Genomic DNA, 57,671 nt, shown 5'->3' with positions numbered 1-57,671 from the left:
CTAATTGACCTAAACGTAGAAGTATTTGCCGCAGATGACCTTGCTTTAATAAGGTTTGTCCATGATCACTAAGATGTTGTATGGAGCAACCTCCACATTCCTTAGCGATTTTGCATGGGGGCGGTCTGCGACTTGCAACTGTCTCAATTGTTTGAACCTTGCGGGCCAAAAACTGGTTTCGATGGCGCCTTACAAACTCTATTTGTGCACTTTCACCAGGCAGAAGGTCATTGACTATCACAACCCAATTGTTCCATCGAGCCAGACCATTACCATGACGATCTAAATCTAAGCATGTGATCTCAACCTTATCCCCTGGGGAAGGTATTAATGTCAAATTTGAGTCTGTAGAGCTAGTCATAGCAAGTCTTCCTATTTATTAGGCATAACAATAAAGTAAATGCTGTCTATAAATAAATCATAAGTATCCAAATATGTGGTGCTGGGTTTGTTAAATATAATCCTAGACAGATCCAGGAGCCTTTCAAGTGCTCGGATGTAAATTCATTATAGATTGCTTAGAGTGAGCTCCATGATTATGAGTCTGAACACCAATCAATAAATTCAACCGAAACGAAGGTGGAATATTCAGGAGAAGACCCTCAAGTCTTATTTTTGATAATCAATTGCAAAAAACTGACACTTCACAACGAAGAGTTTTGTTTAGCCAGGACTACGGCATTGAAATAATGGATTTCACAAGCATTGTTCACGATTTCAGTTGAGATTTTGCTTTTTGAGCATATCGCTACTTGCTGGATAATTGGGGCAAAACATTGTGGATCGGGCCTGGCATCCCACTCAATAGGGCAAGCAAGCCTGATGACGCGCTGCATCGATCTGACAATTTACACTACGAACATGGACTCTAAAGTCTTAGATAAGACTCGCTTATAGTCTTACAATAAGTCCACAAAACGAAAGATGATCCATTCGCAGTGTCTTAGGTGTATATTCTGCGACTCTTTCTTAGTCTCATTATAAGCCCAATGTGAACAGAAAGAGGCGTAGTGTCGTACCCCCCCCCCCCCCCCCGCGCGCTATTGCGCGACCGTTGAATGGTTAGCCTCCTTCCCCACTCCGCCCCACTACACATACCCCAATGGGCAGGAGTGCAATACAGGAAAGCCTGCGTACCTGTGTAAAATGCAGTTACGCAGGCTTACAAAGTCTTTGATAGCAAGCTTTTCTGAAGAGTAGTACTGTCCTTGGACGCTGCGTGGACCGATGAACAAGGTCACCTTGAGCACAAGTAAACCGGGTTTTTCCAATAAACTCGTCGCACCCTTCGAGTTATTAGCGAATATTGAATCTGAGAATATTATTTTTTTTCACTGATAACAACAGCAATAACCCATCCCTTCTCTACTTTATCTTGTATGAGTCTTATTAGTAGTCTCGCCGTAAGTCTTTAAATAAACATATGAGAGTTGCTTGCTTATGGCTTTACCGCAGCTCATTGGCAGATGGAACTTTTCCCTATAGAGATTGTTCAGCCCAATTTTTGTTTTCGTTGTTTGATGTTGGCTTAACCACAAAAGATTCTCCACGTCTATCTACTATATATATACATAGTCTCGCTATTAGACTAATACTGAGTCATAGAGCAGACTTTTGAGACTAATTGGGTTTCTCACGGTAGAGCTCTTTAAGCAATTGATATGCTTCATTTAGCCTTCTCATTGCCTCTGTTGAACCTCCAGCGTCCGGATGGATGGTTATCGCCTGAAATTTGTAGGCCTCTCGAATGGTAGAAAGTGTCATTGGTGCACCAGCATGCGATGGCAGCTTGAGTAGTTTGAGTGCTCCATGAAGTGTCATTGTTGATTCAAGTGTTTGGAACGAGGTGACCTGACGACTTCGTTTAAAGCGATTGACAAATCTGCGGATTAGTGTGGGCATTCTCTCTGAAAGGCTTTTGCAGGCAAACGGATCCTCCAAAATCCCAGCAACCACCATCACAAGCTCAAAGGTCGCCGGTTTAACCTGCCAACTTGAACAGAGTTCTGTCATCAGACGATTTGCTGCACTCCATGTGAACGGCCTTCCATCAGTGCCATCGACATGAAGCCATATGTCCCTTGCTAACCAGATCATTGCAGCTTCAACAACTGTCTCCCCTGGGGGATTTCCATAAAGTGATATCCAGTGTCGATTTGCGGCATTAAGACTTTCAATCACATCAGTATCAGCAACTGTTGTAACTAAGGGCAAGTCCCTCGAATTCTCACCTGATTTGTTTTTGCCAAGACTTTCTCTAAGATTATCCGTTTGTTTACGCACAAAGCCTGGTAAATCAATCCCAACTGGATGTGTTGTCTTAACTTCATAACTACTTTCTACTTTGTTTCCCTCTGGCTTAACGCCAGGTCTACCTCTATCATTCGCCCCCCGCCCTATTAAAACCAGTGCTTTTGTCTCATCGTATTCGCTAGGTAAAGATCTAGACAATGACCCATTATCATCATTTTCGAGTGGAGCTTGCTCATTTATTTGATATAGTTCTCCAAACTTTTGATCATCTTGATCATTCTCTTGAGGGGTAAAAAGTTCTTCAAGTAAACGTACTAATAGATCCCCTCTAGCTCTTAACCCCCATTCCCTTTTAAGTTCATCAAGTCTTGCGATTAGATGATTTGGTAGTTCAACGGTAATCCGTCGCCTCGAATTGTCTTCGGACGCTTTCACTTGAACCCGATCAGCTGTTGGTAGCCTATTAGTTTTGCAGTTGATGCAACCATTGCTGTTGTGCCTTTATGGCTTCGTTGTAGTGTTTTCTAAGGCTCGAATTGACTCTTTGCGGATTGATAATTGCTGATGGCATAGTATTATTTGTACTAGGATTGGAAATGAGTATTGGTGGCATGTTGACCGGAGAATTGTGACCAATGGATTCATTCGTTAATAGTTGCTTTTTGTTTGTGCTCAATTTGTAATTGTCTTGATGTCTTTGTTTCATCGAATTCCTGTTCATCTCAACAACCTTTGTTTTCGCTATACGCTTTGGAGCTAATGGTTGGGCATTATAATTATTACTTGCTGTCACAGGCAGCTTTACTTTCTTTGCCTTTCCTTCTTTCTGCATAGCCTGAGTATACTGTTCAACTGGAACAACACTTAGCAGATGCCCCGGTGTATTGTCTGCAGGATAGACTAAACTAATAGTAACAGGATTATCCTTTTTTTCTGTCAACTCTAGGTCAGATATAGGAAGACTTTGTCCTGAGCGTAGTCCTACATGAACTTCTTTGTATTTATTCTCAGTCTTGATTCCGATTGAACCACGAAATGCCGTGAATGGTTTCTTTTTTTCTGTTGCTGCAGGGTGGCTTAGAACTAATTGATGAGTGCCTGAGCCTTTTAGATTAAGGGTGATATCAAAACGTACCCCGTAAGTCCCTACATTATTGACGGCAGAATCAATCATGCGAGTTTCCAGTCGGTTGACCTGGATCTCTCTTGTGCCAAAATGATGTTTACGAGTACTGGTAAGAGGTACATGAAGAGCACCATGTTTAAGGTCATGATTTAGTTTAGCGGTATAGTGATCACCAATTGCTACTCCTGCTACACGCGAAAAAACCTTGCCCGTTTCAATTTCACCGATTCTACTGAGATAAGTACGTCCAGGCGCCAATCGCCTTGAATTAAGAATAGCGATCAGATTCTTTTCTGATGTGGCCCCTTCTGCTGCAACCACAGCTAATTGAAAAGGTCCGTTGCTAGTTCCACTAAGCAGTCCGTTGGCAATCCCTCTTGCAGGTATTTGTGTTGTGAATACAATTTTTTTAGTATGAGGTGGAATGACAATATTATCTGCTAACTTTCTGTCCAATTTACCTCGCAGCATCTGTACAGCTGTTGCATCCCCCGGACCTGTATTCCAGGGACGAGGTCCCAGGGGCTTCACACCCATAAGTTTATTCGAATGATAAGGAGCCTCAAAACTATTTTTAACTGAACCTCGATCAAATTTAAGTTCAATTGATGAATCTGTTGGATTGTTTGCTATTGCTGCAACAGTAAGCAATCCACGTTTTCGGCTGTTGCCAAGTTTACGTCTGTCGCGAGGATAATACTTATGATGAATGTGAATCCCGAACTTGCCGTCAAAGGTAAATTCTGCATTTCTTAATTGTTGCCCTGTACGGACGACTACTGCTGAGCCCGGAGCTGTATTAACAAGTATTCCTGAACCAACAACTGTCTCCGGCTGGTTGGAGTGGAGAACGGGAACTTTATTAAAGCTTCCATTGAGTGGACGTGCTGACTGTCCAGCCATTAAGGGCACGTATGACCATGATGGTTTTGCGAAACCACTCTCACAGGCAAGAGTCGAGAGACTTAATGAGACTAGTAATGAGATCTTCTGTGACACCTTTAAGCCGGATGGATTTGTTACGTTGAGCGGCGAGAGCCTAGAGCAACTCGTCAATTCAAACCTAGTCACACCAGCCAACACCGCAAAGAAAGAAATTTCGCACTCTTAGCAGAATTTCGCGAAGATTCACCCAACTGTAGGAACGGCATGTTCTCTCCCTTTTGCCTCAGCTCAAATGTTGACTCGGCAGACCGTCGTCGTCACTATCAGAACAGGAAGCTTGAAATGCTTCTTTTCCTGCGTGATGGTCTAGAGCGTCGCCTGTCTGCAGTGAAAGCAGCTATAGAGACCTTGGAGCAACAGATCCAGAGGGATCAACATCCTGCTTCCTGAGAGGGGAATCAGCGTCAGGAGACAACTCAGAGCAATCAACAGCCAGTCGCCGAAGCGCTCGCTTCACACGTCTTTGTACGGTCATGCAGCTGATCCCCAGGTAACTGGCTGTACTGCGAAGGCTTTCTCCTCTTAGTACTACGTGATCAACCACCGCAGACTCTTGGCAATCGAGCTTCTCTAGAGCATTCATAAGCATTCGTTTACGTTCCCTGTTGACCAGTTCACTCCACTGATCTTTATCAGCTGTTAGGAATTGATGATCGAGAGGGTACCAGCGTCCTTTCTGCTTGTAGCTCTCTATGAGTGTTCTATCGACTGCACTGAGCTTTTCAAAAAAACTGGCTCTGTCGATCAAGGTTGAATCTCTGAGAAGTGCCTGAGCTCGCTCCTCAACTCGTCTAGGTAATTTAACTGGTCCTACACTATCCCTGAGGTAGTGAAGGATGGCACCACGTATATGCGGTTTTGCAAAGGCGGAAAATGGTACTGATTTACTGGTTTGAAAGAATGTGCTGCTCGGATAAGGCCTAGCATTCCGACCTGAGTGAGGTCCTCTTTGTCCTGTCCAGTACGAAAAGCGTAGTGGAGTGCTATTGGCCTAACGAGTTGCAGATGTTCTTCGATCTGCTTATTTCGACGTTTGAGTTTGGCATTCATCATTTGAACCGGAAGTGAAAAGCGGTCTCTTAGCGATCGCCTGTCCCTCTAGAGATCCATGTAATTGCCCTGCAGCACAACCGTAAAATCACTGAATCGTCTTGACCACGCCTTCTAGCAAGGCCTCAGGCCCATGATGATTAAGCCAGTCCAGATCAGATGTTTCTGTGGCTAGAAGGTAACCGGCAAATCCAAGTGCATTAATGCTGAAGCCTGCAATTCCCTCTCGGCTTCGAAGTATCAGTGCCATCCATTCCTTCGTGAGCAGCAAATTGTATGGTTGTCTTGGATGTTGATTCTCTGCCGGATTACCAAGTCCAATCTTTTCGCAAAGGGTTAGATAAGCTTGATAATGAATTTGAGCATCATGATTCTGTGCTCTAGCTGTTGCAGCACAGCATTGAGTAAGTTGACAGCTTTCCCTGGGTGAGGAGTTTACCAATGATTGAAACCATTCCTGTCGAGGACAACTGCGATCGTCGTCGCATCGTCTTAGCAATTGCAAGTGTCTGTGAGGTTGACTAGCTCCAGCCGTTGGAGAACTATTAAAAAACCAAAGCCCCTTGGTGTCCTGATCAACACTTAGCAGTGCCTCCCAGTCATCATAACTAAGCCAACCATGCTGAGGGGCCCATTCACGTGTGATCAACAACATGTGTCCCTTTTGAACCGGATATTTGTTGAGAATTAGCACATGTCTCATGCCAATTTCACTAACCTCCAAGCTTGGATCCCAAGGTAAAAACGGGTTAGGTTTTGGACCTCTGGCTAGGAGATGAGATGGCGGGTGGCCTTTTAGCTTGCGCAGTTCAAAGGGTTCTCCTTGTCGTGCTCGAATTCTTGTGAGCTCGGTGCTGAGAGGTACCAGTGCACCATTGAGTTGTGCTGCAGTGCTGCGTTCAAGCGCCTGATCCCAGTAATGCTCAATTGCCACGGCTTTGTAGTTTGGCTAGGGAAGCACCTGTGTAATACCTAGCAAGAATTTCATTGAACTTCAAACCACTCCGTGCCAATTTCTGGGCCCCATGCTGGCTCATGCTCGCTCCTAGGTGGCCATGAGCTTGCAAACTGATGTCTGCCGTTGACGCATAAAGGCTTTCAACAATTCCTCCCTTGTAGCGAAGAACAATTCCCTTGGTGGCTTGAGTTGCTTGCGTAGAGCGTGATGTTTGGCTTGCTATCCCTCGGTATGCCTGCCAACGGGTGGTGTCACCGAGATGGAAATCCTTGTTCACAGGTCTTGCGATATGGGCAAGCGCATAAGAACGTGCAGCAACCGCCTGAGCTTTAAGAGCCTCCATATTCCAAAGACTGGGCATTTCAGCACCAACAACAGAAGCGACATAATCCTCAAGCGAGAGTTGGTTAACCGCAATCCAGCCATTGCTCCGGTTAACTAAATAAACTTTAGATCTATAAGGCTGATTGTTGACTAGGATGCCGCTACTGGTTGTGGCAAAACATTTGATATCAGCAATCTGAGTATTCTTTATCTTCAACATATTATTTAGAGTATGCTCGTTAATAAGCCTCCCAGAGGGAAGTTTACAAAACCCTAAATCCTTTATTTTTATTTGTATTGGTGGATTTTGGCTAATCAGACCAACTTTTAACTCTAAAGACAAGGAATCATCATCCTTAGAAGAGAGAAGTGCAGAATAGGTTGGTGTTTGCGAAGAAACGTTCTTCGAATTTTTTGAGAGTGATTTGTCTTCTTTTATGGCTTGCATACCCTCCAGAAATAGGTTCATAAGTTGATTTCTTGCTGTTCTTTGATGGAAACTATGAATTGAGATTAGAAGGATATTAATGACAGCCACGATGAGACCACAAGATAGTATTACTTTTGAAAAATTGAGAAGATTATGACCTTGATTTTTCACGGAAAATTTATAATCCTAGAATTTGCCCTGATTGGTAAATTAAAAATAAATTAATAAGATTACTTTTGCAGTTGAATGCGCAACTGTCAATCCTTTTAACAGTTTGATTCCATGATTTGCAGATCAAGCATTGAACACAGCCTAAAGATTGTATTAAAAAATCCATAAAAACTTAGAATTGGAGAAATCTGCCAATATTGTAATGATATTACAGATTAACTGCAAATCAATTCTTTGCCTATGCGAATGATAGCAGAATCTGGCTATTTTAGAGATCATTTTATGTTAAGATCAGAATCTATTATTCGAAAAAGCATCTGACTATACGAATGCTTTGTTGGATCCACTTAATAATTACAATAGACCGGATGTTTGAAATCTTTCACGAGCATCTAGTCTGGTATTCCTTAAAGCCAAATAAACTATAGCCGTAATACAACCTCTTTTGATTAGTGACCATTACATATATCTATAATTTATCAATAAAGATAATTTTTTGTATCTAACATGATGATAAGCCTATGCCTGGTGGATATCGGTTAATGTTTAGAGTAATTCACAAGCTGCGCTATTGTTAGTGCCTTTATTAATTATCTCTACAAAGAAAAACTATGCTTATGCAGTGCTTGCCTAGTAAATCTTTTTATTTCTGAAAGCCTTTAGAAAGGTTTAGTACAGCACTTAAATTGATCGAAAGGCAATGCTGCATCCAAAAGCCAGATCGAAATTGATTATTTACAGATATTTTTCCGGTTAGTGAGACGTGCTTAAACCAATCATTCAGCAAATGGTCAGAACCATGGTGATCAACGATGAGGCCAATGGTCATCGATGCGCCGCCAACGCCTTCACAAGCGTGTCAGTAGGCATCTATGGGGAATTTGCCGCAACCGCCCTTGAATAGCCTCCCTAGAGGCTCCCAGGGCCAATCTTGCTTAATGGCTATGAGGTGTTGCAGGGAGGTCGCAAGCGCAGCTAATGCAACAAATTCCAATAATGCGTCTTGATCCGATGTGACCAAGCTTCACCAAAGATTCCTTGGCAAACAGTGTCAGAAAGATCGCATTGCCTTGCAGATCAATTGCTATCACTGACTTTATTGAGCTACAGCTCCTCTTTTTGAGCATAGGAGTCTGCCGAAGTAGTGGCACATTTTTCTTCGAGATGGTTGACGGATGACGGGGGGCAGGCGTTAAAGGTCAATCAGATATGCCTCCTCAATGGATTGGGAGTTCACAGAAGACGCCGCCTTCCTTGCTCTTTGCGATGCCTTTCGCGAAAGTGGTGAATCGTCGGCTATCGAGTTCCTCGCTAATGGGGAAGGTGCTTTTCACTTCCATGAACTGACCCAAAACGCTGCAGGCGAAGGACTTGACCTCAGCGACTCAGGTTCACTAGACGATTTTCAACAGGAAGTGATCGATACAATGGAGGCGCTTTGCCAGGATTAGACCAGGCAAAAAGCTCACTTCTCATGGGATATATGATTGTCCTGAAATTGAAAAGCAGGATTCTTTTTTCAAATTGCTGAATAAAGGCTTTCAGTTTAGGCACTGAAATATCTAGCCTTGCTGTGAAGAGTAACCAGAGCCGTTGTGCTCTGCTCAGGGTGTAGCTGATCATTTGGATCCATTGTCAAACCGATTAAGTCGGCTTTTAACCAATTCAATTGTTGGCGAGAATCGCCAACGTTTGGGCAGGCAGGGTAGCCGAATGAAAAGCGACTGCCTCTGTAGCGCTGTGCAAGTACATCTTGCAAAGTTTTAGGCTCGTCTGATTTAAATCCACACTCACAACGTATTAGTGAATGCGTCCATTCGGCGAGAGCCTCAGCCAGTTGAACTGCAAGTCCATGAAAAAAGAGATAGTCAGTATATGCATCTGATTCAAATAACTTCTGCGCAAAAATACTCGCATTCTCGCCCATTGTTACAGCTTGCATAGGTAAAATATCCTTAGGCAAGCCGCCTTCAAGGTCTCTATAGAAATCAGCAATACAATATCTATTACCACCTTTTTGGCGTGGAAGATTAAACTTGCCAAGCAAACTTTGGCCTTCACTATTGAAAACTAAAAGATCATTATCTCTCCGACCACAAGGGAAATACCCATATGCGACTCCAGGATGTAAAAGTGACTCGTTACGAATTCTATGGAGCCAATGTTGCAATATTGGTTCTATTTCATCATTAATATACTGATCATATTGCTCACGAGATTGATCCTTTCTTTTGCGTATTTGCCATTGCCCTGAAAATAAAGCGTTTCGGTCTAGATATTGAATGATCTCGTCAAGAGGAATTTTGTCTAGTTTCAGATGTTTTGAACCAAGGAATGGAGGAGTGACTGCGTCTTCTTGGCTGACTTTTTCAGAACGATTAGTATTAACTGCTAAATTAATATCTTGGATGTTCTTTTGGTTTTCCTCTTGAGGATCTTCGTCATTGCTTGAGTGAGGTGAATCAGATTCAGTAGATTGCCCTCCTAGTGTCAACCCATCAGGAGTGCCGTCAAGAAACCCTCTACAATCATCCCAACGATCATTAGAAAGTGCCTTGACATAGGCGTCCATAAACCTTAGATCTGTAAATGCATCCTTGCCATAAATAAGCTTCCCTTTATAGACTTCGCTGCAATCGTGGTTTACAAATCTAGGGGTCAGAGCTGCACCACCTAATATCACTGGAACGGTAATACCAGAATCATTAAATTCCTGAAGATTGCTCTTCATGAATGCTGTTGATTTTACCAGTAGTCCACTCATGGCAATACAATCTGCCTGGTGTGTCATTTGAGCATTTATAATTGAAGCCGAGTCCTGTTTAATCCCTAAGTTAATCACCTCATAGCCATTATTTGTTAAAATAATATCAACTAGATTCTTGCCAATATCATGTACATCGCCTTTTACTGTAGCAATTAGGAATTTTGCTTTAGATGATTTATCTCCTGCTGATTTTTCCATATACGGTTCAAGGTAAGCAACGGCTGCCTTCATCGTTTGAGCTGATTGAAGAACAAAAGGGAGTTGCATTTTTCCTGAACCGAAAAGCTCTCCAACAACCTTCATTCCATCCAGAAGAAATGTATTGACAAGTTGTAGAGGCTTGTACGATTCCAAACCTTCATCGAGGGCTTCATTCAGACCAATTCTCTCTCCATCAATAATGTGCTGCTTGAGTCGATCTTCAACAGGCAAATCAGCCAATGAAGGGCCTGAAGCACGTGCTTCCTTAGCGCTAACCCCCTCAAATAGACTAGTTAGCTCTGTTAAAGGATCGTAGGTACAGATCTCATTTTCAAAGCGTCTGTGGTCATTTATTAAGTCACGACATATCTTTTGTTGTTCATCACTTACTTTATTGAGAGGCAGAATTTTTGCAGGTGAAACTATAGCTGCATCCATTCCAGCATCTGTACAGTCATGAAGAAATACCGAGTTGAGAGTAATTCTGGCAGCTGGAGATAATCCGAAGCTTACATTAGAGACACCTAGAACAACATGTACTGCCTCTAGCTCTTCACGAATAACTCGTATTGCTTCTATTGTCTCAAGGCCATTTCGCCTATCCTCTTCGATACCAGTTGAAATTGGCAGAGCAAGTGGATCATAGAATATTTCATGAGCAGGTATGCCATATTCAGTTGCATCACGATAAGCCCGTTTTGCAATCGCGACTTTCTGCATCGCTGTTCTTGCCATACCATTCTCATCGATGGTTCCAATGACTAATCCAGCACCATATTTTTTTGCTAGATCTAAAACCTTGAAGAAACGTTCCTCTCCATCCTCGTAGTTTGTGGAATTAAGTATACATTTACCACCAGCAACCTTTAGCCCTGCCTCCATTTTCTGCCATTCTGTTGAATCGAGCATCAATGGAAGATTAATGTTAGTTACGAGACGGCTAACAAGTTGATTCATATCTTTCTCACCATCACGCCCAACGTAGTCGACATTAACATCAAGAATATGTGCATTCTCTTTAAGCTGCCCTCGTGCAAGACCAACAAGACCATCCCAGTCTTCACTATTCAATAGCTCTCTAACTTTCTTCGAACCACTTGCATTTAGACGTTCACCAATGATCAAAAACGAATTGTCTTGGTGATAGGGAGTAATTCCATAAATTGAAGCAGCTGATGGTTCATACCCGAAGAGTTGGCGTTGCTGTTCGTTTTCACCTTGTCGACATGGTCTTTGAGCAGCACGCATCTCTTTTGCAAGTTCTGCTAATGCAGAAGTGTGTTCTGGAGTTGTACCGCAGCATCCCCCTATGACTTGAACACCAAGATCCTCAACAAAATGCATGAGTTGCATTTTTAGTTCCAGTGGCTTTAATCTGTAATGAGCAACCCCGCCAATATTTTCTGGTAGACCTGCATTGGGGATGCAACTAATTGTAAAAGGTGAGTGTTCTGACAGATAGCGTATATGTTCCTTCATTTGTTCAGGACCAGTAGCACAATTAAGACCAAGAATATCAATAGGGAATGGTTCTAAAATTGTCACAACAGAAGCGATATCTGACCCCAAAAGCATCGTTCCTGTGGTTTCCATTGTCACTGAAACCATGATAGGGCGACGTTCATTAGCTTTTAAGAATGCACATTCTATTCCTTGCAATGCGGCCTTGATTTGTAGGACGTCCTGGCAAGTCTCAACAATAAAAAGGTCAACATCTCCTGCTAATAGTCCCTCTGCTTGTTCTTGGAAGGAGTCACGCATCGTGTCAAATGCGATGTGACCAAGTGTTGGCAACTTTGTTGTTGGTCCGATGGATCCTGCGACAAAACGAGGTTGATCTTTTGTGCTGTATTGAACTGCCATTGATTTTGCTAACTGTGCAGCTTGTCTATTCAGTTCAAATGCCTGGTCTTCTAATCCATATTCCGCAAGAACAATGGAAGCAGCACCAAAGGAATTTGTCTCAATGACATCGCAACCTGATTCAAGGAATTGGCGATGCACCTCCTTCACTGCGTCTGGTCGAGTAACGACAAGATTCTCATTACATCCTTCTAGTAATGCACCACCAAAATCATCAGCACTGAGATTCTGTTTTTGCAGGGATGTACCCGTGGCACCATCAAATACAAGAACAGGACGTTCTGACGAGTGGAGGCGTGCCAAAAAAGCTGATTCTGGTCTGGTGATATCCAATGGTCCTGCTGTCATCCTGTCTCTCATGCTTTGATGCGATCCTAGATAGCCCCTTACTGATAGATCGGTTGCTCTTCTCAAGAATCAGTCATTAGTCATACAAATACGTGTTATCCAGTGCTCATAATCCTTATCACGTCCTTGAGTTATCTCGATTAGACGGTCTCGAAGAGCATTCATAATCGGTCGTTCTGTAGCCAATATGGTTGATTCAATCTGACGTATTGGCGTGATTTTTGCAGCTGTTCCGGTAAGGAACACCTCATCAGCAATAAATAGTTCCGTTTTGTCCACAGGGCGTTCAATCACAGATAAGCCCATCACCCGTGCCAGTTCAAGGACACTGGATCGCGTGATCCCTTCCAAAATGTCTTGATCAACACCGGGGGTAATCAACTGACCATCCCTGACCAGGAATAGGTTCATGCCACTTGCTTCACTGATCTTGCCTCTGCTATTGAGCAACAATGCTTCACCGAATCCACTTAAGACCGCTTCCGTTTTCGCGAGAGAGCTTGTGATGTAAGCACCACTGATCTTGCCTCGTAGCGGCAGTGAGCGATCCTCTTGGCGCGTAAAGCTACTGATCCGGCAGCTCACGCCTTCTGGAGATAGGTAGTCGCCAAGTTCTAGACCATAGATAAGGAAGTCAGTTTCAATATTGTGGAGTCGAGGCGCAATGCCTAGATCACTCGTGTAGACGAAAGGTCGTAGATAAATGGGAGTGGTTGGTCGATTCGCCTGCAACATTGCTTCAAGCGCTGAGAGAATTCTTGTCTCGCTGAGTTCCGTCAGCAACAATCGAGCACTTTGACTGAGTCTTTTGGCATGACGGTCTGCCCTAAAGAGCAACATGGTGTTGCTGTTTTGGGGATCAGGTATGGCACGCATGCCTCCGAAAGCGCCTGTGCCGTAGTGCAAAGCATGTGTGGCAACAGAAATCTTGGCCTCTTCGAATGGAACACAAGCTCCCTGGAACCAGGCATAAGGCAGGAACTGATGCATTACTTGGATAGGGCCCTAATGGCCAAATCTTCTCATTACCTCGTCTCATACGTGGCATTTCCCATCAAAGAATGAGCCAATGCATCGTTTAGCAAGCCTGCCAGGTGAAGGACCAGCCGAGGAGGTGCTCCTCGTTGAACAACCACAGGCACAAATCCTTCTACTGACAAGTGCGAGAACAGATATTTCTACTCTTGCCTCTGTTCTTGAATTTCCATCACAGCAGGCATGGAAGGGTCGTATTCGCGCGCTGCCTCTCGCCGCTCTTTCCCATCCAGCTCAGGTTGATCACTATCTCGCTACGACGGCATCTAAAGCCCAGCTCATCGTTGTTCGCCTTCTTGGTGGTCGGGGTCACTGGAGCTATGGGCTTGAACAACTTGGGATTTGGCAAGAACGAGCCTCGCCTCGTCAATTGCTGATTCTTTCTGGCACTACTGATTTGGATGTTGAGCTTCATTCCCTCGGAAGCCACCCCATCCCATTGGCTGATCGGCTCGCAGAGCTGATGCGTGAAGGTGGTGTGGACAACATGGTGATGTTTCTTCGAGTCATTGAGCAACTTCTCGTAGGCACTCCCATCGATCTTGATCAGATCGTGTTGAAGGCGATGGTTGACCCTTCACCTTGGGATTGGCGACATGAAGATGGGCCCAAGGTGGGAGTTGTGCTGTATCGCGCCCTTTCTCAGGCTGGAGATCTTGCCTTTCCAAAAGCCCTTAATACGCAACTTCGTGCACAAGGGTTAGTCCCGCGTGCTCTCTGGGTCAGCAGCCTTAGAGATCCTGCCGTTCAGCAAGGCGTAAAACACCTGCTTAAGCAACAGAACGTCGCTGCAGTGATGACGACCACCTCGTTTGCATCAGTGCAGTTTCAAGAAGCTGGGCTTGGTTCAGATCTATGGAAGGCCTTGGATGTACCGGTTGTGCAAGTACTCAGCAGCGGTCGCACCCGCAATGAATGGATCAACAGCAGTAGAGGGTTAGACCCTCTAGATCTTTCATTGCAAGTCGTTCTGCCAGAACTAGATGGGCGGATCACTTCTCGGCCTGGTGCTTTTCGTTCAACTGTGCAGGCGAATGCCTCACTCGCAACAGCTGTACAGGTCATGGAGCCTGATGATGACGGACTGGCATGGGCGGTCAGTCATGTAAAGGCGTGGATCAAGCTTCAACAATCTCAGCCAAACCAACGACGCATCAGCCTTGTTCTGGCCAATTACCCCGTCCGTGATGGGCGACTGGCTAATGGAGTAGGGCTGGATACTCCTGCAAGCACAGCGTCCATTTTGGGGTGGTTACAAGAGAGCGGACATGACCTCGGTTGCAATCCGATTCCTGCCGATGGCAAGGAGTTGATGAAATATCTACTCAGATCGCGTACCAATGATCCAGAAAGTCAAAACCGACAACCACTCTCATATCTCTCACTTTCACAGTATTTGAAGTGGTGGAAAACCTTACCAGTAGAAGCATGTGAGCCGATTGTTAAACGTTGGGGGTTACCTGAACAAGCTGACGATCTCGAAGCCGATGGTTTTGCTATTCATGGCATGCTTTTTGGCCAGGTCGTGGTATTGATTCAGCCGAGTCGTGGCTACGACAGCAATGAAATTGCTGACCTTCATTCACCTGATCTACCACCTCCTCATCGATATCTCGCTCAATATCTTTGGATGCGAGAGGTACATGCAACCAATCTGTTGATTCACGTTGGCAAACATGGAAGTGCCGAATGGTTGCCAGGTAAAGGTGTCGGTCTTAGTCAATCCTGCTATCCAAATCTTGCTCTTGGAGCAGTACCACATGCTTATCCTTTCATTGTTAATGACCCTGGAGAGGGATCTCAAGCTAAACGTCGTGGAGCTGCTGTGATCATTGATCACCTCACCCCACCACTTGGTCGAGCCGGGCTTCATGGAGACTTACTTAGGCTTGAGTCTTTGTTGGATGAATATGTCGAGGCTACACAGCTGGGTGCGAAACGAGTGTACAAACTAGAGGAAGAACTATTGAATCTTTTGCGCTTAAATAATTTTCCTGGGCTTCCCGAAGTCTTCGATAAATCAGAAAGTTGCCGTGATCTACTGATCACAAGTTTTGAACAAGCTGAGGCCTATCTTTGTGAACTTAAGGAGTCTCAAATTCGCACAGGGTTGCATCGCTTTGGTCAAGCACCATCTGATAAGAGTGCTATTGAACTTCTTCTAGCAATAGCACGGTCACCTTCTTCGGATCAGCCAGGATTAACACAAGCCATCGCAAGGCGCCTCGAATTGAACTGTGATCCCTGGTGTGATGAAGAAGGTGAGTTACTTTCTAACCATGACAGTAAAGTTTTAATCAGCTTTGGCCTTGATAAGGCTCGAAGAAAAGGCGATGCAGTGGCCTGGATAGAAGAACAAGCTTTGATGTTTTTAAATGTTCTTCTAGACAAAAAGCAGATTGAAAAGAGGAAGGGCAATGATGAAAACTTACTTGTAATGCCACTACGAGATTGGCTCAAGTCTGCTAAAAGTGACCCCCTAATTTCACGAATCGAACATGATCTCTGGCCTCGCCTTATCACTAGTCCGAGGAAAGAATATGAAGCACTCCTCAAAGCTGTTTCTGGACGCCGTATAGCAAGTGGCCCTTCTGGAGCACCAACTCGTGGCCGCCCTGAAGTTCTTCCTACTGGCCGAAATTTTTATTCAGTGGATCTACGTGGACTACCTACAGAAGCAGCTTGGGACCTGGGGCAGCGAAGTGCTGAACAGTTGTTGGACTTACATCTACTTGAGCATGGTGAGCCACTAACTCATCTTGCTCTTTCTGTATGGGGAACAGCAACCATGCGAAATGGCGGCGAGGACATTGCGCAACTGCTGGCATTGATCGGTGTTCGACCTGTTTGGGATGGTCCCAGTAGGCGAATGATTGATCTAGAGGTGATTCCTTTAAGCCTTCTTGGACGTCCAAGGGTTGATGTGGTCCTAAGGATCTCAGGTCTCTTTCGTGACGCTTTTCCCCAACTTGTGAGTTGGGTGCATCAGGCTCAAAAACTCATCTCAAATCTAGAAGAAGATGAAAAATTTAATCCCTTGGCAGCAACCACGCGCAAGCACGGCCCCCAAGGCAGAATCTATGGCTCTGCTCCAGGGGCATATGGCGCGGGGCTTCAAGCATTAATTGACTCTGGCTCTTGGGAGGATCGTTCCGATCTTGGTGAGGCCTATTTGAGCTGGAGCCAATGGCGATATGACGGTGCATCTAATCCAAGCCTTGATCGAGAGGGTCTTGAGCGCAGCTTGCAGGATGTGCAGGTCGTGCTTCACAACCAAGACAATCGCGAGCATGATCTCCTCGATTCAGATGATTACTACCAATTTCACGGTGGATTAGCAACTGCTGTGGAAGTGATCTCAGGTCAACGTCCTGAACTTTGGTTCGGAGATCATTCTCGACGGGAGCGTCCAAGGCTAAGTCGACTTGAACGGGAAATCGACAAAGTTGTACGTAGCCGATTGTTGAATCCACGTTGGATCGATGGTATGAAACAACATGGATACAAGGGAGCTTTTGAAATGGGCGCAAGTTTGGATTATCTTTTCGCTTATGATGCAACGACTGATCGTATTCCAGATTGGTGTTATAGCGCTCTATGTGAGCAATGGCTAGAAGAAAAAGATATTCAACGTTTCCTCCATGACAATAATCCATGGGTTCTTAGAGATATGGCCGAACGCTTATTGGAAGCCGCTAACCGTGGCATGTGGGAGTCAGCATCGCTCGACAAGATAGCAATACTCAAACAACTTGTATATACCAGTGAGGCTCAGATTGAATCAACGCCAGACGACTTTTTGCCGGCTAAATGATCCCCTGAATAATAACCATACTGATTTTTTCTCTAACCATTATATTCGATGCAAATCCCTCTCAATTAGTTACCTTAAGGGTCAACATTGATAGCAGTAAGAACAATTTATCAAGGGATAAATTGATGAGTAAATACCTTGCAGCATTATTTTTTCATCGCTAGTCGGCTCACTGCTAAGGCTGTAATCATTTCAAGCTCTGGATAAGTAATGCATCCAGTTGAAAAGGTTTCAGAAACTCATCATGTAACTAAAAGATTTATAAAGCAAGACCTGGTATCCATTGGAAAATGAAAGCCTATCTTTTGATGCCATCGACTAACTATTGAGATTTATTTTTAATAAAGGCCCTGAATTATTTTTTGATGTTGGCTGGGGTTATTAATGCCAAGCTAATGCCATCAAGTAAAACCTACTTGTTGCCTTATCTGTAATCACGTATCAGCGATTCTATTTATTACGAGTTCTTATCCTAAGCATACAAAAAGACCATTGATCGATCAATATTTCCAAGCATAATCTGAAAACTATAGTCATGTTAATGAGCTAGATGGGATTTAGCGTCCGCTGAGGTCAAATCCATGAGTATCAGTGCCACATGTACGCATTAGCCCAAGACCCTTCAACTGATCATCGATTGCTTCACATATGAATGGTGTTGGATGCCAATTAGTCTGAAAGTCATAGTCATACCATGCCTCACCAGCATCGAAGCCAAGTTCAGCGGCTGCATCTATAAGAAGTTCATGCCGCACGCGGTATCGAGCTGGATGGGCTAGCACGGCCAATCCTCCGGCCTCATGAATCGCCTCTTTTACAGCTTTAGCCTGTAATGATCCCCCGGTTGCAGAGTTGTTTTGGTTATAGGTATGAAGAGCACGATGCCCAACCTCAAAGCCAAGAGCAAGGACATGGACAAGACAACCTTTCAACAAGCAACTGATTTCTAAACCACTCCAAAGTCTTGGAACTGGTAATCCTTGATTACTTCGCCTAGCAAGCCATTCCGTCATGGGATGATAGGCCTGAGTGCTGTGGTGATCTGTGATTGCTATATGTTGCAAACCTCTTTGGCTTGCTTGGGCAATTAAAAGCTCAGGCTCAAGGCTGCCATCACTGCAAATAGTATGACAGTGAAAATTCATAATATTTGGACAACTCTCAGAACTAACACCCAAGAGGATTTCACTTAGAGGATGAGGAACATTAGCCATTATTTAGCGGGCTTTCCAATTGTCGGCTAAGTCTTAATCGTCTCCATCGTGCATAAAACTGAATTGACGCGGCCATAAACAGTACAAGGCCAACGATCAACCAAGTAGCTGCACCTGTTGGAAACTGGTTTTTGAAGACAACCAGCATCACTACTAACACTAAGAATAAAGTTGGAAGTTCATTTAGGGCACGAAGCTGACGGCCGCTCCAGCTGCATTCCCCGCGATTCAACTGACCCATCAGCCGATAACAGAAAATGTGGTAGGCGATTAGCCCAGCCACCAAAGCAAGCTTTGCTTGCATCCAAGCTTGATTAAGCCAACTCGGTTGGGTGATTAGCAATCCAACAGCCATGGAAACGGCAAGAATCATCCCTGGAGTGGTGATTATATTTGCCAATCGACGCTCCATCAGCGTGTATTGCTCTTCAAATGCTTTTTTGACAGTTGGTTCCAAGTCAGCGGCTTCCACGTGATAGATAAATAAGCGCACAAGATAAAAAAGGCCGGCGAACCAAACCACAACCCCAACAATGTGGAGGGTTTTAAACCACAGGTATGCCTCGGGCGGAAAAGTCATGGATAACAATTAGCAATCTGCTGAGATGAACAAGTAGTGAGAGTTAAAAAAAGTGATCCGTCTTGATCAGGCAACCTCCTCCAACGCAATATCGGCTTCAGGGTGGAAATAGGTCCAAACCTGTAAGGCAAGTGCTGGTCCAAGCCCTGGTGCCTGACTAATTTGCTGGACGCTAGCCAACTGAATAGCATCAATGGATTGAAAGTGGGCAAGAAGGTCACGGACACGCCTAGGCCCAAGTCCAGGGATGTCTGTAAGCCGCGATCGGTTCATTCTTACCCCTCTTTGTTGGCGGTGATAACTCACTGCAAAGCGATGTGCTTCATCGCGAAGCCGCCTTAAAAGGACTACACCCAACTGATCAGGATCAGAATCCAATGGTTTGCTTTGTCCAGGTACAAAGATCTGTTCATGCTTCTTAGCCAATGAACAAACGACGAGATCCTCATGAAGGTCAAGCTCTCGTAAAGCTTCCATGGCTGATGAAAGCTGCCCCTTACCGCCATCAATCATCACCACATCAGGCCAATCATTGAGACCATCTGTCTGCAAGGCACTGCCACTGCAACGCTGCAGGTTTTCAAAATTGGATCCTTCTTGCTTCACCCTTGCCCAACGACGAAAGCGACGGCGCATAATCTCAGCCATCGCCATGAAGTCATCGCTATGGCCAGATTTGATACTGCTACTTTTAATTTTATACTTTCGGTAATGCTGTTTAGCGGGAAGCCCATCGATAAATACAACCTGTGATGCAACAGCATCACTTCCTTGGATATGACTAATATCATATCCTTCGATTCTTCTTGGTTGTGTCGTGAGTTCAAGCAACTGGGCTAGATCCTCTGTTGCCAATTCCTGTTGCTGCTGCCCACTCTTCGCACGCGATAGTTCAAATACTGCATTGCGTTCAACAAGTTCTATCAACTCTGCTTTCGCTTGGCGTTGAGGACAACTGATTTGAACACGCCGACCTCGGTGCTCACTGAGCCAATCAACTAGCAATTCTTGCTGAGGTAATGAGTATTGAACAAGAACTTCTGGCGGCACCTCTACAGCATCTACTTGACTGTAATGTTCTTCGATAACTCGCTGGAGTACACTTCCAAGAGTTTGATCGACTGCATCAGCAGTAAAGCCAAGACGATTAACAAGTTTACCTGCACGCATCTGAAAAAGCTGAACTGCAGCAACCCTATGATCACTTGCAATGGCTAGTACATCTCGGCTTACGCTTGAATCTGGCAAGCTCATCTTCTGTCCTTCTGTCAGTTGTTCTAACCCTTTAATCTGATCCCTTATATTAGCGGCTGACTCATAGTCCATTCGATCTGAATAGCGTTCCATTTGCTTCTCAAGCAAAACCTTAAGCTCTTGATTCCTGCCCTGAAAGACCATCGCAACTTTGCGAAGAACTTGATGATAATCCTGTGGTGTGATCTTCTGCTGGCATACGCCAGGGCAACGTCCAATTGAATAGTTAAGGCAGGTGCGATCCTGATGCAGTGGCCGTGGTCGTTGTCTCAGCGGGAACGAACGTTTGACTAGTAATAAGGTTCTACGTAATAGTCCTACATCTACATATGGACCATAGAAGCGATCATTCTTATTTCGGAAACGTCGCCTTCTTGTGATAAAGATACGTGGATATTCCTCGCTCCATGTTATGCAAAGATATGGATATTTCTTGTCATCTTTTAACAACACATTGAAATGTGGTTGTTGATTTTTGATCAGATTAGATTCCAGGACTAAGGATTCAGCCTCGCTATCAGTAACGATAAATTCAATCTCAGCAATTTGTCGCACCATCAATCGAATACGCGGCCCATGATCACTGCTACTTCGGAAATAGCTTCTGACTCGATTTCGCAAACATTTTGATTTTCCAACATATAACAACCTGTCTTCTACATCACGCATGAGATAACAACCAGGTTCAGCTGGAATCTCCTTAAGCCTTTGCTCAAGTCTATTTTCATCCTTTAGAAGGATGGTGCGCTGAGAAGCGTTGCTCAAATTATTTTCAACCGCCGTATGACCAACCCGTTGAAGCGAGGTTAAGCGCATCCCCATCCTGATTTAGATGGGCTGATTTCACTTCTCCGACGAACACAGTGTGATCACCATGGACGACCTGGCCCACAAGTTCACACTCAACCCCTCCAATAGCATCCTCTAGTAGGGGTAGACCCAATTCGCCATAACGAAAGGGGGCTGACTCAAAGCGCCCTCCCATCGCCGACTGTGGCTTGAAGAAAACTGCCGCAAGTTCTTTCTGATCAGCCCGAAGCACATTGAGCGAGAAATGCTTCGTTCGCTCAATGATTCCATGACTGCTTCCCTCTGATCGAACTGCCATAACAACAAGGGGAGGTTCGAACGACCCTTGGGTCACCCAACTTGCTGTAAAGCCGTTGATTTCATCACCTTCGCGGACTCCACAAATAAAAAGACCATGGGGGATTTTGCGAAGCAAAACCTTTTTCGCTTCTAGATCCAGTGTCATTGAGCATCTCATCAGATTTACCAACTCTAAGCAGCACCTCTCTGCATAGGATCCAGAAGTGGTTTGATTGGATCATGAGGGCCCTTTACCCAGGCAGCTTTGACCCTTTAACGCTTGGTCATCTGGATTTGATTGAGCGTGGCTGCGCACTATTCGGAGAGGTTGTGGTAGCGGTTTTGAGCAACCCTGCCAAAACGTCAACATTCACCTTGCAACAGAGGTTTAACCAGATTCATGTGGCTACAGCACATTGCAAGGGTGTAAGCGTGATCTGCTTTGAAGGCCTCACAGTGAGCTGTGCTCGTCACAATCAGGTTGATCTGATCCTGCGTGGTCTTCGGGCGATGAGTGATTTTGAGTATGAGCTCCAAATTGCTCATACAAACCGCTCCCTGGCTCCTGATTTTGAGACAATCTTCCTTGCGACTGCTGCTCATCACAGCTTTCTCAGTAGTTCTATGGTGAAGGAAGTCGCCCGTTTTGGTGGCAATATTGATCACATGGTGCCTGAGGTGGTGGCACAAGACCTCCACAGGTTATTTAATTGAGCTTTAAAACTAAAACTGTGATGAGCGAGCCTAGGTTCACCGTTCTCGAACAGCTCGACCAACTCGAAGAGATAGTTCTGGAAGGCAGCCGTATCCCCTTTAGTGGCGCTCGCCTAGTGAATGAACAGGAAGCGATCGAAGTGCTTGACGCCGTTCGAGAGACCCTCCCTGGGCAAGTGAACCAGGCCGATCAGTTGCTACAGAAACGTGATGATTTCATCACAACTGCGCGAAAACAAGCCGAAGAGATCGTTCACCAGGCCAATCAACAGCGCGAGCAATTGGTCAATGCAGCTTCCATTCGTCAAGAAGCGGAAAAACAGGTTGCCGAGCTTCGTGATCAGAGCCGCCAACAATGCGAACAGCTGCTACAAGCAACCAGGCAGCAATCTGTTCAGCTGGAACATGAGATGCAGTCGAAACTTGTTCAGCTTGAGCAGCAGTTCTCTAGCCGTCGACAGCAACTTGAGCAGGAGGCCCTGGAGCGTCGACAACAGCTGGATCGTGAAGCCATAGATATCAAGAGGCAGCTGACCGAACAGCACGAACGCAACCGTCAACAAGCAATTCAAGAACTAGATCAGATCAGATCAGAGGGTTCACGACTCCAGAAGGAAGCTCAGAACGAAGCTGAACGGCTACATAACGATGCTCTTCAGTTCAGGCAGCAAACTCACCAGCAATGTGAGTCACTTATTCAGCGCAGTCGTCAAGAAGCTGCTGGTGTCCAGGACGGTGCAAACCGTTATGCCGAACAGACCCTTGGAGAACTTGAGCAGCGCCTCAAAGAAATCGCTCAAGTCATCATTGCTGGTCGCCAAGAGCTGGTGAAAATTCAAACTATTAGCAGTCATGACAGTCGCGGTTCAACTGACCAACACACAGACAAGGCCGTACCGATCAACCGGGGGCGTAGAGCTACTTCGAAGTTGAGAGCGATGAAGAACACGGGCTGAAGCGTTGGATAGCCTTCAACAACAAGCCGATTGTTCTATTTGGTGAGCTGGCGCCATTAGCTATTGCACTCACGTATCGTGGTCCATCTTCTGTCTCAAGAATTCCTGAGATAGAACGCACTCCATTGAGAGTGCCTGTTTTCCCCCAGAATTTCCCTTCTAGTGAAGTACCTCTAAACAGTTTGCGCAACGTTCCACGCTGTCCGGCGATGGCCATTGAGGCTTGATAGTAGGGAGCAAGAGGGTGATGACCCATTCGCATCAACAAAGTCGCCAGAGTTTGGCTGCTCATTCGGTTGTTCCTTGAGAGCCCGCTGCCGTCGGCTATGCGTAGTCCTGTCAGAGGAAGATTTTGTCGTTGCATCCAGCGCATAGCCTCCCTGGAGGCAAGCCTCACATCCCAGCTTTTTGCGGCGTGTCGAAGCAGCACCTCTGCTGTGAAGTTATGGCTCTCCGCATTAGCAAGACTCACCAACGCATGCATTGGTGCGGAATCTTCCTCATGAAGAAGAACTGACTGGGCAGAACTTGTCTTCACCTGGTCGTGGTTGACAAGACTTAAGTGAGCGCTGCCCCCCTGCCGATGTATTTCGCGCTCCAGCAAGCGTTGTAAACGACCAATTGGATTGGTCACAGCCACATCAAGGGCATTGCTTGTTAGTGCAAGACGGGTGATCGGTGCTCCATAGGCATAAATGCGGTCAGCTGGGTGCCAATCACTAGGCCACCAGCGTTGTTGAGGCTCCTCACGGATCAGTAATTGGAGATCGTCATGGGAACGAAAAGTGCGCGAACCACCCTGACCAAGAGCTGCCATCGCAAAGCGTTGTATCTCTGTGATACCTAGATCAGGATCTCCTTCACCACTGATTTCAAGTACCCCATCAGGGCGTCGTAAAAGTTGGGTGCGCAACTTGAAATCAGGGCCGAGCTTATCGAGCGCAAAGGCAGTTGTAATCAACTTCTGATTGGAGGCTGGAACTTTGGCAATAGTTCCGTTGATGTCTGCAAGGAGCTGACCATGACGATCTAAGACGCTCACGCTCCATGCCGATGAGCCTTGGCCGAGTAAGGATTTGAAACTCCTTTGCAAGGAAGGGCAGAGTCGCCCAGATTGAAGAGAAGGCCAGCCCTGGATGGCAACTGGAGGGGGTGGTGAAAGAACAGTTGGTGCTGCACTCACATTTGAACCGATCAGGATTCCCCCAGCTCCAAGAATTCGGATCAACAATTGAGAATGGTTTCTCTTAGCGATCTTGGAACATGCAGGGAGAATCCTCATTGAACACTGACACCACTCACGGTTCCGTTGATTCGATAGCTGGATCCCTCTAGCTCAACTGGTGTGCCAATTTTGAGTTTTGTTCCAGCTAACACAACTCCCGTCTTGGAGACTGTGCCGTCACCTTCAAGTATGAAGCGAGCATCAAGAACACTATTGGCAGCCAAATTGGGATCCATTGCGATGACGACAGAGCCGTCTGGCTGGACCGCCACGAGCTTGCTTCTGAGGTCTTCGATGCCCTTAAGTTTCAGTGAACCGGCAGGCTGATTGCGAATAACGATACTGGTGCTGCCCTGGGCCAATGCAGCTTCGATCAGTGCATTTGGCTCAGCTGTAGGCACGTTGCGAACATCGACAGAAACCTTCACAGGCCTCATGACGCCTGTGGCCCTGGCCAATGAATGACTTAACTTCGGACTCCACAACACACCCCCCAGAGCGATGAGTGCCACGATTGCGGCAATCCCATCAATAGGGGTGAATTGTTTCAAAAGGGTTTGGCGACTCATAAAAACTCTTCAGAGATGCACCATACGGAGACCGATCCGATTGATCAAGTCAACCATTGGTCTCTCAAGCGATGCAAACAATGAACTGATTACTGTTGTTTGCCTCATGTCCGCTTGATCTACTAAGTGCCAATAAGAGCAGCGTCGATGGCTTCAGCATCTGGACGCTGGTCGAAGGTCGTCGTCTCTCGATACCCATCAACATCAGCACGAAACAAGATCCATTCGCCTGGGTGCGAACGCATCAACGCACCAGACTCCAATGGTTCAAGCCAATAGGCCTTACGCCATAAAGCATAAAAATCCTCGTCTACGTTGTCTAGCAACGCCTCCAATTCCTACAGCACTATCTTCCAAACGGCCGTTCAGCATGACAACAGCCCCTGAATGTTTGTTGCAGAGGAGTTCAAACTGATCGTAATCGCTGGGTTGTGGTGCAACAACCAAAAAGATACGATCATCATCTTTTCCATTCAGGTCACCGAGCAAATCATTGATTGAAGAGATCTGATTAGCAAGTTCAGGAGCATTGTGTTTAGCCAGTGCTGCACCACCCATATCAGGCCAAACAAGAACAATCTCAAACCCATCTTCTTGCAGATTCTGCATCAGGCGTAGAGCCACGGGCATCAATTTCAAGCCCTCAAACTTCAAGTTCACCTCCCATCGCCCCAGGGGTTGATCCTTTAAAGAGGTTTGTAGAGCCTCCAAAACCATGTTCTCGGCTTCGAGGAGGTCAGCGGGAAGAGTTTTTATCACAGGCTGGGGTGGATGATTTAAGGATTAGAAGTAAGGCTCATTCTGGCGATGCTGCTGCAATCATGGCCTGCTGCAGAAGATCAGGGATCTGATCCAACTGTGTTTCGTCTAACCATGAACCCAGAGAGAAACGTAATCCTGACTGAAGCCACTCTGGTTTGATCTGCATGGCCTGCAGGACAGCACTGTTTTTAGGTTGCCCTGCCATACAGGCACTACCGCTACTTGTTGCCACGCCAAGTCGTGAAAGTTCTCGCACAACAGCTCTACCAGAGATGGGCTGGTCATCTCCTGATCCCACAAGCATGGATATATGGTGAGGCAAACGATTGATTGGATCGCCGGTGAAGTGAAGTCCAGGAAAATTCTGCAGGTTGATTCTTAACGAGTCACGCATTCGTTGAACTTTCACCTGATCGGCCAGCTCAACATCAGCGCACTCTGACCTGGATAGTTTCAATTGTTCGAGGGCCATCGCCATCCCTGCTGCTAAGGCGACAGATTCAGTACCAGCCCGAAGCCCCTGTTCTTGGCCACCACCACCCTGCAAAGGTTGTAAAACATCTATCAATTCAGGTCTTAATAGAAGCAAACCAATTCCCTTAGGACCCTGAAACTTGTGTGCTGATGCGCTAAGTAAGTCTATTGGCAGATCAGCCCAATGCAGTAGTCCCTGACTAAGAACTTGAGTGGCATCAGTGTGAAAAACAATGCCCCTTTCCCTACAAGCTAAGCCAATCGTCTCAATCGGTTGAATGGTACCGACCTCACTTTGCCCCCAGATGATTGAGACCAATCGTGTTGGCGCAGCAAGCATCAGATCTAGATCCTCAAGTGTGACGCGACCTAGTGGATCAACAGGCCAGTAACACACCTCCCATCCCTCACGCTTGAGGGCCTGAGCTGCAGCAAGAACAGCAGGATGTTCTACCGCTGAAATCACTAGACGGCCCGACTGCATGGAACGAGCCATGCCCAAAAGGCCTAAATGAATAGATTCTGTAGCTCCCGAGGTCAAGACCAGCTCGGTTGAGCTAGCCATTAGGCATGAGGCAATCTTCTGACGACTGCGTTCAAGTAATTCAGCAGCGATCAGACCTGGGCCATGAAGACTCGAGGGGTTACCCCAGGCACTCTCCTGAACTTCCAAGATGCGTTGAATCACCTCTGGTCGAGGCGGAGTCGTTGCACAAGCATCCAGATATATTTCAGATGGGCACGAACTAGAACTGTCCATCCTTTCCTAGACCGATGCGAGTGTGATGCCCAAATGCATCAAAAGCAGGAGCGATCAAGCTCTCTAACAAGATACTAGTTAAACAATCATTCACCATTTTAAGGGAATCAACCTCAGGGTTGTTATCTTATCCAAGATAGGAGTCTCTATAAATTCAAGAGCTATAAATGTTTGTAGACTATTTGATGTCTTCAAATAATCTGATCATCTTGAGGCAAGACCTCAGCATGACTTGGTGAGAGAAGAGGTGTTAAAACCCCGTCAAAGATAGGTTCAGCGGGCCCCGTCATAAAAACAGAACCCCTACGTCCTGGCCAACTGATCTGTAATACACCACCTGGTAAAAGAACCTCCGCATGGTCATCAGAAAGACCTAGCAAACAAGTTGCGACAAGAGATGCACAGGCTCCTGTACCACAAGCCAGGGTTGGTCCCGACCCACGCTCCCAAACGCGAATTTCAAGTTGATTCGGGCTGTGTATCTTCAAGAAATGAACATTTGTCTTGGCTGGGAAGGCGTGATGTTTTTCAAGTCTTTGTCCCCAATTTTCAAAGGGGATATTTTCAAGATCTTCAACAGGCACGATCAAGTGGGGATTACCCATTCCTACTGCTGCAACATGCAATGATGTACTACCCAAGTGGCACTCGCCCTGGGGCAATCCAGCAGAACCGATTGTCAGAGTGGTAGGTATCGATTCTGGATCTAAGAATGGAGTTCCCATATCGACGCAAATTTGTCCATCTTCCTGCAAAACTGGACAAATTATTCCTGCTAGGGTTTCTATGTTCCACCGCTGAACACACAAATCTCCTTCGATATCAGCTAAGAAACGTGTTAAGCAACGGATGCCATTGCCACACATCTCGGCCAGGCTGCCATCAGCATTGAAAATTTGCATTCTCAGATCACCATCAGCCCTAGGTGGTAAAGCAAGAATCAGCCCATCAGCTCCAATCCCGAAGTGTCGATCACAGATTTTTCGTACCCAGGCTGGATCAGGATTGATCACTTGTTGAGTCAGCTGATCCTCACGCCCATCAATCAGGAGGAAGTCGTTGCCGAGTCCCTGATATTTGCTGAACTGCAACATAACCAGCATGTAACGATCCCAATCCTATGGAGCCCCCCCCTCTCAATCCCAGCCTTCCAGGGATTCGTCTGATTCAGAGTTGGGTTAGGGACGAGATCCCTCTCAGTCTTGAATTAGCTGATGGGCTCCGATTGGAAGGCCGCTTGCTTTGGCAGGACCCGGAATTCCTTGCCCTGGAACGGCCTGGATCGAGTCAACCTGTACTGATTAACCGTCGGGCTGTACTGATAATTCGTCCACTGGGCTAACTCAACTCCCTAGCGTCATCTTGTTATGGCACGATCGAAAGTTGGTGAAACTTGTACGTGACGGAGTCTTTCCCCTCAACGTCTGCCTCCAGCCAATCCTCAGCTCGATATGACCCTATTGAGCTTGAAACGCGTTGGCAAAAGGAGTGGTTACGACAAGGATTAGATCGAACGCCAGTCGCAGAAACTAACCAGAAACGCTTTTACGCCCTATCGATGTTCCCTTATCCATCAGGGAAACTTCACATGGGCCACGTACGCAATTACGTGATTACCGATGTGATTGCCAGGGTGCAGCGCATGCGAGGTGATGCGGTACTTCACCCAATGGGATGGGATGCCTTTGGCTTACCAGCTGAGAATGCAGCCATCGCCAGAAACGTAGATCCAGGTGATTGGACAGACCAAAATATTGCCCAAATGAGGGCCCAGCTTGATCGACTGGGTTTGTCGATTGACTGGGACCGGCAACAGGCGACTTGCCATCAGGACTATTACCGCTGGACCCAGTGGTTGTTCCTTGAACTTTTTGCGGGTGGATTGGCTTATCAGAAGGAAGCGACAGTCAACTGGGATCCCGTCGACAAAACTGTTCTGGCTAATGAACAAGTCGATGGCGAGGGTCGTTCATGGCGGTCAGGCGCTCTTGTGGAACAGCGACAACTCAAGCAATGGTTCCTGCGAATCACCGACTATGCCGATGCGTTAATTGATGACCTTGATGAATTGACTGGTTGGCCCGAGCGTGTCCGCACGATGCAAGCCAATTGGATTGGTCGCTCTCATGGTGCTGAGATCAAGTTCAGAGTCGCTGGTGTAGCCAACTCAATCATCACGGTCTTCACAACAAGGCCAGACACACTTCACGGTGCAAGTTATGTGGTTTTGGCACCTGAGCACCCTTTGGTGGAATCCCTAACAAGTCCGGAACAACGTCTTGCCGTTACTGCATTCTGTGACCTTATAAGCCAACTCAGCGTCAAGGATCGCACCGCTGAGGACCAACCAAAACGTGGGGTCCCGATCGGTGCACAGGTGATCAATCCAGTCAATGGTGAATCACTACCCGTTTGGATTGCCGATTACGTATTGGCTGACTATGGCTCAGGAGCCGTTATGGGAGTACCCGCTCATGATGAGCGGGATTTCATCTTTGCTCGCAGCCACGAACTACCGATACGCATTGTGGTGCAGCTGCCAGATACAGACGAGCATCACAATGATGGACAAGCCTGGACCGGGGCCGGAGTTCTTGTAAATTCTGGAGCCTTTGATGGTCTCTCCACAGAGGAAGCGAAGGTTGCGATTACAACCCATGGAGCTTCTGAGGGTTGGGCTCAAAGCAAAGTGCAATACCGTTTGCGCGATTGGCTCATTTCTCGTCAGCGCTACTGGGGTTGCCCGATCCCAATCATTCACTGTGCAAGCTGTGGAATAGTTCCTGTTCCGCAAGAGGACCTACCTGTAACCCTTCCTAGGGACATAGATCTTTCAGGAAAAGGAGGATCCCCCATAGCGCAAGAACAGGCTTGGGTTGAGGTTAAATGTCCTATTTGTGGTGAAAAAGCTCACAGGGAAACAGACACGATGGACACCTTTATGTGTTCTTCATGGTATTACCTACGTTTTGCTGATCCACTCAATAGTCAACGTCCATTTGATAAAGATATTGTTGATGAATGGTTGCCTGTTGATCAGTATGTAGGTGGTATTGAACATGCAATCCTCCATCTCCTATATGCACGCTTTTTTACAAAAGCACTCCACGATAGAAACCTCATTGGCTTTAAAGAACCATTTAATCGATTACTTACTCAAGGCATGGTTCAAGGGCTTACCTACCGCAATGCTAAAAATGGCAGTTATATTTCTCCTGAACTTGTTAGTGATGATAGTGATCCGAGGGACCCAGAGTCTGGAGACAGACTAGAGGTCCTGTTTGAAAAGATGTCTAAATCAAAATATAATGGCGTTGATCCTGCCGTTGTAATCGATCGATACGGTGCCGACACCGCTAGAATGTTCATACTTTTTAAAGCGCCACCAGAGAAAGACCTGGAATGGGATGATGCAGATGTTGAAGGTCAATTTCGTTTTCTGCAACGACTTATTCGTCTGATTGATAGTTTTGCATGGCCTAAGACTGATGGTGAGAATGCCTCCATTTCTTCGGCAAACTTGATCATAGATTCAGCTGATCTCAGTGAAGAAGAGATCAACATGAGAAGAGCTACTCACAAGGCGATAGAGGCAATAACTGAGGACTTAAGTGGTGACATTCAATTGAATACAGCCATCTCCGAACTCATGAAGCTATCCAACTCGTTGAGTGGAAAACTAGACAAGGTACGTAATGAAGTGGCTGCAGAGGCTCTTTCAGTTTTAGTTCGATTGATGGCACCCTTTGCTCCTCATCTTGCAGAAGAATTCTGGCTGAAGCTTCATGGGCATGGAAGCATCCATCAACAATCCTGGCCTGTAATCGACCCAAGCGCACTTGTTCTCGAAACGATTGAGCTCGTCATTCAAGTCAAAGGGAAGGTACGTGGAAAAATCCAGGTACCTGCTAACGCAGACAAAAAGACATTAGAAGAATTGGCCTTAAACAGTGACATCGCCGTCAAATGGTTAGAAGGTCAATCGCCTAGACGGATCATCATTGTGCCAGGCAAGTTGGTGAACCTAGTGCCATAGAAATGATCAGCCTTTGCTGAAACGTAGTGAAGTCGGAATTCCCCAATCACCTTCAGCAACATAACCACGCTTATTCGCAGTTAGATGCCTCATGATCCAAAAGATGGCTTCTTCTGACCCATCTCCAATCACTTGATGGATCTCTCCAGCTGAACGTTCGACACCATCAGCAAGCAAGTCTTCAACTCTAGACTGCAAGTTAAGGATGGCAGCGGCTGCTTTCTTACCTGATTCAACTCCAGGCTGGTGATACGCATTAATATTGACAAGTTCACCATATAAACCAACTGCCCTCTCAAACAAAGCAACTAATGCGCCGAGTCGACGAGGATCAAATCGACGCATCGAAATGGTGAGGCTCTGACGACCTCCCTGGCTGAGCGCTGCGCGAGTGCCTTGCAGGAAGCCATCGAGAAAATCACCTGGATGCTCATTGTTGATCGCCGGTATGTTCTCAACATCCTCAAGCACCTCAATAAATGTGGCGAAGAAATTGTCAACACCATCGCGTAATTGCTGCACATAAGCATGCTGATCAGTTGAACCCTTGTTGCCATATACAGCAAGGCCTTGATGAACAACATTGCCATCCCGATCTAGACGCTTGCCTAGCGACTCCATTACCAGCTGTTGCAGGTAACGACTAAAGACCTCAAGGCGATCTCTATATGGAAGAACAACCATGTCACGACGCCCAAGCCCATCTCCTGCAACAAACCAAGCAGCGGCCATCAAAGATGCTGGGTTGCTGTGCAGATCAGACACACGTGTGGCCTCATCCATTTGGGCAGCACCAGCAAGAAAAGCGCGGATATCACAACCAATCAAAGCTGCCGGCAAAAGGCCAACAGCACTCGTGATGCTTGTTCTACCGCCAACCCAATCGAACATGTCAAAACGCTTAAGCCAGGATTCCTTCTGTGCAAGCTGATCTAACTGGCTATTGAGCATCGTCACGGCAACGGCCTGTCCAGCCCAATGACCTCCCATCGCTTCGAGGCGTTGACGAGCCTGCTCCATGCCGAGGTGTGGTTCAGGAGTTGCACCAGATTTACTGACGGTGACCACCAAAGTCGTGCTCAGGGCATCTCCAAGATTGCCAAGAACGCGACTCATGCCATCAGGATCCACATTGTCGAAAAAATGGAATCGCAATCCCTGCTCTGCATTCTGAAGAGCACGAATCATTAATAAAGGTCCTAGGCCACTGCCTCCAATCCCGATCCAAAGCACATCGGTGAACTTTTTGCCATTGGGGGCTTTGATGAGGCCATTGATCACATTGCTGCCAAAGGTCTCAATCAGGTCAATTTCCTTGGCAATGTGATCACAGACCTCTTGATCAGGCGCCAGCTGCGGCTGACGCAGCCAGTAGTGGCCAACCATCCGTTGTTCATCAGTATTAGCGATAGCTCCCTGTTCCAAAGCCTGCATGGCCTTGAAAGCCTGATCAAAGCGTGGCCCTAGCCGTTCAAAATCTTCTGCATTGATATGCATTCGGCTGATGTCCAGCCAAATTCCAAGATCGTTGTGATGCCAAAGCAAATTGTTAAAGCGCTGCCACTGAACATGGGCATCGCTGGCGCTGAAATCCGGGAAACTCATCAGCTGATGCACGTCGCTCACAGCTCGAAACGATCCACGATCAAAATGCCTGCTCATTTTCTCAGACACTCAGGCTAACCTCGCGCGATGATCAAGACTCTTTTCGGACTCCTACAAACACTCAAAAGAGGTCTTCGACTAACCGACTTTGTAGTCCTGGCTTCGCTTTTCTTGGTTCTCATGACAGAGAATTATGGCCGGCAGGCAAGCCAGACAAGTCAATCACCACCGCTGAATATTGCAACCGTTAATCACCTTGATCCAACCGATTTCAGAGCAGAAGAGCTCAGATATCTTCAAAAACGTTTCGGGGTACATGGCCCTCAGACGCCTTTAGCTCAGTTGTTCACACAAGGAATTGATCACCTCCAGCCACTGCGAGCTCAGACAGTCAATCGACTGGATGAATTAAAACCTGTGATCGTGCGCGAGTCCAAGCGATACCGCGTCAACCCAATGCTGGTCACAGCGATCCTCTTTGATGAAATTCAGCATTCAAAACCAGGCGAAAACATCCCTTTTGTGGCTCATTCCGGTCTATTGAAGACCCATGGGCCAGCCCAACTAGGCATCTCTGAACTCATCCATCAAAAACGTTTGCCTCAGCATCCAACGGCAGAACAAATTTCAAGTGCTCGTAATTTACTTCTCAATCCAGAATCTAATATTGAGTTACTTGCAGGAAAGATTGCGCGTCTAAAGGATGACTTAGGCTTACCTTCTAATGCCTTAATCCAAGCTAGTCGCTCTTATAAACATGCCAAGGCGATCGCCACACTGGCTTATCTTCATAATGGCAAGCTTGACTATCCCGCAAGAATTCTTCGTTATATGCAAGACCCTGAACTACATGGTCTGATTTATTCCCAACGTTCTTCAGCCCAGCTGCCCTTAATCTGAGGGATTGCTACTTACACAAAGATAACCAATCGCCGCTAGTCTTCGCTGTAGATTTGACCAATCAAAACTACGGGGGTCTGATCGCTCACCTGCTAAATCAACATGCTGATGAGTAGTGATATTTTCTGGGGGAATATTGAAGCGATCCATCCAATCTGCTAAGACTAGAGCAAGAGAATCATATTGTTTGTCGCTATAACCACTATGATTTAGATAGCCATTGCGACCATCCCATGGTGTCTCTAGGCTCAAATGCAAAGCGAAGTTATTGACGGATCCCTTAAAGCGTGGATTTGTCACAACCCACTCACCAAGAAAAGCAGAATTTCCTGCTCCATATGCTCTATTAAGTGGGTCTACAACATCAATGATTTGCCCATCCAATGTAATCAATGTGTGGTAGCTAACTTGATCTTCATCCTTGCGATGATAATCTTTAAATGCATAGAGTGCAGATTGATACGAATCGGTAGTCTCATGTAGAATTACGACACTAGGAGTCGGATCAACTCGACGGCCATAAAGATCCCAGCGATATCTTTTGCCATAATTCGATGAATCAATAACTACATAATTGCGTTCAGTTGCCAATTGCTGTTGACGGTGGTTAAGACGTTTCTTAAGTCCTTGATCGATATCAGAGCATTGCTTAGAAAGTGGAGATGACCATGATAGTGCTCGCGGCGGCTTTTGTTGACTAGTTGATGGAAGGTCATTTGACTTTTGATTGTCTTCTTCAGAGACTTGCACAAGTCGTTCTAGACGGCTTTGGAGACTTTGATTTAATTTTGACTGATCATCAGGAATGCTATTCTTTGTATACCTGGTGAATATTATCAAACCACTTATTGAAAATATGATTATGATTAGGAATCGTTTAGTTTTACTCCTAATAGACATAATCAGAGTGGTTAAATAATCTGAAGCCATCGATCCCGTAGATTGCTTAACTCAGATGGTGCCTCAGAATCAACAATAATCTCCCAGTGATCGACTTGGGGCAAACCACTCGAAAGTGCTGTTTCACTAAGTCGTCCTCGCCTTGAAAAAGTGATGGATACAGGCTCTTCATTGGAGATAAGTTTGTATAAATCATCGACCTTTCGCAATCGAAATCCGCCGACGGCAAGCAATTCATCTCCAACTACAAGACCTGCATGATGGGCTGGACTAGATAGAGCAACTCTTGACACGTAAACAAGCCCCTCTCGTTCAACTAAAGTAAGACCTGTTTCTCTTTTGTTTGAATATCTCTCTTCAAACCTCAGTCCAAGATCTGCAACTATCGAAGTCAACGGGAGAGAGTCAGGTTGATCAAGCCATGCATCAACCTCATTAGCAGTATTGGGATCGAACTTGGCGATGGCAGCTTTGATGTCTAACCTGGAATAACCTCGATGACTACCCCCAAACTTCCGCCAAAGGTCACGGAGTACTTGCGTTAAAGACGAGTTTTGCTTGCGTAGGCGAACATCCAGGCAAAAGGCCATCGCAGCACCAAGCCTGTAGTAACTGACCTGTGAATCGGCACTGGCCGGTGTTGCTTTATACAATTTCACCCAGGCTTCACGTGAACTGTCTGCCAGGCTCTGTACTTGACGACCTGGGTTGATTAATAGAGGTGAAAACTCTAGAGATAAATCTTTTAGTAATGTTGTGCGATCGCTCAGCCCAGCAAGGAATGGCAGGGTGAGGTCAAGGTAGCTAGTGATTCCTTCGGCAAACCAGAGTCCATCACTTATCACAGCTTGAGAATAATCGTAAGGTCGATATTCCCTGGGTCGAAGACGTCTCACATTCCATTGATGCAAATACTCATGCCCTATCAATTGTAGGAGCTTCCGATAGCCATCAGGCTCAGTTAATGCCCGCCAGGAATAATGCAAAACTGCACCATAATCATGTTCAAGACCGCCATAACCCGCTTCTAACATATGAATCACTAATTGGTAGAGATCTCCTGCTGGTGGAGGTTCATCCATTAGACAACAGGTAGCTTTACAAATAGCGCTGACATCATTCACAAGGTTTGCTGGCCATCCCATAGGAGGATCACCTATGCAGAGAAGTTGATGAGAATTTTTTTTGACAACAAAGGGCTGAGAAACGAAACAGCCAGCATGAATAGGAGCATCAACAAGATGATCAAAATCCTTAGCCCAGAGTGGTTCCTCTCCAGCGAGTGGAACGTAGGCATTCCAACCCGCTGGCAGGGCCAAGGTGAGGCAATGAGGAGTCCAACGTTGACCATCGATTTCCATCACAGCTGCCGCAAGACAAAGGGATGCAAACTCCGGATCTAAGTAGCAGGTGCGCACTGTGAGCTGTCGAGCCTCAATGACATAGCCAAGGGTGACAAGATCAAGAGTGTCGAGATCAGCCTTCCAAGCACTTGGGCCGATCCGTTGCACTTGACAATCATTTGAGGCTTGAGAAAGGCTCAGACTGTGGAGATACTGAACATGGTCTCTAATGGTGTATGAGCCTGGGGTCCATATCGGCAAAGACCAGCTCTGACGATGTGTTCTTGGCTTCCATTTCAGGCTGACCTTAAAGGTCTGACTTGCCTTGTCACAGAGATCAAGATGGACTTCAACAACCTCGACCACCTCACTCAACCTCAAAAACAAGCTCAGACGTTATGCAACAACTGTAATGGCCCTGGAAAAGGGTATCTTGACGGAAGATGTTCTTGATCATGGCTTTGAGCCATCTGAAGGCTTGACTTTGTCTAAAAAGATCATGGATCACAGCAGGGGTTCCAATTGGATGCTGCACATAGGAATTAAGTTGTGAATTGGATGTGCTTAGAGCATGTAGCTGGTCTTCTCAATCGTCAACAAGATGAACAACTTAGATAAAAAGGAGATTTGTCTGACCAGTGCTGCTTCGAATCCTCTTCAGAACAGTTGCTATGAAAAGGATGCGAAGCGATCGCTGATCTGGCCACCCCTCCAGGCCAGCCCAAAATTCAACCCTCGCTTAAATCTTGGCGTGATGGCATCAGGGAATGGCAGCAATTTTGAAGCCCTGGTTAAAGCCATTCAAAATTCTCAACTTGATGCTTATATTTCCATATTGGTGGTTAACAACCCTAATTGTGAAGCAAGTCTCCGGGCCAAACGGCTAGGTGTGCCTTGTGTCATCCACGATCATCGCGAATTCAGTAGTCGAGAAGAACTGGATAAGGCCTTGGTAAAGACATTCACTAACCATGCTGTAGAAGGCGTGGTGATGGCCGGCTGGATGCGAATCGTCACCCCAATCCTGATTGCTGCTTTCCCGAATCGCCTTATTAATATTCACCCATCTCTGCTTCCTAGCTTTCGCGGTTTAGATGCGGTTGGGCAAGCACTTAAAGCGAGAGTTGCTATCAGTGGTTGTTCCGTTCACCTGGTTACACCTCAAGTAGATGACGGTCCGGTGCTTGCGCAAGCTGCAGTGCCAGTTTTGAGCTCAGACGACCATCAGAGCCTCAGCAAAAGGATCCAGCGCATGGAGCATCAACTGCTTCCATTATCTGTTGCTCTTGCAGGCCAGAATTGGAGAAACGCAGCTCAAAATTAAGGGTAGAAGGTCAGTAAAGACATCCCTGTGGTTGGTGGTAATCCAGCCATCAGGTTTAGACATTGAACCCCTTGACCAGCTTGGCCTTTAATCAGGTTGTCAACAGCGCTCATCAAGACAAGCCGGCTGTTGCGGTTGTCGACCTGAACAGAAAGAACAGCTTTGTTGGAGTACTTCACCCACTTAGTCGCTGGATACGTTCCCACAGGAAGAACATCGATGCAGGGATGATGTCGATAGACCGCTTTAAGCACAGTTGTGCAATCCTCAGCGGTCAATCCAGGATCTCTCAAACGTCCATAAACCGTCGCTAGCAGTCCACGCACCATCGGTACGAGATGGGGTGTGAACTGAAGCTCAATCGGCTGTCCGGCAACCTCACTAGCAAGTTGTTCGATTTCTGATGTATGTCGATGTCCTACCACGCCATAAGGCATGATCGACTCCGAGGCCTCTGCCAGAAGAAATTGTTCTTTGGCCACCCTCCCTCCACCAGAGGTGCCAGTTTTTGCATCGATAATCAAACCATCGTTTTCGATCAATCCCTGCTTTAGAAAAGGCAGCAAGGGCAACAAACTTGCGGTTGGGAAGCATCCCGGTGCAGCGACAAGATTTGCAACTGCAATTTCAGGTCCCTTCCATTCAGGTAACCCATAAACAGCCTCTCTACAAAGCTGAACATCATCTCGATTGAGGTTTTGAGCTTCATGGACATAAACTTGTTTCCATTGTTCCAGTGAGCGATAGCGAAAGTCAGCAGAGAGGTCTACAACCCGAACATTGCGTTTCAGCAGTTGCGGTGCTAATTGGCAGGCAAGTCCATTGGGAAGGCTGAGGACTGCGTAATCGGCGAATTCAGCGATCTTGTCAGGATCGGGAGATTGAACTTCAGGATCATCAAGGATGGGTAAAAAAGGGCAAAGCTCACTCCATCGCCTGCCGGCACTTCGTTCGCCGCCCAGGTAGGTCACATGGAGGTGGGGATGGTCCTCAAGCAATCTGATGGTTTGAAGACCGCCGTAGCCCGTAGCGCCGATAACCGCTACTCGGCTGCCTCGAACCTGAGAAATGTCAGAGGCTGGAGAGCGAGGGGGACTTTCCATTGCCTTCATCGGACGCCGGCTGATCGTACTGGTGTCGATAATGAACCCAGTACGTTCATCCCTAAGGCCCTGAGGACATCTCCTATACCCGCTGAATCGGTCGAGATCCGCTTCGACGAAATTTCTGATGCACTTGCCGCGATCCGAAACGGTGAATGCGTTGTGGTTGTTGATGATGAGCGCAGAGAAAACGAGGGCGACCTAATTTGTGCTGCTCAGTTCGCTACGCCTGAGCAAATCAATTTCATGGCCACAGAGGCTCGTGGTCTGATCTGCCTTGCGATGCAAGGCAGTCGCCTAGATCAACTTGACCTGCCGCTGATGGTTGATCGCAACACAGATGCCAACCAAACGGCTTTTACCGTAAGCATCGATGCAGGGCCTGAAAAAGGGGTTTCTACCGGTATTTCAGCGGAGGATCGAGCGCGCACGATTCAAGTGGCCCTACATCCGGAGACTCGTCCAAGAGACCTACGCCGCCCAGGACATATTTTCCCCCTTAGAGCGAGTCAAGGAGGTGTTCTCAAAAGGGCTGGACATACAGAATCCGCCGTGGATTTGTCACAGCTGGCAGGGCTTGCTCCAGCTGGCGTGATCTGCGAGATCCAAAACTCAGACGGATCAATGGCAAGACTGCCGCAATTGCAAAACTATGCGCGGCGTTGGGGACTCAAGCTCATCAACATCGCCGATCTGATTCGTTACCGTCTTGAGAACGAACGCTTTGTATACCGTCAAGCCACTGCCGATTTACCAAGTCTCTTTGGCAGTTTTCAGGCAATCGGCTATTTAAATGGTTTGGATGGATCGGAACACATTGCTCTTGTCAAGGGCGATCCACGAAAACTGAAAGAACCAGTTTTAGTGCGCATGCACTCCGAATGTCTTACGGGAGATGCTTTTGGATCACTGCGCTGCGATTGTCGCCCCCAACTTGAGGCAGCGTTAGCTCGCATCGAACAAGAAGGTGAAGGCGTGGTTGTTTATCTCCGCCAGGAAGGTCGCGGCATTGGACTAATTAACAAATTAAAGGCCTATAGCCTTCAAGATGGCGGTCTAGACACTGTGGAAGCCAATGAAAGTTTGGGTTTCCCTGCAGATCTGCGCAACTATGGGGTTGGTGCTCAAATTCTCACTGACCTTGGCATCCACCGTTTACGTCTACTTACAAACAACCCACGCAAAATTGCTGGACTGGGTGGATATGGCTTACAAGTCGAAAGTCGTGTCCCCCTAGTGATCTGTCCTGGAGATCACAACGCCGCTTATTTAGCTGTTAAGCGGGAAAAACTTGGACACTTGATTGATGCTGGCAAATCAGAGAATAAAGCTCCAGAAGTTGGACCTTTTGTTGTGGTTGCCTGGGACGGTGAGGTGAACGGAGAGACGTTGGCTAAGCTGAGGACCCGTGCACATGATTGGGCCAAAAGCAATGAACTTGAGCTCATAGCAGAAAGCTCACCCCGTCTACTTGCTCTATGGGATCGCCCCCTTTTTGTATGGCGTGTATGTCCACGAGTCAAAACCTCTTCTGAGGTTTCATCAGATCCACTTAAAAAAGCATCGCTGGAGTTACTGCTTCAAGAGTTGATTCAATGGTCAGGGAGCCGTCGAATTGGTCTTCTGCGTACTGACCGTGCTGAGCAAGCAATGCATCCTCCTCAGGATCTAAAGAGAGAAGAGCGTTCGTTGGCAACACTATTTAAAGATGATTTTTCACCACTAAAAGATTGGGATGCCACGAGCTTTCCCAATCTGATCCTTTGGTCGTGAAAGAGACCAACTGTATATTTTCAATTCTCTTGAATGGTTACTTTATTGATCCTAGAGCCGTTCTTTAAGGCTAAGACCACATCCATGTTGGCAGCCTGACCGAAAACGGTATGCACACCATCGAGATGAGGCTGAGCATCATGGACAAGAAAGAATTGACTTCCACCAGTGTTCTTTCCTGCATGAGCCATAGAAAGAGAACCGGCGAGATGCTTTTTGCTATTTATTTCACAATTAATCGTATAGCCAGGCCCACCGGTTCCAGGCATGCCCTTTGCCCCCTCACGAGTATTTGGGCAGCCACCTTGAGCCATGAAACCATCGATCACACGATGGAAAGACAGGCCGTCATAAAAACCCTCCTTAACCAGCTTTGTGAAATTGGCAACCGTGTTGGGAGCATCATCATCAAAGAGGTCCAACTCAATCAAACCAGCATCAGTGTCCATCAGGGCCTTGGTCACAGTTGGATGCTCAAAAAAATAGTCTAGTCAGTTAAGCCAACTTTCGCGACATCTCTAGAAATATTAATTGAATCAAAGTAATAGTATCAATTTTATAAACAGCATTCAACAAGGATGGTGCGATTCATGGGAAAGCTGTGTATGCCATTACAAGATATTCAAATCGTTTAGAATCTGTTATTGCTATCGTGTACCTACCGAGTAGAATGATTTTACTATCTTGCTTTTTGCAAAGGCACAATTAAAATCAAGCAATACAATTTTTACACCTCGCCAAAGCTGTTCGCAATTGATTATTATGCTCTATCAGTAGTTTCTGGGCAGTCTCAGCGTCTAAACCGCAAGTATGCATCAGCAGAGCCACTTTTACAGATCCATCGCTTGCTTGAAGCAACTCAGTTCCACGAACTCGATCAACATCAGCTAAATCATGCAGGATTCGCAGGGCACGATCCATCAGCTTGATGTTGGTAGCAGCAACATCAACCATTCGATTACCAAAGACTTTGCCAAGACGAACCATCGCACATGTTGAAAGAATATTTAGAGCCATCTTTGTTGCGGTGCCGGCCTTCAAGCGCGTGGAACCTGTAAGTAATTCAGGGCCAGTCAAAAGACGAATATCGATACTGCATGGCAACTCAGCTTGTTCTATAGGCACACATGAAATTGCAATCGCCAAAGCATTGATTTCCTTTGCGTATGCAAGTCCTCCTTTGACATAAGGAGTCGTTCCCCCGGCCGCAATACCGACAAGACAATCAGCAGGGCTAAAGTCACGCTCCTCAAGATCCTTTTTTCCTAACTGTTCAATGTCTTCAAGTCCCTCGGAACTTTTCAGCAAAGCTGCGCTCCCACCAGCAAGAACACCCTGAACAAGATCAGGATCGCTGCAAAAGGTTGGTGGGCACTCTGCGGCGTCAAGAACACCTAGTCGTCCGGAGGTGCCAGCACCCAAATAAAAAAGGCGACCTCCGCTTCGAAGCCGGTCCGTAATCGCTTCAACTGCCTGAATAAGTTCGGGTATAGCCGCTGCGACGGCGCGCTGTGGCTCTCGGTCCTCTTCGCAGAAAAGTGTCACTAAGGACTCTGTGGTTAGTTGATCCAAACATTCACTTTTGGGATTGACCTTTTCAGTCAACAGATGCCCTCGATTATCTGAAGGATGCAAATTGAGATCTGCAAATACATTGGTCATTGTCAAATCAACCCTTCAAGCCGCTTACGAATCTCTTCAAGATCTGTTGATTCAACTTGCTGATCCAATCCATTGCTGGCTGCAACGGAATGATCCGCATCCTGCCAGTGACTCACATCTCGATTTGATTCTGGTGGAGCAAATAAAAGACGCTCCTCATCAGTTTTTGGCATAAAGCCAACCTCCACAAAACGAGCTTCATATCCGGCCTGGCGGCAGAAATCTTCAATCTCATCACGGCCAATCTCTTCAACAGTCGGTAAAGGAAAGTCTTGAGCCTCAAGAAGACCGGCATAACGCTCGGCATCATCTGCGTTTTCGAACATCAGCACAGCTGTCTTGCCAGCAAGTTCGAGGGAATGAATACCCTCGTTGTCTTTACCGGCGTCATAGAGAAGGACGTACACGCGCATGTGGATCAGGCCAGACCGATGGGATCTCTCACTCGATTATCTAATTCGGCTTTATAGATTTTCCGGATCAAGAGCCAATTCTTGAAGTCGTCGGTAGAGGGCACGTTCGGCTTCAGCAAGTTCAGCAGGAATAACCACCACAATTTCAACCAATTGATCACCTCTGCGTCCATCAAGCTCAAGTCCCCGTCCGCGAAGGCGCAATAAACGACCACTTGATGATGCTGGAGGCACTTGGAGTGTGACAGGACCAGACAGAGTTGGGACATCCACTGCACAGCCAAGAGCTGCATCAGGTGGAAACAACTCAAGGCGATAAAGCACACGAAGTCCGTCAATCCTCAGTCTGTCTTCTGTTTGAACGCGCAACTGAAGGAAGTGGTCCCTTCCTCCAGGGGCTACGCCCACAAGACGCAACCGCCAGCCATCGCCAGCCAAAGGCGGTGTGTCAACCTCTAAAAGAGTACCGTCATCGAGCTCAAGATCCACTGAAGTCCCATAGAGGGCTTGCTCAGGGGTCAACTCGACCAACGTCTCGAGATCATCACTGGCCTGTACGGGAGGAGGAGGTGGTGGTGGAGACGTCGCAGGCCAGTCGACATGTTCTGAGGGGAAAGGGTAAGCAACGTCAACAGGCTGTTCGTCTGTGCGCTCCAAACCGAGCACCACTTCCAGATACTCATCGAAAGTTGGAAAACCAACTGCGAAAGGATCAGTAATGGCTTGCTCTGTCGACATCGATCCCTGCCAAGCAGCCCGACGTCTTGGATCACTGAGAACTGCATAGGCCTCATTAACCAATTTGAAGCGTTCTTCGGCGTGGTAATCATTGCCATTGAGGTCTGGATGCCATCGCCGTGCTTCGCGACGAAATGCCCTTTTGAGCTGGGAGGCGTCACTGTCTGGAGAGACACCTAGCAAAGACCAGTAATCCGGTTTAGCGGTAGAAGTCATCGTCCCAGGGATTTAGCTCACGTCCCCTGTAGATGCGTCGGCCGTCGGACGACCGGGCAGGGCTGTTCCAAGGATCTTCATCCCAGTCATCATCTGAGAAGAGCTCATCTTTCAACGAGCCAAGAGTGTTACGTATGCCCTGGAGTGGATTGGCGTCAGTACGCCGTTCTGATGAAATTCGTCGATTCAAGCCAAAAAGGGCTTCCTGAAGAGAAGCAACAGCAAGCTCAAGTTCCTGTAGATCGTTCTGCTCAAGCAGGTCTTGCACATCGCGCATCGCTGTCTCTACAGCCCGCTGCTGCCGCTCAGCCCCATAGGGGCCCAACTCCAAAGCTGCATCGCGAAGTCTTCGTTCAGCTTGACCAACAAGTGTGAGTGCACTATTACGACGATCAATTGATGCACGACGACGACGATCTTCTCCTGCCTTGGCTTCAGCTTCGGCGAGCAAGGCTTGCAATTCCTCTTCGTTAAGGGTGGAACCTCCCTGAATATTCACAGATTGCTTGCGGCCTGTGGTGCGATCAGTTGCACTCACTTGCAAGAGACCATTGGCATCAATATCAAAAGCCACCTGCACCTGGGGAACACCTCTTGGTGCAGGTGGAATGCCAGACAGGCGAAAGCGACCCAAAGACTTGTTATCTGCTGCCAACTGACGTTCACCCTGCCAGACATGAATTTCAACAGACGATTGGTTGGCCTCTGAGGTGCTGAACACGTCGGATTGGCGCACTGGTATTGGTGTATTTCGTGGGATCAGCACTTTCATCAACCCACCAACGGTTTCCAGCCCTAATGAAAGGGGAGTGACATCGTTGAGCATCAGATCTCGAAGCTCACCGGTAAGGATTCCGGCCTGAACAGCTCCGCCAACAGCCACGACTTCGTCAGGGTTGACAGATTGACACGGTTCACTGGCAACGAGGGTTCGCAGCAATTGCTGAACCATCGGCATTCTGGTGCCACCTCCAACAAGCACAACATCATCAACATCATCAGCAGACCAGCCAGAATCACGCAGAGCTGTCTGCACTGGATTCAGAAGACGGTCGAGAAGGTCGGGGCAAAGGCCTTCAAATGTGGGGCGATCAAGACTGGTCTCGATATGAAGAGGGCCATCAGGCCCCGTTGCGATAAAAGGCAAAGAAATCGGAGTACTAAGCACACCAGAGAGTTCCTGCTTGGCTTTTTCTGCTGCTTCAATCAAGCGTTGCAGTGCCTGGCGATCACGGCGTAAATCGAGGCCGTGCTTGGTCTTAAAAGCTTCAGCGAGCCAGTCAACAATCCGCTGATCGAAATCATTGCCACCTAGTTGTGTATCACCACATGTGGCCTTGACATCAAAAACACCATTAGCGACACGCATCAGTGAGACATCAAACGTCCCGCCACCCAGATCGAAGACAAGAACACGGCGAGCGGCACTGCGATCAAAGCCATAGGCAAGTGCAGCAGCAGTGGGCTCGTTGAGGATCCGTTCCACTGTGATTCCAGCGAGCCTGCCGGCATCACGAGTCGCCTGACGTTGGGCATCATTGAAATAGGCAGGTACTGTCACTACAGCAGCCTCAACAGGCTCTCCTAGATATGTCGCCGCATCATCCACAAGCTTGCGAATGATGCTGGCCACAAGTTCTTCGGGTGCATATTCACGCTCCGTCACTTGACAGGAGACACGCACGTTCCCCTGTTCATTGGCCCTTACGGTGTATGGAACAGAGAGACTGCTGTCATCCATTTCATCCCAGCCTCGTCCCACGAAGCGCTTGAGATTGGCAAAGGTATTTCTTGGATTGAGCACCAACTGGCGACGTGCTAATTGACCGACAAGTAGCTCTGCTTCTTTGCTGTAACCCACTACTGAGGGAGTCGTGCGACTGCCCTCCGCATTAGCGATCACTTGAGGGCGACCAGCCTCAAGCACCGCCACAACGGAGTTTGTTGTCCCTAGGTCTATGCCAACAATCCGCCCCATGGCCGCGTTTACTGAAGCTCCAAGGTAACGGCGAAAAGCACCCTAAACCAAGCCTTTTTAGCAATGTGGATGTTGGACTGTTAATGGCCTGTTAATGCAAAAGCACCCCTCTCAGGATTAGGTTTCTTATGTCTGTATTGCAGTGGTATGCCAACTGGTGTGCAGAAAGAGCTGTACGTGCTCAGAAGACGTCCAGCTTATGAAAAATTCGTCGACAGCAGCTTTAGAACTATCGCCATATCAATGGCATCCATGGTTGCACTGATACTTGTAGCGATCCTGATCGTTGTCTTTTGGGGGTCACTTGAATCGATGGGGCGCTACGGGTGGAAATTTCTAGTTACATCAAATTGGAACCCTGTTGATGATGAGTACGGAGTGTTAACCGCCATCTATGGAACAGCAGTAACCTCATTGCTTTCACTATTAATTGCGATTCCTCTAGGTGTTGGAACAGCAATTTTTATAACCGAAAGCTTTATACCTACAAGAGCTAAAAACATCATAGGAGTAATGATTGAACTACTAGCGGCCATTCCATCTGTGGTACTTGGCCTATGGGCAATCTTTGTAATGGAGCCCTTCCTAAGACCTTTGCTTTCTTTCCTGTATATATATTTTGGCTGGATTCCATTTTTTAGTACTCAGCCAATGGGGCCTGGAATGACTCCAGCGATCTTGATACTTGTTGTGATGATACTTCCTATCATTACAGCTATTTCAAGAGACTCACTCAATCAAGTACCAATTAGCCTGCGTCAAGCAGCTTATGGGGTTGGAGCAACACGCTGGAGCACTATCATTAATGTCATTCTACCAGCGGCAATTTCGGGCATTGCTGGAGGCGTACTACTCGCTCTGGGAAGAGCCATGGGTGAAACAATGGCAGTAACAATGATTATAGGGAATTCCAATAATTTTAGCTGGTCATTGCTTGGCCCAGGCAACACAATCGCTGCGATGTTAGCCAATCAGTTTGGAGAAGCAGATGGAACTCAGGTCTCATCACTTTATTATGCAGCATTTATTCTTATGGTGATAACGCTTGCTGTAAATATCGTTTCACAATGGATGGTCAAACGATTAAGTCTTAAATACTAACATGAAATCAATGACTAGCGAAGCGATTTCAACAAGTGGGGATCTATCCTCCAATCTTTACTACAAGCCAGGCTTGAGGCGTAATAGAATTAATAGAATTTGCACAATATTATCGGGATTATTTTCATCCGTAGCCATTCTGCCACTAATTCTTGTTTTAACCTATGTAATTTTCAAAGGAGCAACCAGATTAAGTATCTCTCTTTTTACTATGCTTCCGCCTCCCCCAGGACTCGATGGCGGAGGTATTGGCAACGCAATCCTCGGAACTATTATTGTCACCTCCATAGCCGGAATGATCGCTATACCTGTTGGTGTTGGTGGAGGTATCTACCTTGCCGAATATGCACGTGAAGGACCATTCTCTAGATTTATACGTTTTGGAACCAATGTTCTTTCAGGTGTTCCTTCAATTATTACTGGCGTCTTTGTCTACGATATAATTGTCTCTTCACGGGTCATTATTGGCAGTTCATACAGTGCGATAGCTGGCGGAGTAGCACTCTCAATCCTGATGTTGCCAACAGTGATAAAAACCACTGATGAAGGCCTAAAACTGGTACCAGATAACCTTCGCAAAGGTGCACTTGGAGTAGGCGCCTCTAAATTTGTTACCATATCCCACATTACATTGCCAATGGCATTTACTCCAATCGCTACAGGAGTCGTTCTTTCAGTTGCTCGGGCAGCTGGTGAAACAGCACCATTGATTTTTACAGCACTCTTTTCATATTTTTGGCCTAGTGGTTCAGATGCTTTCTTCAATCCAATCGCGACACTTTCGGTTTTGATTTATAATTTTTCAACTCAACCCTATCAAGTTCAGAATGAATTGGCTTGGGCAGCATCATTTGTTCTTGTAGTATTTATTCTCGCGATGAATATCCTTTCACGCTGGATTGGCCACTTAACCTCAAAATGAGTCACTTACACAAGACTGTTTTTATCTTGACGACTGAATTGCCTTCATTATTAATCGCGCGCTGATCCATGACAGCCACTTCCTCTCCTCGGCCAAAGCAGATTTCAACTGATCCCTGCATATCACTTCAGAACGTCACTATAAGTTACAATGAATTTGAAGCAGTACGACATGTTTACTGCGAGATACCCCGCGGCAAAATTACAGCTTTAATCGGACCATCTGGATGTGGTAAATCAACAATTCTGCGATCTCTAAATCGTATGAACGATTTGATAGAAGGATGTTCTCTTACAGGTCGAGTGATGTTTGATGGAGACGACTTGTATTCCCCAAATATCGATCCAGTTGAGGTACGCCGACGCATCGGGATGGTATTTCAGCAACCCAATCCATTCCCTAAAAGCATCTATGAAAATATTGCATTTGGAGCAAGAATTAATGGATATAAAGGTGATATGAATGAGCTTGTTGAACGCTCACTTCGTCAAGCAGCTGTATGGGATGAATGCAAGGATAAGCTTAAAGAAAGCGGATGTTCTCTATCAGGTGGCCAGCAACAAAGGCTATGCATAGCTAGGACAATCGCTATTGAACCAGAAGTGATTCTAATGGATGAACCCTGTTCAGCCCTTGATCCTATTTCTACACTTAAAATTGAAGAGACAATGCATGAGTTAAAAAATAGATTTACGATTGTAATTGTCACTCATAATATGCAACAGGCTGTTCGAGTTAGTGATTTCACAGCTTTCTTCAATGCTGAGGTACAAGAAGGTGGATCAGGAAAAGTTGGTTATCTTGTTGAGTTCAATGAAACAGAGAAAATCTTCCATTCACCTGCTCAGGAGGCTACTCAGAATTATATATCCGGCCGCTTTGGTTGAAGGTATGATGGTATTTATTAAAGATGCAAAGTTTATAGCTAGATGTGTAGTTGCGATTAATAGCTATTAGCTATTCTCTAGAACCAAATAAAATTAAAGCACCCTTTAAAACAAGGCATTAATACCAAAGGTGAACGACATCGATTACCTAATTTTGGCGGCCCGTGCATAAACGCCTTGGTCTTCGTGCCGACACGCTTCGCATAAAAAACAAAAAACCAGTCATACACAATGAGATTGCATCAGACGGAGGACAGCCCGAAAATGCCCGAAAACGACTTCTATAAAAGCGTTCCAAAAGGAAGCCCATACCGAATCAGACGGTATCAGACTTCCTTTGAAACGGAGAGGGAGGGATTCGAACCCTCGATAGAGTTGCCCCTATACAGCATTTCCAGTGCTGCGCCTTCGACCACTCGGCCACCTCTCCAGCGGCTTTCAGGCCCTCGTGAATGTAGCAGGGCTCTCCAGTAGACCCATACATGACACCAAAAAACAGAATCCCAGTCCACTAGCGACAAAGGAGATGACCTAACTTTGTGAGCACAAAGCAATCACTCCACTGGAAACGGAAACGGAAACGCAGGAACAAGACACGCTCTATGGACTGGGGTTCAGAGGATCATTCAATCTATAAATTCCTGATGGCATACCAAATTGATGGGTAGTGAAGCTTGAAACCTCTGAACTGCACCCTTGCTGCTGAGCAAGCTGGCTTGAACAATGAAGATCTGGCGCGCCTTGCAGCTGTAGCGCGTAAGGCCTCTGAATGTGGTGGTGCCATTTTGATGGACCACTATGGACATCTTGAAAGCATCGAAAGCAAGGGGCGAACTGGCGATCTTGTCACCAATGCAGATCTAGCCGCTGAGAAGTGTGTACTTGAATTTCTCCAGCAGGAAACTCCTAACATTGCCCTTCTCGCAGAAGAAAGCGGATCATTTTCTGGCCAAGGTTCGCTTTGTTGGTGTGTTGACCCACTAGATGGAACAACCAATTTCGCTCATGGCTATCCGTTCTTCGCTACCTCGATTGGCCTCACTTGGCGGCAAACACCAATCCTTGGCGCCATAGCTGTGCCTTTCCTTGATGAGATCTACTGGGCAGCCCCAAGCCTGGGTGCATTTTGCAATCAAAAACCGATCAAGGTTTCATCATGCAAAAGCCTGGTTGATTCCTTGCTTGTGACCGGTTTTGCCTATGACAGGCAAAACCGCTTAGACAACAACTACGCCGAATTCTGCTGGATGACACACCGAACACGTGGCGTGCGACGTGGTGGTGCAGCAGCAGTGGACATGGCTTTTGTGGCTGCTGGGCGACTCGATGGTTATTGGGAACGCGGTCTTGCTCCATGGGATCTTGCTGCTGGAGTAGCCCTGGTGGAGCTAGCTGGAGGGAAGGTGACTGATTACCGCGGTGACACATTTGATCTGAATAGTGGCAGGGTGCTGGCCTGTCCGCCTGGAATGCAGAAACTGCTTGTTGATCAACTCAGCAAAGTAAAACCCCTTGAAGCGGATTCATTTGGCGCTCCCGAACTCAGGAGCATGGGATCCTGAAGTCACTCCGAGAAAATCAGGGATGGCCCTGCAACCGGCAGCGGGTGCTCGCGATCTGAACCCCCAGCAGGTCGAGCTAAACCAAAAACTTAGCCAGCGACTTGCCGAGGTTTATCGACTATGGGGCTACGACGAAGTCTCTCCTCCAAGGGTCGAGCGACTCGAAACCTTGAAAGCTGGTGGTGCTATTGCCAGTCAGGACATCGTGCGATTGGTGGCCGATGAACCCCTTGGTCTACGACCAGAGATGACAGCATCAATCGCTCGCGCCGCTTGTACAAGGCTTAAACAAAGACCTCGTCCCTTGAGGCTATGGGCTGCAGGAACAATTTTTGAAAGCCGTACTGCTGATGAAGGAAGCCTTTGCATCGAAGAAAACCTTCAAAGCGGTGTAGAGCTCTTCGGGGTCGAGCCCATCAATGCGGAAATGGAGCTTCTTTCCCTGCTGTTTTCAGCAGTGGAGACTCTCGAACTGAGTAAACGACACCAGCCACGTTTACTCGTTGGCCACACAGCATTAATGGATCTCATCATGCTGCCATTTCAAAACGATCTACGCGAAAAAATAAGAACAGCATTGATCCACTATGACCGCCTTGCTCTTGAAAGCCTGCAACTGCCGAATGATCAATTCGAGCGCCTCCTCCATCACTTGGAGTGCCGTGGTGAACCACTAGACGTGCTCGAACGCTTATCAGGCCTATTTGGAACTCAACAAGCACTCAATAACCTACAAAGGCTATTTGAACAGATGAGTCCACTGGCCGCTGATCAGGGGATTGACCTGCAACTGGATCCAACCTTTCAGCCCCATTTTGAGCTCTACACCGGGCTGGTGTTTCAGTTGGTATGTCAAAGCGATGCTGCACCTGTCGTGATTGCTCGTGGGGGGCGTTACGACAACCTTGTAGCTCGTTGCGGTGCCAAAGGGCTTCAAGCAGCAGGGGTAGGCTTTAGTTTCGCCATAGACGATATTCGTGAACTGCTGACCAAAGAGATCAAAGCGTCTGACGCTGTGGAAACAACCCTTGTTGCCTACGGCGAGCAAGCAACGCTGGAACATGCACTCAAGCGTCAGCGTCACTGGCACAAGCAGGGCCAGCGTGCTGTTGTTGAACTTGAAGCCTGTCGCGATCGTGAAGATGCCTTCAGCCGTCTATCAGATCGGGGCTGTAGCACACTGGACTGGTTAGATCATTAGGATTTCGAGAGTCTCGTCGTCCGATCTGCAAGGCCATGCCACACAGCATCGTGACAGAAATATGTGAAGGGGTTGCTGACTGTGCTCAGGCATGCCCTGTCGGCTGCATTCAGCCTGGTCAAGGCAAAAACAACAAAGGAAGAAATTTCTATTTGATTAATTTCGACATCTGCATTGATTGCGGTATCTGCCTCCAGGTCTGCCCCGTAGAAGGAGCTGTCCTTCCCGAGGAGCGACGGGACCTACAGCGAAGCAGCTGAATTAATCACTAGGTACGGTCACCCCACCTAAAACCAGCTTGAGAACTGAGGCAAAGACTACCTAAGGTCAAATCCTAAACAGTGAAACCAATGACTGTGCTGGAAGAAGGTCAAATCCAGATTCACACCGAGAATATTTTCCCGATCATCAAGAAAGCCGTTTATTCCGGCCACGAGGTTTTCTTGAGAGAGCTAGTCAGCAATGGCGTCGATGCAATAAGCAAAAGACGCATGGCAGCCATAGCAGGTGACTGCACTGAAGCTGAAGAAGGAGTTATTGATATCAAGATTGACCGAGAAGCAAAGACACTCACTATCTCTGACAACGGAATCGGCATGACAACCGATGAGGTTAAGAAATACATTAATCAGGTTGCCTTCTCAAGTGCAGAAGACTTCCTTGAAAAATACAAGCAGGAAAGTGACGGAATCATTGGTCATTTTGGGCTAGGTTTTTATTCTTCATTCATGGTATCGAAGCATGTAGAGCTAGTCACTAAGTCTGCTTGTTCCGAGAGTAAAGCTATTCGTTGGAGCTGTGATGGCTCACCAAGATTTAACATCCAAGAAGCCGAACGCAATGAAGCAGGAACCGATGTCATCCTTCATCTTATGGATGAAGAGTTGGAATACATCGAGCCAAGTCGAATCCGTACTCTGATCACAAAATACTGTGACTTTATGCCTGTTGAGGTAAAACTCGAAGGCGAGTCAATCAATAAGCGAAATCCTCTTTGGAGGCGCAACCCAAGAGAAATCACTGATCAGGAGTATATCGAACTCTATAATTATCTATATCCATTCCAAGGTGATCCTCTTCTTTGGGTGCACCTAAATACTGATTACCCCTATAACCTTCAGGGTATTCTCTATTTCCCTCGAATTGGTGGTCGCGCAGATTGGGAAAAAGGTGAGATAAAACTCTACTGCAATCAAGTATTTGTCAGTGATTCAATTAAAGAAGTAGTACCACACTACCTTCTTCCCCTAAGAGGTGTGATCGACTCACCTGACATTCCACTTAATGTCAGTCGTAGCGCATTACAAACAGACAGACGTGTTAGATCTATTGGGAATTTTGTTGCAAAGAAAGTTGCCGATCGTCTGCGAGGATTAAAGGCTGAACAACCTCTTTTCTATGCTGAAGCATGGGATGCGTTAGCACCATTCGTCAAAATAGGATCAATGGAAGATGAAAAGTTTGCTGATCAAGTTGCCGATCTAATCCTATTTGGTACGACTGCTCTGGCTTCAAAAGAAACAGATGGGGGCACTCCAGATCCAATTCCTTGTGGGGAAAAAGCCTTCACTACGCTGAGTGGATACAAAAGTCGTCTGAGTACAGAAGCCAACAATCGCATTCTTTACTGCACGGATGAAGTTGCCCAAGCGAGTGCCCTCAGCTTATGGACTTCACAGGGGGCTGAAATTCTTAAAACCGAAACGTTTATAGACAGCCAATTCCTTCCATGGCTTGAAGCGCGTCATGACGATCTCCGATTCCAGCGCGTTGATGCCGAATTGGATGACACTCTTAAAGAGGACAAACCTGAACTAACTGACCAGGAAGGAGAGACCAAGTCTGAAAGCCTTAGAACTCTAATGAAGCAATCACTTAATAACGACAAGGTCACCATACAAGTACAAGCACTTAAGGGAGATAACGCACCTCCCGCAATGATTTTGCTGCCAGAACAGATGCGACGTATGAACGACATTGGAGCCCTCATGGATCAAAGGCTGCCAGGTCTTCCCGAGCATCATGTCCTTCTTGTCAATCGTCGTCATCCACTTGTCGAAGGACTTTTGAAACTCAAATCTGGATCCGTGCTGGTCAGCACTTCAGGTGTGTCTCCAACCGAATCCTTGGCACAAGGCTTAGCCCGTCACCTATACGACATGGCTCGCCTCGGTGTAGGAGGTTTGGAGCCCAATGAACTTGCTGGATTCCAAAGCCGTAGTGCTGTGTTGATGGGACAGCTGATGGATCGAGCTTTTTAAAGGAAAGGTGGATTTGATAAAATATTAGTTTGGGTTAAGCGCCCTAGCTCTGTAGAGGATCAAGACATGTCCCGGGTGTGTCAGCTCACTGGAACTCGCGCCAACAACGGCATGGCTGTGAGCCATTCCCACATCCGCACAAAGAAGCTGCAACAGGCCAACCTGCAACAGCGGCGCCTCTGGTGGGCTGAAGGGAACCGTTGGTTGAAACTTCGTGTAAGCACCCGTGCACTGAAAACCATCCAAAAAAAAGGTCTCGGTGTCTATGCCAAATCGTTAGGGATTGACCTGAACAAGATCTAATCCCTAAATCATTTAGCAAACTAGTTACCATCAAGATGCTGGAGCATGGCATTAAGTTGTCTGAAAAAATGCTAAGCATGCTTAGAACTCCAGAAAATAACCATGTGATAACTACTGCTAGTGTCGACTCATACGCAGTCAAATATTGTGGAGAAGAGCAAATGAAAAGTTTGGTTGATAAAATAGAAGCAACGCAGCCATGAAGAGAAGGATATTTACGAAGATAGCTCTTCTATTCTCTTTGAGCAGTGTCGCACTATTTGCAAGTTGGGCCCTGAGTACTCGCCCTATTCAGATCAATATCTTGATGCCAGCTCCATTTGCTGAGTCAACAACTGATCTGGTACAACAATTCAACAAAGATCATCATGGCAGGATCCAACTACGGGTGACTCGAGGTCCACTTGAAACAGAAGCCGTATCTGATTTAGCCATCAGCAGTCTGCTTTTAGGTAAAAGTCCATTCGATGCACTTTTAATTGATGTAACTTGGTTGCCGAAATACGCCGCCGCAGGATGGCTTATTCCCTTGGATCCATGGATCGACCAACAAAAGATTGATTCCATTGCTCCGGGGGCAATGCTTGGAAATAATTTCGACGGGAAACTGTATCGATGGCCGCTTGTGGCGGACATGGGATTGCTTTATTGGCGGACTGATTTGATGAATAAACCACCGCGTACCCCTGAGGAACTTATTAAAGTTAGTCTTAAACTCCAAAAAGAAGGTCGTGTTGCTAATGGCTATGTCTGGCAAGGCCGTCAATATGAAGGCCTAAGTTGTGTATTTCTAGAAGTTCTTGACGGATTTGGAGGGCAATGGCTTGAACCAGAAACCGATAATGTTGGCCTCGACAGCTCCGCAAGTCTTAAGGCTGCAAGTTGGTTGCGTGAACTGATTCTCAGTGGAGCAAGCCCCAAAGCAGTGATCAACTATGCAGAAAATGAAGCTCTACAAGCGTTTAAGTCTGGAGATGTTGCGCTAATGCGTAACTGGCCTTATGCCTGGGGAGAACTTCAGAAGCCTAACAGCGATGTTAGAGGCAATGTTGGCGTAACCACGATGGTTGCTTCCGCTGGCAATCGATCCACATCAACCCTAGGCAGCTGGGGCTTCTCGATCCTCAAGGGCTCATCGAACCCTCAAGCAGCAGCAGAGGCAATTGCCTTCCTCACTTCAACATCTGCACAAAAAACACTGTTCTTGAACGAAAGTTATACGCCAACCAAAGTTGAACTATTCAAAGACCAAGAGCTGCTCTCAAAGTCACAAATTCTTCCGGAGCTTGCTAAAGCCCTAGAAAGCACTGATGAACGTCCATCAACTCCTCTTTATGCACAGATTAGTGATGTATTACAACGAAATCTTAGTTCGATTTTAACAGGCCAATCCAGTGTTAGCGATGCAATGGCCAACGCCCAAGCAAACACCGAGAAGATTCTTATGGCGGCAAGAGAAACTAAATGATCCAATTGCTTCTATTGCCGGCAGCTCTATTAATTGCCTTGGTCTTTGGTATTCCTCTACTGCGTTATTCCTGGTTGAGCTTCCATGCTGATTCAGTCCTCACAGGCTTAGTTGCGATTCCTAATCATGGTGCGAATTGGCTTCGTCTACTGCACGACCAACGCTTCTGGCAAGACACCTATCAGACAGCCCGCTTCGCAACAGTTTCAGTCAGCCTAGAACTATTACTTGCTATAGCTATAGCCCTCTTACTCGATCAGCATTGGCGGGGTCGAGGTGTTGTAAGGGCAATCAGTTTGCTCCCATGGGCTCTGCCAACGACTGTGATGGCTCTTGGCTGGCGTTGGATCTTTAATACACCTTACGGACCTATTGAGCAGTTCACAGAACTGATTGGACTACAACCTCTAAACATCCTCTCGAATCCATATATCACCTGGCTGGCCACGGTTGTTGGTGATGTATGGAAGACCACGCCATTTGCTGCTCTGATTCTTTTGGCTGGCTTGCAAACTATTCCCAATGATCTCTACGAAGCTTTCTATCTCGAAGGTGGCCATCCACGAGCCGCACTATTTAAGATCACCTTGCCGCTCTTGCAACCTTATTTACTCCTTAGTCTTTTATTTCGCCTTGCGCAGGCCTTCGGCGTTTTCGACTTGATTCAGGTGATGACTGGTGGGGGGCCGGCAGGAAGCACGGAAAGCCTTGCTTTATATGCTTATTTAAACGCAATGAGATTCCTAGATTTTGGCTATAGCTCCACTGTAATGATCAGCGGGTTTCTTCTACTTGTTATTGCCTGTCTGCTTGTTTGGCTGATCATCAACCAGGCCAGCCATTGGCGAGAGGCAATGAAATGATGCGTCAGCGAAATCTTTGGATCATTGTTCTCCTGCTTTGGTCTTTAGCACCTCTGCTTTGGCAGCTCTATACATCTTTTTGCACCCATGAAGCTCTTCTACAACCATTGGCTGAGCATAATCAGCGTTGGACACTTGACAACTATCGCCAGGTATTGACAGCCAACCCTCCCTTCTGGCGTTATCTATTGAACAGTGTCATCGTTGGCATTAGCTCAACAGGATTAACCCTACTGATTGCTATTCCAGCCGCCTATTCTCTTTCAAGGGTCTCGCAAAATATTGCCAGAACGGCAAAACTTATACTGCTTGGTGCAGCTCTATTTCCATATGTTCTGCTTTTTTTGGCGTTATTAGAACTTGCAAGGAGTTTCAACCTCGGAAACAATCTGCTTGCGCTCAGTTTTCCCTATGCAGGCTTATCTATGCCGTTGGCTGTGTTGTTGCTTTTATCAGCCTTCCGCGATCTACCTTCTGAACTAGAAGAAGCCGCGAGGCTTGAAGGTTTTGACTTATGGCAGAGATTGCGCTGGGTATTGATTCCCCTAATCGGTCCTGCAACCGCAAGCACTGCCATCTTGGTCTTTCTCTTCTCCTGGAATGAATATCCAATCGCATTGACCTGGATTAGTCGAGCTGATCTCCTTACACTTCCAGTTGCCATAGCACGAATTGCAGGTTCATCGGTCTACTCAATTCCCTATGGCGCTTATGCAGCTGCCACCGTTCTAGGTGCTCTGCCGCTCTTGTTACTCGTGCTCATCTTTCAGCGACAGATCGTTTCCGGTCTGACACAGGGAGCAATTAAAGGATGAATCTTGTTCTACAAAACATCGGTCGTCGTTTCGGTAGAAACTGGATTGTTCGTCATCTAGACCTTGAAGTGGGCCAGGGTGAATGCCTTGCCCTACTTGGACCAAGTGGATGTGGCAAAAGCACCACTCTCAGGCTGATAGCAGGACTCGACCAGCCCAACGAAGGTTCGATCACTATCGCTGGCGAGGATGTCACGAAGGTTTCCCCTATTGACCGACGCATCGGCATGGTGTTTCAGAGCTATGCATTATTTCCCCATCTCACAGTTTTTGCCAATCTTGCACTTGGTCTTCAGGTTCGTGGAATATCCGCCACTGATCGCAAACAACGAGTGGCATCTGTTCTGGCATTAATGCAATTAGAGGATCTTGCAGAGCGACATCCGGCAGAACTCTCAGGTGGTCAACGTCAAAGAGTGGCACTCGCCAGAGCTCTGCTCAGAGATCCTCTGGTGTATCTACTTGATGAACCAATGAGCAATCTGGATGCTCAGCTGCGCGAAGATCTGCGACCCCAGTTACGCAATTTAATTCTTCAAGGCAGTCAGCCAGTCATCTACGTCACACACGATCAACATGAAGCCATGGCCATGGCACATCGAATTGCCGTAATGCGAGATGGAAAGATCGAGCAAATCGGTACTCCCCAAGAGCTCTACAACAATCCATTATCACTCTTTGTGGCCAGCTTTGTAGGACGCCCCCAGATCAACCTTCTGCCAGCAGAGTCAGGGATTATCAAGGCAATTCGACCAGAACATATTCAACTAAGTTCAGATGGGATTCCTTGCCGGCTTGTCTACAGGGAGTGGCTGGGAACATCCCAGTTGCTCATTCTTGAGAGCAACAGAGGTCCACTAAGGATGCTTTGCGCTAGCGAGATCACAATTCCCGAGACCATTATGCTCAATTGGTCCCCAGAAAAAGAACATCAATTCAATGCCAGTTCAGGAGAAAGATGTTGACAATAGGTTAAAATATTTGATTCGCAATTTTAATTCGCAAAGAATATCGCGAATTGTATTGATCAATAAAGTTCATATGTCATTGCCATGTTTAACAATAATCAAAGAAGTGAAACTGAAGCTTGAACATTAATTAAAGACCTTGTCTATTATCTTGCTGTGTTGAGAAGCGTGCTTGCGGATTGCTTCGATCTTTCCAAGGTCAGGAGGAACATCTAAGACCTGGCCCCATAGTCCAGCAAGCAAACGAATGTCAGGCAACGATTGCAAATCAGTAAAGGGCACATTTGCCATCAAAGCTGCAGATGACACCTTCGGGTCGTAGCTGAGTGCCACTGTGGGACTACCAGCCAATTGGGCCAGGATTAGTGCATGCAGTCGCATGGGGAGCACCAATCTGGCCATCGTGAACTGATTCATAACCTCTGTTAGTGAATCAAATGCAAAGGA

General features: G+C 46.7%; 50 protein-coding genes, 1 tRNA gene and 1 pseudogene (2 of these 52 only partly in view). 22 read left to right on the top strand and 30 right to left on the bottom strand.

Translation table 11 applies throughout. The features are described from left to right. From rlmD to AKG35_RS03815, 7 genes and pseudogenes are all read right to left on the bottom strand, one after another. Positions 1-361, bottom strand: the beginning of a protein-coding gene (rlmD, locus tag AKG35_RS03845; protein WP_011130115.1) for a 23S rRNA (uracil(1939)-C(5))-methyltransferase RlmD. It extends 1,037 nt beyond the left edge of the window; only the first 361 of its 1,398 coding nucleotides appear in the window; it begins with the start codon at positions 359-361; the stop codon falls past the left edge of the window. A 1,259-nt stretch (positions 362-1,620) separates the two neighbouring features. After that, entirely contained in the window at positions 1,621-2,688 is a 1,068-nt protein-coding gene (locus tag AKG35_RS03840) for a molecular chaperone DnaJ (RefSeq protein WP_011130114.1), read from the bottom strand. A 28-nt stretch (positions 2,689-2,716) separates the two neighbouring features. Then, a complete protein-coding gene (locus tag AKG35_RS03835) occupies positions 2,717-4,282 on the bottom strand; it encodes a DUF3370 domain-containing protein (protein WP_236069652.1) in 1,566 nt (521 codons plus the stop codon). A 379-nt stretch (positions 4,283-4,661) separates the two neighbouring features. Next, a pseudogene (locus AKG35_RS03830) lies at positions 4,662-5,192 on the bottom strand (sigma-70 family RNA polymerase sigma factor); the annotation flags it as partial. Further along, on the bottom strand, positions 5,135-5,374 hold the full coding sequence (locus AKG35_RS13745) for a sigma-70 family RNA polymerase sigma factor (protein WP_041384327.1): 240 nt from the start codon (positions 5,372-5,374) through the stop codon (positions 5,135-5,137). The pseudogene AKG35_RS03830 and the gene AKG35_RS13745, both read right to left, overlap by 58 nt. A gap of 88 nt (positions 5,375-5,462) precedes the next feature. Next, positions 5,463-6,308 (bottom strand): ATP adenylyltransferase family protein, encoded by an 846-nt coding sequence (locus AKG35_RS03820; protein WP_011130110.1) that lies wholly within the window; start codon positions 6,306-6,308, stop codon positions 5,463-5,465. After that, complete coding sequence (locus tag AKG35_RS03815) at positions 6,298-7,257, bottom strand: SpoIID/LytB domain-containing protein (RefSeq protein ID WP_011130109.1); 960 nt, start codon at positions 7,255-7,257, stop codon at positions 6,298-6,300. Before AKG35_RS03815 ends, AKG35_RS03820 begins: the two co-directional genes overlap by 11 nt. A 1,220-nt stretch (positions 7,258-8,477) precedes the next feature. Between AKG35_RS03815 and AKG35_RS03810 the strand changes: the two genes are divergently transcribed. Beyond that, a complete protein-coding gene (locus tag AKG35_RS03810) occupies positions 8,478-8,708 on the top strand; it encodes a hypothetical protein (protein WP_011130108.1) in 231 nt (76 codons plus the stop codon). Between the two features lie 95 nt (positions 8,709-8,803). On the opposite strand, the gene metH is transcribed toward AKG35_RS03810, so the two are convergent. Then, a complete protein-coding gene (metH, locus tag AKG35_RS03805; RefSeq protein WP_011130107.1) occupies positions 8,804-12,448 on the bottom strand; it encodes a methionine synthase in 3,645 nt (1,214 codons plus the stop codon). 57 nt (positions 12,449-12,505) lie between these two features. Then, positions 12,506-13,426, bottom strand: a complete 921-nt coding sequence (locus AKG35_RS03800) for a branched-chain amino acid transaminase (RefSeq protein ID WP_011130106.1) — start codon at positions 13,424-13,426, stop codon at positions 12,506-12,508. Positions 13,427-13,505: 79 nt separating this feature from the next. Between AKG35_RS03800 and cobN the strand changes: the two genes are divergently transcribed. After that, on the top strand, positions 13,506-17,285 hold the full coding sequence (gene cobN, locus AKG35_RS03795) for a cobaltochelatase subunit CobN (RefSeq protein WP_011130105.1): 3,780 nt from the start codon (positions 13,506-13,508) through the stop codon (positions 17,283-17,285). Between the two features lie 557 nt (positions 17,286-17,842). Here cobN and AKG35_RS03790 read toward each other — a convergent pair. The 4 genes from AKG35_RS03790 to AKG35_RS03775 all read right to left on the bottom strand — a co-directional run bounded on the left by AKG35_RS03790 (position 17,843) and on the right by AKG35_RS03775 (position 21,588). After that, entirely contained in the window at positions 17,843-18,499 is a 657-nt protein-coding gene (locus tag AKG35_RS03790) for a PHP domain-containing protein (RefSeq protein WP_011130104.1), read from the bottom strand. Further along, entirely contained in the window at positions 18,492-19,079 is a 588-nt protein-coding gene (gene hemJ / locus AKG35_RS03785) for a protoporphyrinogen oxidase HemJ (RefSeq protein WP_011130103.1), read from the bottom strand. The genes AKG35_RS03790 and hemJ overlap by 8 nt, the downstream gene beginning before the upstream one ends. 66 nt (positions 19,080-19,145) lie before the next feature. After that, positions 19,146-21,149, bottom strand: a complete 2,004-nt coding sequence (gene uvrC / locus AKG35_RS03780) for an excinuclease ABC subunit UvrC (protein WP_011130102.1) — start codon at positions 21,147-21,149, stop codon at positions 19,146-19,148. After that, positions 21,106-21,588, bottom strand: coding sequence for a flavin reductase family protein (locus tag AKG35_RS03775; protein ID WP_041384326.1), 483 nt, complete (start codon positions 21,586-21,588; stop codon positions 21,106-21,108). The genes uvrC and AKG35_RS03775 overlap by 44 nt, the downstream gene beginning before the upstream one ends. Positions 21,589-21,662: 74 nt before the next feature. Between AKG35_RS03775 and coaD the strand changes: the two genes are divergently transcribed. Both coaD and AKG35_RS03765 read left to right on the top strand, forming a co-directional pair. Beyond that, positions 21,663-22,136: a pantetheine-phosphate adenylyltransferase gene (coaD, locus tag AKG35_RS03770; RefSeq protein WP_011130100.1), complete on the top strand. Its 474-nt coding sequence runs from the start codon at positions 21,663-21,665 to the stop codon at positions 22,134-22,136. Positions 22,137-22,156: 20 nt separating this feature from the next. Next, positions 22,157-23,092, top strand: coding sequence for a hypothetical protein (locus tag AKG35_RS03765; protein ID WP_011130099.1), 936 nt, complete (start codon positions 22,157-22,159; stop codon positions 23,090-23,092). On the opposite strand, the gene AKG35_RS03760 is transcribed toward AKG35_RS03765, so the two are convergent. The 6 genes from AKG35_RS03760 to dapF all read right to left on the bottom strand — a co-directional run bounded on the left by AKG35_RS03760 (position 23,055) and on the right by dapF (position 27,985). Further along, a complete protein-coding gene (locus AKG35_RS03760) occupies positions 23,055-24,374 on the bottom strand; it encodes a D-alanyl-D-alanine carboxypeptidase/D-alanyl-D-alanine-endopeptidase (RefSeq protein WP_011130098.1) in 1,320 nt (439 codons plus the stop codon). The genes AKG35_RS03765 and AKG35_RS03760 overlap by 38 nt on opposite strands. Further along, a complete protein-coding gene (locus AKG35_RS03755; protein ID WP_011130097.1) occupies positions 24,371-24,886 on the bottom strand; it encodes a DUF4330 domain-containing protein in 516 nt (171 codons plus the stop codon). The genes AKG35_RS03760 and AKG35_RS03755 overlap by 4 nt, the downstream gene beginning before the upstream one ends. 122 nt (positions 24,887-25,008) lie before the next feature. Further along, positions 25,009-25,149, bottom strand: a complete 141-nt coding sequence (locus AKG35_RS13610) for a hypothetical protein (protein WP_268869576.1) — start codon at positions 25,147-25,149, stop codon at positions 25,009-25,011. Positions 25,150-25,168: 19 nt separating this feature from the next. Further along, positions 25,169-25,603, bottom strand: coding sequence for a DUF1995 family protein (locus AKG35_RS03750; RefSeq protein WP_268869580.1), 435 nt, complete (start codon positions 25,601-25,603; stop codon positions 25,169-25,171). Positions 25,604-25,682: 79 nt separating this feature from the next. Then, positions 25,683-26,882, bottom strand: a complete 1,200-nt coding sequence (locus AKG35_RS03745; RefSeq protein WP_011130095.1) for a cysteine desulfurase family protein — start codon at positions 26,880-26,882, stop codon at positions 25,683-25,685. Between the two features lie 191 nt (positions 26,883-27,073). Next, on the bottom strand, positions 27,074-27,985 hold the full coding sequence (gene dapF, locus AKG35_RS03740) for a diaminopimelate epimerase (RefSeq protein WP_011130094.1): 912 nt from the start codon (positions 27,983-27,985) through the stop codon (positions 27,074-27,076). Positions 27,986-28,002: 17 nt separating this feature from the next. On the opposite strand from dapF, the gene AKG35_RS03735 reads away from it, so the two are divergent. Both AKG35_RS03735 and leuS read left to right on the top strand, forming a co-directional pair. Beyond that, positions 28,003-28,224, top strand: a complete 222-nt coding sequence (locus AKG35_RS03735; RefSeq protein ID WP_041384325.1) for an Hfq-related RNA-binding protein — start codon at positions 28,003-28,005, stop codon at positions 28,222-28,224. Positions 28,225-28,281: 57 nt separating this feature from the next. Next, positions 28,282-30,918 carry a leucine--tRNA ligase gene (leuS, locus tag AKG35_RS03730; protein ID WP_011130093.1) on the top strand — a complete coding sequence of 879 codons (2,637 nt, stop codon included), beginning with the start codon at positions 28,282-28,284 and terminating at the stop codon, positions 30,916-30,918. A 6-nt stretch (positions 30,919-30,924) separates the two neighbouring features. Here the strand turns inward: leuS and AKG35_RS03725 are convergent, their stop codons facing one another. Continuing rightward, a complete protein-coding gene (locus tag AKG35_RS03725; protein ID WP_041384970.1) occupies positions 30,925-32,523 on the bottom strand; it encodes a glucose-6-phosphate isomerase in 1,599 nt (532 codons plus the stop codon). A gap of 87 nt (positions 32,524-32,610) precedes the next feature. Here AKG35_RS03725 and AKG35_RS03720 point away from each other — a divergent pair, with 87 nt between their 5' ends. Next, on the top strand, positions 32,611-33,423 hold the full coding sequence (locus tag AKG35_RS03720) for a hypothetical protein (protein WP_011130091.1): 813 nt from the start codon (positions 32,611-32,613) through the stop codon (positions 33,421-33,423). Here the strand turns inward: AKG35_RS03720 and AKG35_RS03715 are convergent. Together AKG35_RS03715 and AKG35_RS03710 are read right to left on the bottom strand one after the other, a co-directional pair. Further along, on the bottom strand, positions 33,415-34,353 hold the full coding sequence (locus AKG35_RS03715) for an N-acetylmuramoyl-L-alanine amidase (protein ID WP_011130090.1): 939 nt from the start codon (positions 34,351-34,353) through the stop codon (positions 33,415-33,417). The genes AKG35_RS03720 and AKG35_RS03715 overlap by 9 nt on opposite strands. Next, positions 34,335-36,032, bottom strand: a complete 1,698-nt coding sequence (locus AKG35_RS03710; protein ID WP_011130089.1) for a PDZ domain-containing protein — start codon at positions 36,030-36,032, stop codon at positions 34,335-34,337. The genes AKG35_RS03715 and AKG35_RS03710 overlap by 19 nt, the downstream gene beginning before the upstream one ends. Before the next feature lie 235 nt (positions 36,033-36,267). Here AKG35_RS03710 and purN point away from each other — a divergent pair, with 235 nt between their 5' ends. After that, complete coding sequence (gene purN / locus AKG35_RS03705) at positions 36,268-36,990, top strand: phosphoribosylglycinamide formyltransferase (RefSeq protein ID WP_011130088.1); 723 nt, start codon at positions 36,268-36,270, stop codon at positions 36,988-36,990. On the opposite strand, the gene argC is transcribed toward purN, so the two are convergent. After that, the gene (gene argC / locus AKG35_RS03700) at positions 36,987-38,093 is read right to left on the bottom strand and encodes an N-acetyl-gamma-glutamyl-phosphate reductase (RefSeq protein ID WP_052646217.1); all 1,107 of its coding nucleotides are present in this window, start codon (positions 38,091-38,093) and stop codon (positions 36,987-36,989) included. The genes purN and argC overlap by 4 nt on opposite strands. Between argC and ribBA the strand changes: the two genes are divergently transcribed. Next, positions 37,974-39,866, top strand: coding sequence for a bifunctional 3,4-dihydroxy-2-butanone-4-phosphate synthase/GTP cyclohydrolase II (ribBA, locus tag AKG35_RS03695; protein WP_236069651.1), 1,893 nt, complete (start codon positions 37,974-37,976; stop codon positions 39,864-39,866). The genes argC and ribBA overlap by 120 nt on opposite strands. Before the next feature lie 20 nt (positions 39,867-39,886). Here ribBA and AKG35_RS03690 read toward each other — a convergent pair whose 3' ends face one another. The 5 genes from AKG35_RS03690 to dnaK all read right to left on the bottom strand — a co-directional run bounded on the left by AKG35_RS03690 (position 39,887) and on the right by dnaK (position 44,873). Further along, the gene (locus AKG35_RS03690; RefSeq protein WP_011130085.1) at positions 39,887-40,315 is read right to left on the bottom strand and encodes a peptidylprolyl isomerase; all 429 of its coding nucleotides are present in this window, start codon (positions 40,313-40,315) and stop codon (positions 39,887-39,889) included. A 262-nt stretch (positions 40,316-40,577) separates the two neighbouring features. Further along, on the bottom strand, positions 40,578-41,528 hold the full coding sequence (gene murQ, locus AKG35_RS03685) for an N-acetylmuramic acid 6-phosphate etherase (RefSeq protein WP_011130084.1): 951 nt from the start codon (positions 41,526-41,528) through the stop codon (positions 40,578-40,580). A gap of 2 nt (positions 41,529-41,530) precedes the next feature. Beyond that, a complete protein-coding gene (locus AKG35_RS03680) occupies positions 41,531-41,941 on the bottom strand; it encodes a DUF3110 domain-containing protein (protein WP_011130083.1) in 411 nt (136 codons plus the stop codon). Positions 41,942-41,992: 51 nt separating this feature from the next. Continuing rightward, a complete protein-coding gene (locus AKG35_RS03675; protein WP_011130082.1) occupies positions 41,993-42,895 on the bottom strand; it encodes a DnaJ domain-containing protein in 903 nt (300 codons plus the stop codon). After that, complete coding sequence (gene dnaK / locus AKG35_RS03670; RefSeq protein ID WP_011130081.1) at positions 42,879-44,873, bottom strand: molecular chaperone DnaK; 1,995 nt, start codon at positions 44,871-44,873, stop codon at positions 42,879-42,881. Before dnaK ends, AKG35_RS03675 begins: the two co-directional genes overlap by 17 nt. A 147-nt stretch (positions 44,874-45,020) precedes the next feature. Here dnaK and pstC point away from each other — a divergent pair, with 147 nt between their 5' ends. The 3 genes from pstC (at position 45,021) to pstB (ending at position 47,783) form a co-directional block, all read left to right on the top strand. Beyond that, a complete protein-coding gene (gene pstC, locus AKG35_RS03665; RefSeq protein ID WP_011130080.1) occupies positions 45,021-45,974 on the top strand; it encodes a phosphate ABC transporter permease subunit PstC in 954 nt (317 codons plus the stop codon). Position 45,975: 1 nt separating this feature from the next. Beyond that, the gene (gene pstA / locus AKG35_RS03660) at positions 45,976-46,896 is read left to right on the top strand and encodes a phosphate ABC transporter permease PstA (RefSeq protein WP_011130079.1); all 921 of its coding nucleotides are present in this window, start codon (positions 45,976-45,978) and stop codon (positions 46,894-46,896) included. A 68-nt stretch (positions 46,897-46,964) separates the two neighbouring features. After that, entirely contained in the window at positions 46,965-47,783 is an 819-nt protein-coding gene (gene pstB / locus AKG35_RS03655) for a phosphate ABC transporter ATP-binding protein PstB (RefSeq protein ID WP_011130078.1), read from the top strand. A 343-nt stretch (positions 47,784-48,126) separates the two neighbouring features. Here pstB and AKG35_RS03650 read toward each other — a convergent pair. Next, positions 48,127-48,213 (bottom strand) — tRNA-Ser (locus AKG35_RS03650). Here AKG35_RS03650 and AKG35_RS13170 point away from each other — a divergent pair. The 10 genes from AKG35_RS13170 to AKG35_RS03605 all read left to right on the top strand — a co-directional run bounded on the left by AKG35_RS13170 (position 48,181) and on the right by AKG35_RS03605 (position 57,221). Further along, a complete protein-coding gene (locus AKG35_RS13170) occupies positions 48,181-48,318 on the top strand; it encodes a hypothetical protein (protein WP_155724663.1) in 138 nt (45 codons plus the stop codon). The genes AKG35_RS03650 and AKG35_RS13170 overlap by 33 nt on opposite strands. A 139-nt stretch (positions 48,319-48,457) precedes the next feature. Continuing rightward, on the top strand, positions 48,458-49,345 hold the full coding sequence (locus AKG35_RS03645; protein WP_011130077.1) for an inositol monophosphatase family protein: 888 nt from the start codon (positions 48,458-48,460) through the stop codon (positions 49,343-49,345). 22 nt (positions 49,346-49,367) lie between these two features. Beyond that, positions 49,368-50,546, top strand: a complete 1,179-nt coding sequence (locus AKG35_RS03640; RefSeq protein ID WP_011130076.1) for an ATP phosphoribosyltransferase regulatory subunit — start codon at positions 49,368-49,370, stop codon at positions 50,544-50,546. A 35-nt stretch (positions 50,547-50,581) separates the two neighbouring features. Beyond that, entirely contained in the window at positions 50,582-50,806 is a 225-nt protein-coding gene (locus AKG35_RS03635; protein WP_011130075.1) for an indolepyruvate ferredoxin oxidoreductase subunit alpha, read from the top strand. Between the two features lie 90 nt (positions 50,807-50,896). Beyond that, positions 50,897-52,807, top strand: a complete 1,911-nt coding sequence (htpG, locus tag AKG35_RS03630) for a molecular chaperone HtpG (RefSeq protein WP_011130074.1) — start codon at positions 50,897-50,899, stop codon at positions 52,805-52,807. A gap of 66 nt (positions 52,808-52,873) precedes the next feature. Then, complete coding sequence (rpmB, locus tag AKG35_RS03625) at positions 52,874-53,110, top strand: 50S ribosomal protein L28 (RefSeq protein WP_011130073.1); 237 nt, start codon at positions 52,874-52,876, stop codon at positions 53,108-53,110. 199 nt (positions 53,111-53,309) lie between these two features. Continuing rightward, positions 53,310-54,578 (top strand): ABC transporter substrate-binding protein, encoded by a 1,269-nt coding sequence (locus AKG35_RS03620; RefSeq protein WP_011130072.1) that lies wholly within the window; start codon positions 53,310-53,312, stop codon positions 54,576-54,578. After that, complete coding sequence (locus tag AKG35_RS03615; RefSeq protein ID WP_011130071.1) at positions 54,575-55,441, top strand: carbohydrate ABC transporter permease; 867 nt, start codon at positions 54,575-54,577, stop codon at positions 55,439-55,441. The genes AKG35_RS03620 and AKG35_RS03615 overlap by 4 nt, the downstream gene beginning before the upstream one ends. Beyond that, positions 55,438-56,256, top strand: a complete 819-nt coding sequence (locus tag AKG35_RS03610) for a carbohydrate ABC transporter permease (protein WP_011130070.1) — start codon at positions 55,438-55,440, stop codon at positions 56,254-56,256. Before AKG35_RS03615 ends, AKG35_RS03610 begins: the two co-directional genes overlap by 4 nt. Further along, on the top strand, positions 56,253-57,221 hold the full coding sequence (locus tag AKG35_RS03605) for an ABC transporter ATP-binding protein (protein ID WP_011130069.1): 969 nt from the start codon (positions 56,253-56,255) through the stop codon (positions 57,219-57,221). Before AKG35_RS03610 ends, AKG35_RS03605 begins: the two co-directional genes overlap by 4 nt. A gap of 129 nt (positions 57,222-57,350) precedes the next feature. Here AKG35_RS03605 and csaB read toward each other — a convergent pair whose 3' ends face one another. After that, a protein-coding gene (gene csaB / locus AKG35_RS03600; protein ID WP_011130068.1) for a polysaccharide pyruvyl transferase CsaB crosses the window boundary here: on the bottom strand, positions 57,351-57,671 show its final stretch. Its footprint extends 744 nt past the window's final position; only the last 321 of its 1,065 coding nucleotides appear in the window; the start codon falls outside the window, past its right edge; its stop codon occupies positions 57,351-57,353.

The sequence above is a fragment of the Prochlorococcus marinus str. MIT 9313 genome (assembly GCF_000011485.1).
Taxonomy (GTDB): domain Bacteria; phylum Cyanobacteriota; class Cyanobacteriia; order PCC-6307; family Cyanobiaceae; genus Prochlorococcus; species Prochlorococcus marinus_D.
Note: the sequence above shows the minus strand (reverse complement) of the source record. Positions and strands in the feature narration are given on the sequence as shown.

Bases quoted from the DNA above. Each gene is read 5' to 3' on its own strand.
- AKG35_RS03835 (WP_236069652.1), bottom strand. From the start codon at position 4,282: ATGGCTGGACAGTCAGCACGTCCACTCAATGGAAGCTTTAATAAAGTT.
- AKG35_RS13745 (WP_041384327.1), bottom strand. From the start codon at position 5,374: ATGAATGCCAAACTCAAACGTCGAAATAAGCAGATCGAAGAACATCTG.
- AKG35_RS03810 (WP_011130108.1), top strand. From the start codon at position 8,478: ATGGATTGGGAGTTCACAGAAGACGCCGCCTTCCTTGCTCTTTGCGAT.
- metH (WP_011130107.1), bottom strand. From the start codon at position 12,448: ATGAGAGACAGGATGACAGCAGGACCATTGGATATCACCAGACCAGAA.
- AKG35_RS03800 (WP_011130106.1), bottom strand. From the start codon at position 13,426: ATGCATCAGTTCCTGCCTTATGCCTGGTTCCAGGGAGCTTGTGTTCCA.
- cobN (WP_011130105.1), top strand. From the start codon at position 13,506: ATGCATCGTTTAGCAAGCCTGCCAGGTGAAGGACCAGCCGAGGAGGTG.
- AKG35_RS03790 (WP_011130104.1), bottom strand. From the start codon at position 18,499: ATGGCTAATGTTCCTCATCCTCTAAGTGAAATCCTCTTGGGTGTTAGT.
- hemJ (WP_011130103.1), bottom strand. From the start codon at position 19,079: ATGACTTTTCCGCCCGAGGCATACCTGTGGTTTAAAACCCTCCACATT.
- uvrC (WP_011130102.1), bottom strand. From the start codon at position 21,149: ATGCGCTTAACCTCGCTTCAACGGGTTGGTCATACGGCGGTTGAAAAT.
- AKG35_RS03775 (WP_041384326.1), bottom strand. From the start codon at position 21,588: ATGACACTGGATCTAGAAGCGAAAAAGGTTTTGCTTCGCAAAATCCCC.
- coaD (WP_011130100.1), top strand. From the start codon at position 21,663: ATGAGGGCCCTTTACCCAGGCAGCTTTGACCCTTTAACGCTTGGTCAT.
- AKG35_RS03765 (WP_011130099.1), top strand. From the start codon at position 22,157: ATGAGCGAGCCTAGGTTCACCGTTCTCGAACAGCTCGACCAACTCGAA.
- AKG35_RS03760 (WP_011130098.1), bottom strand. From the start codon at position 24,374: ATGAGGATTCTCCCTGCATGTTCCAAGATCGCTAAGAGAAACCATTCT.
- AKG35_RS03755 (WP_011130097.1), bottom strand. From the start codon at position 24,886: ATGAGTCGCCAAACCCTTTTGAAACAATTCACCCCTATTGATGGGATT.
- AKG35_RS03750 (WP_268869580.1), bottom strand. From the start codon at position 25,603: ATGGTTTTGGAGGCTCTACAAACCTCTTTAAAGGATCAACCCCTGGGG.
- AKG35_RS03745 (WP_011130095.1), bottom strand. From the start codon at position 26,882: ATGGACAGTTCTAGTTCGTGCCCATCTGAAATATATCTGGATGCTTGT.
- dapF (WP_011130094.1), bottom strand. From the start codon at position 27,985: ATGCTGGTTATGTTGCAGTTCAGCAAATATCAGGGACTCGGCAACGAC.
- AKG35_RS03735 (WP_041384325.1), top strand. From the start codon at position 28,003: ATGGAGCCCCCCCCTCTCAATCCCAGCCTTCCAGGGATTCGTCTGATT.
- AKG35_RS03725 (WP_041384970.1), bottom strand. From the start codon at position 32,523: ATGAGTTTCCCGGATTTCAGCGCCAGCGATGCCCATGTTCAGTGGCAG.
- AKG35_RS03720 (WP_011130091.1), top strand. From the start codon at position 32,611: ATGATCAAGACTCTTTTCGGACTCCTACAAACACTCAAAAGAGGTCTT.
- AKG35_RS03715 (WP_011130090.1), bottom strand. From the start codon at position 34,353: ATGGCTTCAGATTATTTAACCACTCTGATTATGTCTATTAGGAGTAAA.
- purN (WP_011130088.1), top strand. From the start codon at position 36,268: ATGAACAACTTAGATAAAAAGGAGATTTGTCTGACCAGTGCTGCTTCG.
- ribBA (WP_236069651.1), top strand. From the start codon at position 37,974: ATGGTCCTCAAGCAATCTGATGGTTTGAAGACCGCCGTAGCCCGTAGC.
- argC (WP_052646217.1), bottom strand. From the start codon at position 38,093: ATGGAAAGTCCCCCTCGCTCTCCAGCCTCTGACATTTCTCAGGTTCGA.
- AKG35_RS03690 (WP_011130085.1), bottom strand. From the start codon at position 40,315: ATGGACACTGATGCTGGTTTGATTGAGTTGGACCTCTTTGATGATGAT.
- murQ (WP_011130084.1), bottom strand. From the start codon at position 41,528: ATGACCAATGTATTTGCAGATCTCAATTTGCATCCTTCAGATAATCGA.
- AKG35_RS03680 (WP_011130083.1), bottom strand. From the start codon at position 41,941: ATGCGCGTGTACGTCCTTCTCTATGACGCCGGTAAAGACAACGAGGGT.
- AKG35_RS03675 (WP_011130082.1), bottom strand. From the start codon at position 42,895: ATGACTTCTACCGCTAAACCGGATTACTGGTCTTTGCTAGGTGTCTCT.
- dnaK (WP_011130081.1), bottom strand. From the start codon at position 44,873: ATGGGGCGGATTGTTGGCATAGACCTAGGGACAACAAACTCCGTTGTG.
- pstC (WP_011130080.1), top strand. From the start codon at position 45,021: ATGCCAACTGGTGTGCAGAAAGAGCTGTACGTGCTCAGAAGACGTCCA.
- pstA (WP_011130079.1), top strand. From the start codon at position 45,976: ATGAAATCAATGACTAGCGAAGCGATTTCAACAAGTGGGGATCTATCC.
- pstB (WP_011130078.1), top strand. From the start codon at position 46,965: ATGACAGCCACTTCCTCTCCTCGGCCAAAGCAGATTTCAACTGATCCC.
- AKG35_RS03640 (WP_011130076.1), top strand. From the start codon at position 49,368: ATGGCCCTGCAACCGGCAGCGGGTGCTCGCGATCTGAACCCCCAGCAG.
- AKG35_RS03635 (WP_011130075.1), top strand. From the start codon at position 50,582: ATGCCACACAGCATCGTGACAGAAATATGTGAAGGGGTTGCTGACTGT.
- htpG (WP_011130074.1), top strand. From the start codon at position 50,897: ATGACTGTGCTGGAAGAAGGTCAAATCCAGATTCACACCGAGAATATT.
- rpmB (WP_011130073.1), top strand. From the start codon at position 52,874: ATGTCCCGGGTGTGTCAGCTCACTGGAACTCGCGCCAACAACGGCATG.
- AKG35_RS03620 (WP_011130072.1), top strand. From the start codon at position 53,310: ATGAAGAGAAGGATATTTACGAAGATAGCTCTTCTATTCTCTTTGAGC.
- AKG35_RS03615 (WP_011130071.1), top strand. From the start codon at position 54,575: ATGATCCAATTGCTTCTATTGCCGGCAGCTCTATTAATTGCCTTGGTC.
- AKG35_RS03610 (WP_011130070.1), top strand. From the start codon at position 55,438: ATGATGCGTCAGCGAAATCTTTGGATCATTGTTCTCCTGCTTTGGTCT.
- AKG35_RS03605 (WP_011130069.1), top strand. From the start codon at position 56,253: ATGAATCTTGTTCTACAAAACATCGGTCGTCGTTTCGGTAGAAACTGG.